At 61.8% G+C, this 55,762-nt stretch carries 59 protein-coding genes and 2 tRNA genes (2 of these 61 running past the window's edge); 25 read left to right on the top strand and 36 right to left on the bottom strand.

Annotation, left to right across the window (positions count from 1 at the left end):
- From nuoL to RR_RS10420, 12 genes are all read right to left on the bottom strand, one after another.
- Window positions 1-425, bottom strand: partial view of an NADH-quinone oxidoreductase subunit L gene (gene nuoL / locus RR_RS10475; protein WP_011223634.1) — the start only. The gene continues 1,669 nt to the left of window position 1, outside the view; the window shows 425 of its 2,094 coding nt (coding positions 1-425); it begins with the start codon at window positions 423-425; the stop codon falls past the left edge of the window.
- A 3-nt stretch (window positions 426-428) separates the two neighbouring features.
- Window positions 429-731 carry an NADH-quinone oxidoreductase subunit NuoK gene (nuoK, locus tag RR_RS10470; RefSeq protein ID WP_004591676.1) on the bottom strand — a complete coding sequence of 101 codons (303 nt, stop codon included), beginning with the start codon at window positions 729-731 and terminating at the stop codon, window positions 429-431.
- Window positions 728-1,126 carry a hypothetical protein gene (locus tag RR_RS10465; protein WP_004957109.1) on the bottom strand — a complete coding sequence of 133 codons (399 nt, stop codon included), beginning with the start codon at window positions 1,124-1,126 and terminating at the stop codon, window positions 728-730. Before RR_RS10465 ends, nuoK begins: the two co-directional genes overlap by 4 nt.
- The gene (locus RR_RS10460) at window positions 1,123-1,392 is read right to left on the bottom strand and encodes an NADH-quinone oxidoreductase subunit J (protein ID WP_004518193.1); all 270 of its coding nucleotides are present in this window, start codon (window positions 1,390-1,392) and stop codon (window positions 1,123-1,125) included. Before RR_RS10460 ends, RR_RS10465 begins: the two co-directional genes overlap by 4 nt.
- 292 nt (window positions 1,393-1,684) lie before the next feature.
- Complete coding sequence (locus RR_RS10455; RefSeq protein WP_004518194.1) at window positions 1,685-2,146, bottom strand: NuoI/complex I 23 kDa subunit family protein; 462 nt, start codon at window positions 2,144-2,146, stop codon at window positions 1,685-1,687.
- 43 nt (window positions 2,147-2,189) lie between these two features.
- Window positions 2,190-3,233, bottom strand: a complete 1,044-nt coding sequence (locus RR_RS10450; protein WP_004957106.1) for a complex I subunit 1/NuoH family protein — start codon at window positions 3,231-3,233, stop codon at window positions 2,190-2,192.
- Entirely contained in the window at window positions 3,233-4,915 is a 1,683-nt protein-coding gene (locus RR_RS10445) for an NADH-quinone oxidoreductase subunit D (protein ID WP_011223632.1), read from the bottom strand. Before RR_RS10445 ends, RR_RS10450 begins: the two co-directional genes overlap by 1 nt.
- A 6-nt stretch (window positions 4,916-4,921) precedes the next feature.
- On the bottom strand, window positions 4,922-5,614 hold the full coding sequence (locus RR_RS10440; protein WP_004957101.1) for an NADH-quinone oxidoreductase subunit B: 693 nt from the start codon (window positions 5,612-5,614) through the stop codon (window positions 4,922-4,924).
- Entirely contained in the window at window positions 5,607-6,020 is a 414-nt protein-coding gene (locus RR_RS10435; protein WP_004957100.1) for an NADH-quinone oxidoreductase subunit A, read from the bottom strand. The genes RR_RS10440 and RR_RS10435 overlap by 8 nt, the downstream gene beginning before the upstream one ends.
- A 156-nt stretch (window positions 6,021-6,176) precedes the next feature.
- The gene (locus tag RR_RS10430) at window positions 6,177-6,827 is read right to left on the bottom strand and encodes an AIR carboxylase family protein (protein ID WP_004957098.1); all 651 of its coding nucleotides are present in this window, start codon (window positions 6,825-6,827) and stop codon (window positions 6,177-6,179) included.
- 46 nt (window positions 6,828-6,873) lie between these two features.
- Window positions 6,874-7,296 carry a hypothetical protein gene (locus RR_RS10425; RefSeq protein WP_007190801.1) on the bottom strand — a complete coding sequence of 141 codons (423 nt, stop codon included), beginning with the start codon at window positions 7,294-7,296 and terminating at the stop codon, window positions 6,874-6,876.
- Between the two features lie 2 nt (window positions 7,297-7,298).
- Window positions 7,299-8,921, bottom strand: a complete 1,623-nt coding sequence (locus tag RR_RS10420) for a uracil-xanthine permease family protein (RefSeq protein WP_004957095.1) — start codon at window positions 8,919-8,921, stop codon at window positions 7,299-7,301.
- Between the two features lie 121 nt (window positions 8,922-9,042).
- Between RR_RS10420 and RR_RS10415 the strand changes: the two genes are divergently transcribed.
- Both RR_RS10415 and RR_RS10410 read left to right on the top strand, forming a co-directional pair.
- Window positions 9,043-10,317 (top strand): HEAT repeat domain-containing protein, encoded by a 1,275-nt coding sequence (locus RR_RS10415; protein WP_049938881.1) that lies wholly within the window; start codon window positions 9,043-9,045, stop codon window positions 10,315-10,317.
- Between the two features lie 42 nt (window positions 10,318-10,359).
- Window positions 10,360-11,985, top strand: a complete 1,626-nt coding sequence (locus RR_RS10410) for a phospholipase D-like domain-containing protein (protein ID WP_011223627.1) — start codon at window positions 10,360-10,362, stop codon at window positions 11,983-11,985.
- Window positions 11,986-12,026: 41 nt separating this feature from the next.
- On the opposite strand, the gene RR_RS10405 is transcribed toward RR_RS10410, so the two are convergent.
- Window positions 12,027-13,940, bottom strand: a complete 1,914-nt coding sequence (locus tag RR_RS10405; RefSeq protein WP_011223626.1) for a DHH family phosphoesterase — start codon at window positions 13,938-13,940, stop codon at window positions 12,027-12,029.
- Between the two features lie 94 nt (window positions 13,941-14,034).
- Here RR_RS10405 and RR_RS10400 point away from each other — a divergent pair, with 94 nt between their 5' ends.
- From RR_RS10400 to RR_RS10390, 3 genes are read left to right on the top strand one after another with little or no spacing between them, the layout of a single operon-like run.
- Window positions 14,035-14,532 carry a Mov34/MPN/PAD-1 family protein gene (locus RR_RS10400; protein WP_007190805.1) on the top strand — a complete coding sequence of 166 codons (498 nt, stop codon included), beginning with the start codon at window positions 14,035-14,037 and terminating at the stop codon, window positions 14,530-14,532.
- Entirely contained in the window at window positions 14,529-14,957 is a 429-nt protein-coding gene (locus RR_RS10395; RefSeq protein WP_004957086.1) for an adenylyltransferase/cytidyltransferase family protein, read from the top strand. Before RR_RS10400 ends, RR_RS10395 begins: the two co-directional genes overlap by 4 nt.
- Window positions 14,958-14,996: 39 nt before the next feature.
- Window positions 14,997-15,662: a cupin domain-containing protein gene (locus RR_RS10390; RefSeq protein WP_011223624.1), complete on the top strand. Its 666-nt coding sequence runs from the start codon at window positions 14,997-14,999 to the stop codon at window positions 15,660-15,662.
- A gap of 36 nt (window positions 15,663-15,698) precedes the next feature.
- Here RR_RS10390 and RR_RS10385 read toward each other — a convergent pair whose 3' ends face one another.
- Window positions 15,699-16,133, bottom strand: a complete 435-nt coding sequence (locus RR_RS10385) for a hypothetical protein (RefSeq protein WP_011223623.1) — start codon at window positions 16,131-16,133, stop codon at window positions 15,699-15,701.
- 221 nt (window positions 16,134-16,354) lie between these two features.
- On the opposite strand from RR_RS10385, the gene RR_RS10380 reads away from it, so the two are divergent.
- Window positions 16,355-16,621: an ATP synthase subunit C gene (locus RR_RS10380; RefSeq protein ID WP_117614932.1), complete on the top strand. Its 267-nt coding sequence runs from the start codon at window positions 16,355-16,357 to the stop codon at window positions 16,619-16,621.
- 95 nt (window positions 16,622-16,716) lie between these two features.
- Here RR_RS10380 and RR_RS10375 read toward each other — a convergent pair whose 3' ends face one another.
- Window positions 16,717-17,877, bottom strand: coding sequence for a pyridoxal phosphate-dependent aminotransferase (locus RR_RS10375; RefSeq protein WP_011223621.1), 1,161 nt, complete (start codon window positions 17,875-17,877; stop codon window positions 16,717-16,719).
- Window positions 17,874-18,287 carry a 6,7-dimethyl-8-ribityllumazine synthase gene (ribH, locus tag RR_RS10370; protein ID WP_007190811.1) on the bottom strand — a complete coding sequence of 138 codons (414 nt, stop codon included), beginning with the start codon at window positions 18,285-18,287 and terminating at the stop codon, window positions 17,874-17,876. The genes RR_RS10375 and ribH overlap by 4 nt, the downstream gene beginning before the upstream one ends.
- A 151-nt stretch (window positions 18,288-18,438) precedes the next feature.
- Here ribH and RR_RS10365 point away from each other — a divergent pair, with 151 nt between their 5' ends.
- The 3 genes from RR_RS10365 to RR_RS10355 all read left to right on the top strand — a co-directional run bounded on the left by RR_RS10365 (window position 18,439) and on the right by RR_RS10355 (window position 22,116).
- Entirely contained in the window at window positions 18,439-20,412 is a 1,974-nt protein-coding gene (locus RR_RS10365; protein WP_049938880.1) for a flippase activity-associated protein Agl23, read from the top strand.
- A 25-nt stretch (window positions 20,413-20,437) separates the two neighbouring features.
- On the top strand, window positions 20,438-21,583 hold the full coding sequence (locus RR_RS10360; RefSeq protein ID WP_011223619.1) for a 5-(carboxyamino)imidazole ribonucleotide synthase: 1,146 nt from the start codon (window positions 20,438-20,440) through the stop codon (window positions 21,581-21,583).
- Between the two features lie 89 nt (window positions 21,584-21,672).
- The gene (locus RR_RS10355) at window positions 21,673-22,116 is read left to right on the top strand and encodes a plastocyanin/azurin family copper-binding protein (RefSeq protein ID WP_011223618.1); all 444 of its coding nucleotides are present in this window, start codon (window positions 21,673-21,675) and stop codon (window positions 22,114-22,116) included.
- A gap of 193 nt (window positions 22,117-22,309) precedes the next feature.
- Here RR_RS10355 and RR_RS10350 read toward each other — a convergent pair whose 3' ends face one another.
- From RR_RS10350 to RR_RS10335, 4 genes are read right to left on the bottom strand one after another with little or no spacing between them, the layout of a single operon-like run.
- A complete protein-coding gene (locus RR_RS10350; protein ID WP_004957064.1) occupies window positions 22,310-22,951 on the bottom strand; it encodes a 30S ribosomal protein S3ae in 642 nt (213 codons plus the stop codon).
- Window positions 22,944-23,174, bottom strand: a complete 231-nt coding sequence (locus RR_RS10345; protein WP_011223617.1) for a KEOPS complex subunit Pcc1 — start codon at window positions 23,172-23,174, stop codon at window positions 22,944-22,946. Before RR_RS10345 ends, RR_RS10350 begins: the two co-directional genes overlap by 8 nt.
- A complete protein-coding gene (locus RR_RS10340) occupies window positions 23,171-24,280 on the bottom strand; it encodes a hypothetical protein (RefSeq protein ID WP_011223616.1) in 1,110 nt (369 codons plus the stop codon). Before RR_RS10340 ends, RR_RS10345 begins: the two co-directional genes overlap by 4 nt.
- The gene (locus RR_RS10335; RefSeq protein ID WP_011223615.1) at window positions 24,281-24,751 is read right to left on the bottom strand and encodes a 30S ribosomal protein S15; all 471 of its coding nucleotides are present in this window, start codon (window positions 24,749-24,751) and stop codon (window positions 24,281-24,283) included.
- A 371-nt stretch (window positions 24,752-25,122) separates the two neighbouring features.
- Here RR_RS10335 and RR_RS10330 point away from each other — a divergent pair, with 371 nt between their 5' ends.
- Both RR_RS10330 and RR_RS10325 read left to right on the top strand, forming a co-directional pair.
- Complete coding sequence (locus tag RR_RS10330; RefSeq protein WP_049938879.1) at window positions 25,123-26,814, top strand: DUF7289 family protein; 1,692 nt, start codon at window positions 25,123-25,125, stop codon at window positions 26,812-26,814.
- A gap of 147 nt (window positions 26,815-26,961) precedes the next feature.
- Entirely contained in the window at window positions 26,962-28,686 is a 1,725-nt protein-coding gene (locus tag RR_RS10325) for a polymer-forming cytoskeletal protein (protein ID WP_011223613.1), read from the top strand.
- Window positions 28,687-28,692: 6 nt separating this feature from the next.
- Here RR_RS10325 and RR_RS10320 read toward each other — a convergent pair whose 3' ends face one another.
- From RR_RS10320 to RR_RS10300, 5 genes are read right to left on the bottom strand one after another with little or no spacing between them, the layout of a single operon-like run.
- Complete coding sequence (locus tag RR_RS10320) at window positions 28,693-29,436, bottom strand: DUF7289 family protein (protein WP_007187786.1); 744 nt, start codon at window positions 29,434-29,436, stop codon at window positions 28,693-28,695.
- Window positions 29,429-29,872 carry a DUF7266 family protein gene (locus RR_RS10315; RefSeq protein ID WP_007187785.1) on the bottom strand — a complete coding sequence of 148 codons (444 nt, stop codon included), beginning with the start codon at window positions 29,870-29,872 and terminating at the stop codon, window positions 29,429-29,431. The genes RR_RS10320 and RR_RS10315 overlap by 8 nt, the downstream gene beginning before the upstream one ends.
- A complete protein-coding gene (locus RR_RS10310) occupies window positions 29,862-30,842 on the bottom strand; it encodes a DUF7261 family protein (protein ID WP_007187784.1) in 981 nt (326 codons plus the stop codon). Before RR_RS10310 ends, RR_RS10315 begins: the two co-directional genes overlap by 11 nt.
- A complete protein-coding gene (locus RR_RS10305) occupies window positions 30,830-31,417 on the bottom strand; it encodes a DUF7288 family protein (RefSeq protein WP_011223611.1) in 588 nt (195 codons plus the stop codon). Before RR_RS10305 ends, RR_RS10310 begins: the two co-directional genes overlap by 13 nt.
- 1 nt (window position 31,418) lies before the next feature.
- Entirely contained in the window at window positions 31,419-32,024 is a 606-nt protein-coding gene (locus RR_RS10300) for a DUF7287 family protein (RefSeq protein ID WP_004957046.1), read from the bottom strand.
- 210 nt (window positions 32,025-32,234) lie between these two features.
- Between RR_RS10300 and RR_RS10295 the strand changes: the two genes are divergently transcribed.
- Both RR_RS10295 and RR_RS10290 read left to right on the top strand, forming a co-directional pair.
- Window positions 32,235-32,306 (top strand) — tRNA-Ala (locus tag RR_RS10295).
- A 1,297-nt stretch (window positions 32,307-33,603) separates the two neighbouring features.
- Entirely contained in the window at window positions 33,604-36,393 is a 2,790-nt protein-coding gene (locus RR_RS10290; RefSeq protein ID WP_332379619.1) for a hypothetical protein, read from the top strand.
- Window positions 36,394-36,572: 179 nt separating this feature from the next.
- Here the strand turns inward: RR_RS10290 and rpl12p are convergent, their stop codons facing one another.
- The 5 genes from rpl12p to RR_RS10265 form a co-directional block, all read right to left on the bottom strand.
- Window positions 36,573-36,920, bottom strand: a complete 348-nt coding sequence (gene rpl12p / locus RR_RS10285; protein WP_004957043.1) for a 50S ribosomal protein P1 — start codon at window positions 36,918-36,920, stop codon at window positions 36,573-36,575.
- Between the two features lie 17 nt (window positions 36,921-36,937).
- Window positions 36,938-37,984 (bottom strand): 50S ribosomal protein L10, encoded by a 1,047-nt coding sequence (locus RR_RS10280; RefSeq protein ID WP_011223609.1) that lies wholly within the window; start codon window positions 37,982-37,984, stop codon window positions 36,938-36,940.
- 1 nt (window position 37,985) lies between these two features.
- The gene (locus RR_RS10275; RefSeq protein ID WP_004957040.1) at window positions 37,986-38,624 is read right to left on the bottom strand and encodes a 50S ribosomal protein L1; all 639 of its coding nucleotides are present in this window, start codon (window positions 38,622-38,624) and stop codon (window positions 37,986-37,988) included.
- A gap of 244 nt (window positions 38,625-38,868) precedes the next feature.
- Window positions 38,869-39,357, bottom strand: coding sequence for a 50S ribosomal protein L11 (locus tag RR_RS10270; RefSeq protein ID WP_011223608.1), 489 nt, complete (start codon window positions 39,355-39,357; stop codon window positions 38,869-38,871).
- A 135-nt stretch (window positions 39,358-39,492) separates the two neighbouring features.
- Window positions 39,493-39,693 (bottom strand): hypothetical protein, encoded by a 201-nt coding sequence (locus RR_RS10265; RefSeq protein ID WP_004957035.1) that lies wholly within the window; start codon window positions 39,691-39,693, stop codon window positions 39,493-39,495.
- Window positions 39,694-39,851: 158 nt separating this feature from the next.
- Here RR_RS10265 and RR_RS10260 point away from each other — a divergent pair, with 158 nt between their 5' ends.
- The 5 genes from RR_RS10260 (at window position 39,852) to artA (ending at window position 46,576) form a co-directional block, all read left to right on the top strand.
- Complete coding sequence (locus tag RR_RS10260) at window positions 39,852-40,961, top strand: OBG GTPase family GTP-binding protein (RefSeq protein ID WP_011223606.1); 1,110 nt, start codon at window positions 39,852-39,854, stop codon at window positions 40,959-40,961.
- Window positions 40,962-41,091: 130 nt separating this feature from the next.
- Window positions 41,092-41,532, top strand: a complete 441-nt coding sequence (locus RR_RS10255) for a TIGR04206 family protein (RefSeq protein WP_011223605.1) — start codon at window positions 41,092-41,094, stop codon at window positions 41,530-41,532.
- A gap of 72 nt (window positions 41,533-41,604) precedes the next feature.
- A complete protein-coding gene (locus RR_RS10250) occupies window positions 41,605-42,357 on the top strand; it encodes a VOC family protein (RefSeq protein WP_011223604.1) in 753 nt (250 codons plus the stop codon).
- 430 nt (window positions 42,358-42,787) lie between these two features.
- Window positions 42,788-45,427 carry a DUF7282 domain-containing protein gene (locus RR_RS10245; RefSeq protein ID WP_011223603.1) on the top strand — a complete coding sequence of 880 codons (2,640 nt, stop codon included), beginning with the start codon at window positions 42,788-42,790 and terminating at the stop codon, window positions 45,425-45,427.
- A 147-nt stretch (window positions 45,428-45,574) separates the two neighbouring features.
- On the top strand, window positions 45,575-46,576 hold the full coding sequence (gene artA / locus RR_RS10240; RefSeq protein ID WP_004957021.1) for an archaeosortase A: 1,002 nt from the start codon (window positions 45,575-45,577) through the stop codon (window positions 46,574-46,576).
- Between the two features lie 24 nt (window positions 46,577-46,600).
- On the opposite strand, the gene dph5 is transcribed toward artA, so the two are convergent.
- Window positions 46,601-47,380: a diphthine synthase gene (gene dph5 / locus RR_RS10235; protein WP_011223602.1), complete on the bottom strand. Its 780-nt coding sequence runs from the start codon at window positions 47,378-47,380 to the stop codon at window positions 46,601-46,603.
- 75 nt (window positions 47,381-47,455) lie between these two features.
- Here dph5 and RR_RS10230 point away from each other — a divergent pair, with 75 nt between their 5' ends.
- From RR_RS10230 to RR_RS10215, 4 genes are all read left to right on the top strand, one after another.
- Entirely contained in the window at window positions 47,456-48,436 is a 981-nt protein-coding gene (locus RR_RS10230; protein WP_011223601.1) for a class I SAM-dependent methyltransferase, read from the top strand.
- A gap of 86 nt (window positions 48,437-48,522) precedes the next feature.
- Window positions 48,523-48,936, top strand: a complete 414-nt coding sequence (locus RR_RS10225) for a universal stress protein (RefSeq protein ID WP_004957014.1) — start codon at window positions 48,523-48,525, stop codon at window positions 48,934-48,936.
- Between the two features lie 78 nt (window positions 48,937-49,014).
- Window positions 49,015-49,088 (top strand) — tRNA-Thr (locus RR_RS10220).
- Window positions 49,089-49,454: 366 nt separating this feature from the next.
- The gene (locus RR_RS10215) at window positions 49,455-49,760 is read left to right on the top strand and encodes a DUF7562 family protein (RefSeq protein WP_007187774.1); all 306 of its coding nucleotides are present in this window, start codon (window positions 49,455-49,457) and stop codon (window positions 49,758-49,760) included.
- Window positions 49,761-49,831: 71 nt separating this feature from the next.
- On the opposite strand, the gene RR_RS10210 is transcribed toward RR_RS10215, so the two are convergent.
- The 4 genes from RR_RS10210 to RR_RS10195 all read right to left on the bottom strand — a co-directional run bounded on the left by RR_RS10210 (window position 49,832) and on the right by RR_RS10195 (window position 52,870).
- Complete coding sequence (locus tag RR_RS10210; RefSeq protein ID WP_049938878.1) at window positions 49,832-50,872, bottom strand: NAD(P)-dependent alcohol dehydrogenase; 1,041 nt, start codon at window positions 50,870-50,872, stop codon at window positions 49,832-49,834.
- A gap of 159 nt (window positions 50,873-51,031) precedes the next feature.
- Window positions 51,032-51,667 carry a PGF-CTERM sorting domain-containing protein gene (locus RR_RS10205; RefSeq protein WP_011223599.1) on the bottom strand — a complete coding sequence of 212 codons (636 nt, stop codon included), beginning with the start codon at window positions 51,665-51,667 and terminating at the stop codon, window positions 51,032-51,034.
- 54 nt (window positions 51,668-51,721) lie between these two features.
- The gene (locus RR_RS10200) at window positions 51,722-51,964 is read right to left on the bottom strand and encodes a DUF7385 family protein (protein ID WP_004957007.1); all 243 of its coding nucleotides are present in this window, start codon (window positions 51,962-51,964) and stop codon (window positions 51,722-51,724) included.
- A gap of 42 nt (window positions 51,965-52,006) precedes the next feature.
- Window positions 52,007-52,870, bottom strand: coding sequence for a cytochrome c oxidase subunit 3 (locus tag RR_RS10195; protein WP_004957006.1), 864 nt, complete (start codon window positions 52,868-52,870; stop codon window positions 52,007-52,009).
- 165 nt (window positions 52,871-53,035) lie between these two features.
- Between RR_RS10195 and RR_RS10190 the strand changes: the two genes are divergently transcribed.
- The 3 genes from RR_RS10190 to RR_RS10180 all read left to right on the top strand — a co-directional run bounded on the left by RR_RS10190 (window position 53,036) and on the right by RR_RS10180 (window position 55,054).
- Entirely contained in the window at window positions 53,036-54,382 is a 1,347-nt protein-coding gene (locus tag RR_RS10190) for a hypothetical protein (RefSeq protein ID WP_079890982.1), read from the top strand.
- Window positions 54,379-54,690, top strand: a complete 312-nt coding sequence (locus RR_RS10185) for a C2H2-type zinc finger protein (RefSeq protein WP_007187770.1) — start codon at window positions 54,379-54,381, stop codon at window positions 54,688-54,690. The genes RR_RS10190 and RR_RS10185 overlap by 4 nt, the downstream gene beginning before the upstream one ends.
- 79 nt (window positions 54,691-54,769) lie before the next feature.
- Complete coding sequence (locus RR_RS10180; RefSeq protein ID WP_004957000.1) at window positions 54,770-55,054, top strand: DNA-directed RNA polymerase subunit L; 285 nt, start codon at window positions 54,770-54,772, stop codon at window positions 55,052-55,054.
- Window positions 55,055-55,056: 2 nt separating this feature from the next.
- Here the strand turns inward: RR_RS10180 and RR_RS10175 are convergent, their stop codons facing one another.
- On the bottom strand, window positions 55,057-55,762 hold the 3' portion of the coding sequence (locus tag RR_RS10175; protein WP_049919026.1) for a hypothetical protein. Its footprint extends 143 nt past the window's final position; only the last 706 of its 849 coding nucleotides appear in the window; the start codon falls outside the window, past its right edge — the gene reads right to left on this strand; it ends in the stop codon at window positions 55,057-55,059.

Raw genomic sequence — 55,762 nt, 5'->3', positions numbered from 1 at the left:
GCCATCAGGAGGTTGTTGGCGACGACGAACCCGAGCATGCTCGCCGTGAACAGGCCGAGCCCGGCGTAATAGCGCGGGAGGCCATTCTCGCCCTCGTCGTTCATGTATCCAAGCGAGAAGATGTGGACGAGGAACGAGATGAGACAGACGATAAGCAGCATGAGCGCCGACAGCGGGTCAAGTAGCAGGCCGAAGTTCAGCCGAAGTGACTCGACGCTTGCGGTCCACGTGTACAGTATCTCGTTGTGGACCTCACCGCCGGCCACCGTTAGCGCGACCCAGATCGACAGCAGGAGCGACCCACCCGTCGCGGTAATGCCTGCGAGCGCACCGCCTTTCGGCATGCGGTCGCCGGCAAACAGCGCGACGAGGAACGATACGAACGGCAGCAGGACAATCGCCGGAGCGTATGTGAATGCAGCCATCTGTTACCACCTCATCGTCGTCGCCTTCGTCACGTCCACGTCTGTGAAGTTGCGGTACAGGACCAGGACGATACCAATCCCGATGGCGACCTCTGCAGCGGCGAGTGCCATCGTGAACAGGCTGAACACCTGGCCGGTGAGGTTCCCGTGTTGCAGCGAGAACGCGACGAGGTTGATGTTCGCAGCGTTCAGCATCAGCTCGACGGACATCAGGAAGATGAGCGCGTTCCGTCGCGTGAGGATGCCGAACAGGCCGATACAGAATATGGCCGCCGACAGGAGGAGATACGTCTCAGCCGGAATCACGAGTCGTCACCTCCCGGGCCACCGTCAGCGGCAACGGCCATGTCGTCGTCGTCCGTGGTTTCGACGCCGAGCGTTACCGATTCGCCGGCAACTTCGCGTCGGGCAAGCATGACGGCCCCGACGAGCGCGGCCACCAGCACGATGTCGATGATCTCGAAGGCGACGAGGAACCCTTCACCGGGAACGGCCGTCTCACCCTCGCCCATAATCGCGCTCGGGGCGATATCGAACAGCGCCGCGCCGAGGCTCTTGGTTATCGCCGCTCCCTCGCCAAAGCCCGCTGGTGCGGGAAACGAGACGCCCATGAACACTGCACCGAGAACGACGAACAGGGCGATTGCGGCCAGTCCAGCGACGAAACTCCCCTCCGTCTGTAGTTCGGGTTTTGTGGTCATGGTGTCACCTCAATCACCGACTCGTCCTCGCGGGTCAGCATCACCGCGAAGGTGATGAGAATGAGGACGCCGCCGACATACACCAGGATCTGCATCGTTGCGACGAACGCCGCCTGGTTCATGACGTAAAACACTGCGACGCTGATAAGGGACACGCCCAGTAACAGCGCCGAGTGCCAGACGTCCCGGACTAACACGACGCCCGCAGCGCTGCCCACCGTTACGATAGCGAACAGCGCGAACGCAATTGACTCTGCCAGTGCCATCTTACTTGGAGACTCTTTGCGGCGTCCCTTTGAAGATTCCTCTTTCGTCTCGCCAGTAGAGCCACTGTTTGCCGGGATAACCCCCCAGATTTCGGGGCACTCCCGCCTTGCTGGCGAAAAAGTGTAAGAAAATCCTCATTCACGGTGGCGCATACCGTTACTCCATCCCGACTCGACACTGTAAATCTGGCCTCTCAACGGCTGTGGCCATTCCGAAGAGGCCGGTGCTAGGCAGAATGGCCCAGTCGCTTCGGGTGTATTGATAGAAACCCGCTGAAAGTCCGTCGAAGAATTACTGGTAGTCGACTTCGCCGTCGCCCTCGCCGATCCACGCGCCCCGGTCAGGTTCGCGGGACTCCAGTGGGTCGATATCCTTGTACCACGGCACGTTCTTGAGCTGTTCCTTGTCGTAGGCGAACTCGTCTTTCGTGTCCGCGGTGAACTCGAAGTTCTGGGTCAGCAGGATCGCGTCGGTTGGGCAGACTTCCTCGCACAGTCGGCAGTAGATACACTGGCCGATGTGGAGGTTGTACTGCTCGCCGTTGCGCTGCTCGTCCATCACGATCTGGATGGTGTTGTTCGGGCAGACGTTTTCACACTGCCGGCACCAGATACACCGCTCCTGGCTCCACTTGTGGACGCCGCGGAAGCGGGGACTCACCTCAGGGGCGACGTCCGGGTATTCCACTGTGAACGTCTCCCCGTCGAGGGCGTGTTTCATCGTCGTCGCCATTGATTTCAGGATTCCAATCATGACAGGTCTCCTCCGGTCGCTCGTGGGTCGGTTCGCGTGGCCGTCATTGGACGGTCACCCCGACGATAACCGCGGTCAGCAGCAGGTTCGCCAGCGAGAGCACCAGCATTCCCTTCCAGCCGATTTCGATGAGCTGGTCGATCCGGACACGCGGGACCGCCGAGCGGGCCCACTGCGTGAACAGGAAGACGCCCCAGATCTTGATGAGGAACCAGACGATGCCCGGTAGGACCGGACCGGCCGGTCCACCGAGGAAAATCGTGGCGATGATCGCCCCACCGAGGAAGATGTGGATGAACTCCCCGAGGTAAATCAGGACGAAGTACACCGAGGAGTACTCGGTCTGGTAGCCAGCGACAATCTCGGTTGGTGCCTCCGGGATGTCGAACGGATTCCGGCCGACCTCCGCGAGGTTTGCGATCATGAACAGCACGAACGCGAAGGGGTTCACGAACGCATACCACGACGGCAGCGGGCCGATCAGCGACTGCTGCTGTGCGGCGACGATCTCGCTCATCTGGAGCGAGCCGGCGAAGATAACCACCGACGCGCCGGTCAGGATGAGCGGGATCTCGTAGGCGAGGTTCTGCGCGACGGCGCGCAGTCCGCCAAGGAATGAGTACTTGTTGTTCGATGCATAGCCGGCCATCACGAGGCCAATCGACGTGGTTGAGGCCACGGCGAACACGTACGCCAGTCCGACTTCGGGGTCGGCGAGATGGATGCCGTTCCCCATCGGAATCACAGCGAAGCCAAGCAGCGCGGTACTGGCGATAATCAGCGGCGCGAGGTCCCACGCCGGTCGGTCGACGCCTTCGGGAACAATGAGTTCCTTCGATAGCAGGCGAACGGCGTCAGCCACGATAATGAACAGCCCGTACGGGCCGATACGGTCGACGGCGATACGGTCGGTGAACGCGGCCGTAATCTTTCGCTTTGCCCATGGACCGGCAAGCGCCGTGTTCGTCATCATGAGCGTCCCGATGAGACCAGCCCCAACGAGACTCAACAGGATCATCACGGCCGTGCTGTTGGGATCAAGCCCAAGCAGGTTCGCGAGCGTTTCCGGTAACGGCGCCGACTGCATTACCGGTCCACCTCCCCGAGGACAATGTCGAGGCTCCCGAGCGAGGCGATCATGTCAGGGATGTACTCGCCCTGAGACATCTCCGGCAGCGTCTGCAGGTTCGAGAAGCACGGGCTGCGGATCTTGAACCGGGCCGGCTTGTCCGTCCCATCCGAGCGGATGTAGATGCCGAGTTCGCCCTTCGCGCCCTCGACGGAGCGGTAGATCTCCTTGTCAGGGTCCGGGCGGAGCGTCCGCGGGACGTTGGCCTGAATCTCGCGGTCGTCTTCCGGCCACTGCTCCAGCAGGTCGACACACTGCTCGATGATGCGGGCGGACTCCTCGACCTCACGAAGGCGGACGAGAACGCGACTGAAGTTGTCGCCGCCCTGCTCGGTGACGACGTTCCAGTCGAGTTCGTCGTAGTAGCCGTATGGGTCGTCCCGCCGGATATCGTAGTCGACGCCCGAGCCGCGTGCCACGGGACCGGTCGCGCCGTACTGCTTGACCTGATCCGGGGAGAGGACGCCGGTGTCGACACACCGCATCTGGAAGATCTCGTTACCGGTGACGAGGTCGTGGATCTCTTCGAGCTTGTGCGGGAGGTCATCGAGGAAGTCACGGATCTTCTCGAAGTACTCCTCGCGGGGCTCGGGCAGGTCCCAGGCAACGCCACCCAGCCGGAGGTAATTGAACATCAGCCGCTGGCCGGTCAGGTCTTCCAGCAGGTTCTGGACGATTTCGCGGTCGCGGATGCCGTACTGGAAGACAGCGGTGAAGTCGCCGAACACGTCCAGCGCAAACGTCGCCAGCGCGAGTTCGTGCGAGGCGATCCGGCACATCTCCGCCGACATCGTCCGGATGACCTGCGCGTACTCGGGAACGTCGATGTCCGCGAGGTCCTCGGCTGCGCGCGCGTACGCCCATTCGTTGAGGATCCCAGCAGAAATGTAGTCCCACCGGTCCGGGTACGGCATGATCTGGTGGCGGTAGGTGCCCTGCTGGCACATCTGCTCCTCACAGCGGTGCAGGTAGCCGATATCGGGTTCGAGGTCGGCGATCTGCTCGCCGTCAAGCACCGTCTCGACGTGGAGCACGCCGTGGGTCGCCGGGTGGTGCGGACCGATATTGACGAACATCGTGTCCGGGTCGTCCTCGCTGCGTTTGTCGTCTTTGAGTGGGTTCGCGTGCTCGCGCAGTGAGACGATCTGTGGCTGGTCCTGATTGTAGTCCTGGCTCAGGGGGTGGCCCTGCCAGGTCTCGGGCAGCAGGATGCGCCGGAGGTCCGGGTGGTCGTCGTAGTCGATACCGACCAAGTCGTAGGCCTCCCGCTCGTGCCAGTCTGCGGTGTCGTAAACGCGAGCGGCCGACTCGTTGTGCGGGTCGTCTTTCGGCGAGGGGACGACAATCGACAGCTCCTGTGTCGGGTCGTTGTACTTCCGCAGGTGGTAGATGGATTCGTACCGGTCGTCGTACTCCTGTGCCGTGACACAGGCGCAGTGGTCGAACCCAGCTTCCTCTTTCAGCGTCGAGAGGACTTCCTGAACCTCATCGGGACGGATGACGAATCCTTCAGCGTTGACGTGTTCCTCACGGTCGAGGACGTGGCCACCGAGCAGGTCCGCGAGCGCGTCGTAATCAAGGCCGTCCTCCGTAACGCCGACATCGAGCGCCGTATCGCGTGATGGTTTTTCTAAACTCATGGCAAGTTAGGGAGAGTCGTTCCAGTTGTACCGCATAACGAGGTCTTCCTCGTCGATTTCGCTGGCGAGTTTGTCCACGAGCTCGTCCTGTTCGAGGTCGCCGAACTGCTCCAGTTCGTAGGGTTTGACCGTCACCGGCGAGGACTCGCCCTCGGCGATGCGCTCTTGGAGCTTGGCGACGCCGTAGATGAGTGCCTCGGGGCGGGGCGGACAGCCCGGGACGTGGATGTCGACTGGGATAACCTCCTCCGCGCCCTTGATGACGTTGTACCCTTCCTGGAACGGGCCGCCGGAGATGGTACAGGACCCCATCGAAACGACGAACTTCGGCTCGGGCATCTGGTCGTAGACGCGTTTCATCCGCGGCGCGAACTTCGAGACGATGGTCCCCGGGACGATGATAACGTCCGCCTGGCGCGGGGAGGCGCGTGGCACCCCTGAACCGAAGCGGTCGAGGTCGTGTTTGATCGCGTAGGTGTGGATCATCTCGATGCTACAGCAGGCAATCCCGAACTGCAGCATGAACATCGAGGAGCCCCGGACCCAGTTCATGAACTTGTCGAACTTGGTCAGGATGAACGGCGTCGACCCGAACGCCTCGCGTAGCGTCGAATTAAAGCGGTCGTCAGCCCCGTCACCCATGCGGGCCTCCTGTGTCGATACGTCTTCGACGGCCGGTGGTGTTTGGTCACTACTCATATGTGTCTGCCCCCTTCGTGGCGCGCGGACTGCGCACCCACTGAACTGCGCCGTTACGCCAGGCCCAACCGAGTCCGATGGCGAGAATCGTGATGAATACGACCATCGGTAGCAGTGCCGTGGTCATCCCGAGCTCAGCGGCGGCGTCGCTGTAGATGACCGTCCACGGGAAGATGAAGACGGTCTCGATGTCGAAGACGACGAACAGCAGCGCGACCATGTAGTACTGGATATTAAACTTGATCTGTCGACTGCTGCCAGTCGGCACTTCACCGGACTCGTAGGTGGTGCGTTTGCCTTGTTCCGGCACGCTGGGCCGCAAGAGGCTCGAAACTGCCATCATCGTCAGTGGGATGGCTAGCGCCACGACCGCGAGCGCGCCGATGGCGATCCATGGATTACTCATTCCGGTATCTCCTATCGTCTCTCGGTTAGAAGTACTCGCATATAAGGGTTCATTGTTCGGTTTTTCGGCCTTGCGGGTCTTTAAGAACCGACACGCTCTCGGATGGAAAGTGACCTGCATCGGCCACACCCCCTAGGGTATGACGCCCCTCGGGTATCACTCGTCCCAATACTCGCGTTTGAATCCGGGCGTCCCGAGTTCGTGGAGGTCACGCGACGCCTCGCCAACGTCGGCCTGGAGTCCCTCGTGGTACGAGACGAGCCGGTCACGGAGTTCGTCGTGCTGCCGTGCAAGGATTTGTGCCGCTGAGAGGGCGGCGTTGAACGACTTGCCGGCGTCGACCGCCGTCATCGGCGCGCCCTGTGGCATCCCGATAACCGAGTCGACGGATTTCTCCTGCACTGGGACACCGATGACTGGCAGCGGGTAGGCGATGCTGGCGGTCATGTTCGGCAGGTCAGCGGATTTACCGCCAGCGCCAGCGATTATCACGTCGATACCGCGGTCGGCGGCCGTCTCTGCGTACGCGTACATCAGGTCCGGCGTCCGATGGGCCGAGCAAACGAACGTTTCGAAGGTGAAGCGGCTCTCGGGCGCGTCAGTGTAGTCCGTCTGTTCCTCGAAGCCGAGTTCGTCGGCGAGCGCCGCGTAGGCTCCCGGTCGCTTGCCCTGTCCGCCGGCCATCGTCGGCAGGTCTGAGTCGGAGCCCATGATGATGCCGACATCGGGCGTCAGGTCGTTCGGTCGGTCCATCTCGGCCTCTTCGTGCAACTGGTCGATAAGCGACTGCACGTTGTCTGCGGGCATACGACCGACTGGAACGGGGACGGGCGTAAGTGTAGGCGATTTCCGGTCAGTCGGCTAGCGCCTGCTCCAGCTCGGCAAGCAGCGCCTGTGGGTCCGCGGGGAAGCACCTGAGCGGGTCGGTACGCCCGGTGACCTGTACCCTGAGTGTGTACCGCTTGCGGTAGGTGAGCGCGAGACTGACAGCACCAGCGACAGCGAAGGCCCCGCCGAGGAGGACGGACCGGTCAAGCGACAGTAACCCGAACCCGATCAGCGCGACGCTCATCACCGCGAGGAACCAGTCGATGTCCTGCAGACTCACCTCGACCACGTCGTCGAGATCGACGACCACCGGCTCGTCACCGCGGTCGACGACGAGGCGGTCAGCACCGAGAACCACAGTCCCGCCGGTTCGGAGCGTGCCGGTGTACCGTTCGGTGTCGATGGGCGGTACGGTGTCTGCGGCCGTGCCGTCGCTGTCGTCTCCCACGGTTAGTCGTCGCTCACCGCAGACGGGCGGTCGCCGCCGCGGCCACGAATCCGGTCTAGCGCTGAGACGTATTCACTGTCGTCTTCGGTGAGCGCGGCCCAGGCCGCGAGCCCGCGCTCCTCGCGGGTCCCCGGCACGGTGTTGTCGAGGACAAATGCGACGATGCCACCGACAACCATCCCGGTCCCGCCCATGACGAACAACGTGGTCGCGACCACATCGGTCCCGAGGACGCTCCCCAGCACCGGGACAGCCGCTAGACCCTGCTGGAGGGCTGTCGCGCCGCCGACATCCATTCCCTGTCCGACCTGGCTCATGTACTCGGGCACCGCGAGGCCGGCAAAAAGTGCGAAACCGACGATGAAGACGTTTCGGTTGGCATCGAGGTCGACGTACTTCAGCTGTGAGAGCCCGACGGCGGCGATCTGTCCGAACATGACGATGTAGAGCCCACCGATAATCGGCGACGGGATGGTCGCGAACAACTGGCCCGCCGGGCCGAAGTACCCGACCAGAATCATCACTGCAGCGCCGATCTGCACGACGTAGCGGGACGCGACGCCGGTGATAGCGATTGCTCCAACGTTCTCAGTGTACGACGTACAGCCATTGCCGGTGCCCATAATGCCGGCAAACACGTTGCCGACCCCCTCCATGCCGATACCATCGTTGATTCGGCTGCTGTTCGGCGCGCCGCGGCCAGCAATGCGGGCAACGGAGTGGTAGTCGCCGAAACTCTCGACAACAGAGGCGAGCATCCCGGCGAACATCCCGACGATGAAGCCCGGCGTGAACTGCGGGAGCCCCCATTGGAACGGGTAGATCGGCTGGACCAGCGGGGCGCTCGTGACAGAACCGAGCGAGACGTAGCTGACCGAGCCCGCGGCGAAGACGCCAGTGACTGAGAGGAGAGCCGCGACGGTCCACGCAAACAGAATACCCAAAAGTACGGGAAAGAGCTTGAACGCGCGGTGGCGTCGGTCGAGGTACTGCGAACACGCGATAATCGAGAGCATCGTCAGCCCGAGCAGCCACCAGTTCTGCCCGGTCCCGGGGCTACCGAAGTTCGGGTTCGCAATCTGTGGAACATTAAACAGCGCTAGTCCAATAAGCGCAATGACCGGCGCGATGACGATCGGGCCGACATATCGCTTCAGCTTTCCCATGAGGCCGCTGTAGCCGATCACCACTTCGACGATGCCGGCGACGATGACAGCCCCCTGTAGTTCGACGAGCATGGTCTGCCAGTCCGCGCCCTGCTGGGCCAGCACGCCGATGATGGCCAGCCCGGGCGCGAGCATGGAGAACGTCCCGCCCTGAACGATCGGATATCTGTTTCCGAGCGTTGTCTGGGCGAGCGTCGCGATACCTGAGACGACGAAGAACGTCCCGATGAGACGGCCGACCTGATCCGGCGCAGCCTCGAACATCCCCATCGCACCCGCGAGTCCGAGCGGAATCGCGACGGATGCGCCGATCATCGTCAGGTAGTGCTGGACGCCGAGCAGTATCGCTTGCTTTCGTGGTGGTTTGTCGTCGATGCCATACTCGACGAAGCCGGCGGTTTCCGGTTCCTCCGGTGTGGTCGGGTTCTGTCTGTCATCCGGCGGTGTCGCGTCAGTCATGCTCGCTACCCATGGCACTGCAACTCCCGATACATATTCTTTGCTCGTTGGCCCGGCGGCGGCGGGACCCGCCCGCCTCGAAAGGAAAACGCTCTTGGCCCGCTCCGACACAGTCTTGGACATGAGCAACGGGGACGACGAGGCCGACGCGTCGGACGACGCCGAGGCAACAGATGAGATCGACGTGACCGCCGAAGAACTGGAATCGCGTCTCACAGAGGCCGGCGACGCGTTAGAGGCCGCAGAGACGGAGGCCGACCTCGACGACGTCGAGTCGTCCCTCGACGACATCGAGAGTGACCTCGAGGCTGCCGACCTGCCCGAACCCGACGAGGACGATGACGACGCCGAGGACCCCTGCGAGGAACTGGAGTCCCAGCTTTCGGACCTCCGGGACGACCTTGACGAACAGCGCGGCCCCTACGCCGAAGACGTCGTCACCATCGTTTCCAACGCCGCCGACACCGTCACTGACAGCGAGTGGACCGACGACGGAGAGGGCGAGGCTCAGGAAGCCGTCGAGACGTTCCTCGACGAAAGCGCCGAGTTCATCGACCACGACGCTGACACGGGCGGCGATTTCGTCGCTGCCGGGGATGCGCTGACCACAGTCGTCGACGCCATTGAAGCGGCAAACCTCGACCCTGACGAGGACACGGAAACTATCGAAGGGCTCCTCGAAGCGGCGGAAACGTTGGAAACAGGGCTGGACGAAGCCGAAGTCTGGGACGACCTCACGGTACAGGAGCAACTCGACGCCCGCGGCTTCTATGATATCCTGACCAACGAGAACCGGAAGGACTTCCCGCCGGAGTGGAACGCCGCCAAGCTCCACGCCGAGGAAGGGGACTTCGATCAGGTCCTGTTCGCCTACGACAAACTCGGGTCGGAGTTCTTCGACGGGTACATCGTCGACTTACTGTACAACCTCGGGAGCGACGCCGAACCGGCCTTCGACGCGATGCACCAGCGTGCACAGAAACGCGAGAAAGGGCCAATCGAGGTACTGGGGAAAATCGGCGACGAGCGTGCGACTGAGACGCTGCACGACTACATCGACGGCGACGGCGACCCTGCGCTCCAGAAAGTCACGCTGCGCGCACTGGGCGCTATCGGCAGTGCCGAGTCGGTCCAGCCGGTCGCCAACCGACTTGATGCCGACAGCGAGGAAGTCCGCTCAGTCGCGGCGCGCGCACTGGGGCTGCTCGGCGACACTCGCGCCATCGAGCCGCTGAGCGATGTCCTCAAATCCGGCGAAAGCGACTCCGTGCGTGCCTCCGCCGCGTGGGCGCTCCGACAGATCGGGACCGAAACGGCACTCGACGAAGCCGCCCGCTACACGGACGACCGCGCGTATATCGTCCAAGCCGAGGCCGAAAAGGCAGCCAGCGCCTGAAGCAGGATACCTTTTTATACGAGCGGGCGGCCAGACGCCCCGATGCGGTCGTTCGCCCCACTCGTCTGTTGCGTGCTCGTCCTCGCAGCGATAGGTCCATACACCGCCACTGGACAGGCGACTCCAACTGCAACAGCAGCCAGCGGTCCCGAAGAACCGTCGATTCACGCAGTGTATCCGGACCCCGTCGCCGGCGGTGACGAGGGGGAATTCGTCGTCATCACAGTCCCTGCTGGGACAGACATCGGGCAGTACGCCGTCACTGACGGTGACGGTACTGCAGGTGTTCCGAACACTACCGCTCGCGGGCGCGTCGTCCTCTCAATGGCACCGAACCGGACACGGAAACTCACCGACTGGCCGGTCGTCGGCCTCGATGGTCATCTTGCGCTGGCAAACGGCGGCGAGCGAATCCAGCTGCAGCGAGGCAACCGGACTGTTGACGCTGTCCGATACACGGATTCAGTCGAGGGTGAACTCGGCGTCATTAACGGGTCTGTCGTCCGTTGGCAGTCACTGGGTGCGACAGACCGCCCGGTCATCAGGGCTGCCGGCGGCGAGGTCCGCGCGTTCGCGCTGCCGGATGCCTCCGCCGCTCCGATTCGACCGATACGGAACGCGGACAAGCGAGTGTTCTTGGCCGGGTACACGCTCTCTTCGGCAAGGGTCGCCGACGCTCTTATCGCCGCCCAGCGCCGCGGTGCGACGGTTCGTGTCCTGCTCGAAGGCGAACCGGTCGGCAGCCGTACCGCCGCAGAGGCCAGCACTCTTGACCGACTGGCCGAGGCAGGTGTCTCCGTCAGAGTGATGACCGGCCCACGTGCCAGATACCGCTACCACCACGCGAAGTACGCTGTCGCCGACGGGCAGGCCGTCGTGCTGACAGAGAACTGGAAGCCCGCCGGCACTGGCGGCAACAGCAGCCGCGGCTGGGGGGTGGTCACGGCACAGCCGCGGGTCGTCGATGGGTTGAACCAGACGTTCCAGTCCGATACCGGCTGGCAAGACAGCGAGCGGTGGGGAGAGTACCGTCAGGGTCGACAGTTCGAGCGAGCCGAGCCAGCGACCGGGACGTATCCGACCGAATTCCAGGCTGAATCGGTGGTCGTCCAGCGGACAGACCTCCTGGTCACCCCCGATAACGCCCAGGGTGAACTTGTCGCGACGATAGACGACGCGAACGACTCGATTGACGTCATCCAGCCGACGGTCGGGGACTGGAACAGCCCGCTTTTGCGGGCGCTCCGCCGGGCTGCGTCGCGCGGCGTTGAGGTCCGTCTCCTGTTGAGTGACGCCTGGTACGTCCGCGAGGAGAACACGCAGACAGCACAGCGCTTTCGAGAGTGGGCCGACCGCAACGACGCGCCGCTGACGGCGAAAGTGGCGGCCCCCGACGGTCGCTACGAAAAGATACACGCCAAGGGCGCAGTTATCGACGACAAACGGGCCGTCGTCGGCAGCCTCAACTGGAACGAACAGGCGGCGACTGCGAACCGAGAGGTCGTACTGGTGTTGCACGGCAGCGACGCGGCCGACTATTTCGGCGCGGTCTTTGACGCTGACTGGGGGGCCGGCGGGTTCGACACGCCGGTCGGTGTCATCGGGGCGCTGCTCGGACTCCTCGTGGTCACCGGGCTCGCCGCTCGTCGGGTCTCGTTTGAAACGTAGAAAACTGTGTCGCGGTCAGCCTGCGCAACGGGGGCGACGGCCTACACTTCTTCCGGCAGCGCCGTCGAACTTCCGAGCTCCTCGTCGATTTCGGCTTCGGCCATCTTCTCGACGAGGGCGTCGATGACTGACTCGCGGCGGCCCTTGACGAACTTGATCGAGCCGACGACGAGGTGGCCGCCACCGGAGACGCCGCCACCGTCGACCTCCTCGCTGAGCTCGGTTACCATCCGCGGGATGTCCAGACGGACACCGTCCGAGCGCAGGACGGCGAAGTCCGGGCCGTAGCCGATGGTGATGACGGGGTCACCGGTCTCGGCGACCTTCCGGTCGTGGATTTCGCCGGTCGTTTTGCCCGGCGCAGGGTAAGTAAAGCGATGGGCGTGGTTCTCCACGTCGATGGTGTAGAGGTGTGCGCCGTTGTCGAGCCGTTCGTGGTCGACGTGACTCATGGCGGCATCGAGCTGGTCCTCAACATCGCGTTCGGCGCGTTCGGAGAGGAACTCGACGACTTCGCCGTGGCGGTCTCGGTCGTCACAGTCGACGTTCAGCACGTCAGTGATCAGCTCTTCGCCGGAGTTGTAGCGCAGCCAGTGGGTCGCGTAGTCGAGGGCTTCGCCGATGTCGCGCAGATCGTTCTCGTCGTAGCCCTTCTCGCTTGCGAGGCCGATGTAGTCCCGCATCGCCTCAGCCTCGGAGCGGTCAGACAGGCCCGCGACCGCGGGAACGTGCTGGAGGTCCTCGGTGAGGTCGGGGTCGATCATCCGGGCGAGCTCGACACACAGCATCCCCGTGGTGATGCGGTAGTCCTCGTCGTGGAGGTACGGATTGACGTGCTGTTCGATGAGCGGCTCGACGGCTTCCGGGTCCGGGTGGTGGTGGTCGACGACGACCACCGGGATGTCGTAGTGTCGAAGGTTTCGGTAGGCCGGCGTGTCCTCTTCGGTGGAGCCGTTGTCGAGCATCAGCAGCATCGGGAGCTTCTGCCCGTGACGGGTGCGGTCCTCCAGCGCGAAGTTGAGGTCCCGCGTTACGTCCTCCATCTCGTAGTAGGGGGCCTTGCTCGGGAGGCGTTTGAGGAGGTGCTGGGGCGCGCTGGCGTCCTCATACTGGGAGGCAATGAACGATTCCAGTGCGACCTGCAGCGGGACGCTCGCACAGAGCCCGTCACCGTCGGCGTGGTGACGCATCCGGATCGGACGGCCCGAAAGCACTGTCTTGCGGAGTTCCGTCGCGACTTCCCGGAGGTCGTCCCACAGCTTCTCGAAAGCAGGCCATTCGACCAGTGGTTCGACATCGGCTGGTTCGGCGGCCTCGGCCAGTGCGGCGTCGAGGTCGCTCTCGACGGCGGCGGCTTCTTCGCCGTCGAGCACGGTCAGCGATTCGGCCTCGACCTGCAGGCCGTCGTCGCGCTCCTCTGCGCGCCCGGAAACGCGGACGATATCGTCGATTTCGACGTCGGGGTGCGCCCGGACACCGGCCTCCTCGAAGGCAGCACATGGGACGATACCGGTTTCGTCACGGACTTGGAACACGGTGGGACCGCCGGTCTGTTTGATCTGGACGACCTGTCCCTCGATGATGACCGTCTCACCGGTCGCGTCGTCGAGGTCAGCGACGGTGGTCGCGTTGCCGTGGGCAACACGCTGTTCCTCGTAGTCAGCAACCCGTACTTCCTCGAAGCTCAGGTCGCCGTCGGGACGGATCTCGCCGAGTTCGACAATAAGATCGTCACCCACGTCGTACTGGCCCAAGAGATTAGAGTCGTGGACGAGCCCGGAAACAGCGTCGGAAAGGTCGACGAATACGCCGTATTCAACGGTGCCGTTGACAGTTGCGTGGTACAGTGCGCCTTCTTCGAGATCATCGGACGTACATTGGTCCGCGAGATCGTAGACGATGGTCCCGCCGTCGGGGACCGTCGCACCGTCACCGGTGCCAGTTGGCGAAGACATTTGTCAATCCTTCGGTGCTCCCCCGTTTGTACTCTTCGGAATCCGCGGAGGGACGAACACAACGCGTAAAAAGCGTCCGACCTGACTGCGTGGTATGGGGCTGTTTCGAACGAGCGGGATACTCGGGGTCGCGGAGTCCGCACTCGAGTTCGCGCTCGCTGCCTCCGAAGAGGCCCATCCTAACGAGTATATGGGCTTCCTCCGGGGCGATGACGCCAGCAAGCTCGGGCTCGACGAAGATGGGACAGTTCTGACCGACGTTCTCGTTATCCCGGGGACAGAGTCGAACCCGGTCAGTGCGACCGTCAAGACGAGCATGGTGCCGAATGATATGCGAGCAGCGGGGTCAATTCACTCGCACCCGAACGGTGTCCTCAAACCCAGCGACGCCGACCTCGCGACGTTTGGTCGCGGCGATGTCCACATCATCGTCGGCTACCCGTATGGCCGCGATGACTGGAAGGCGTTCGACAGCGACGGAACAGAAGTCGAACTGCCGGTGCTCGACGTAGAGCCGCCCGAAGAGTCTTTTTTCGATTTCGACCAGGCCGACATCGACGCCGAGCTACGTGAGGAGGAGTTCGATCAGTGACCCGCGTCGTCGCACAGGGAACATTCGACATTCTGCACCCAGGCCACGTCCACTACCTGCAGGACGCCGCCGACATGGGTGATGAACTCCACGTCATCGTGGCCCGCTCGGTCAACGTCACGCACAAGGAGCCGCCTGTCGTCCCGGACGAGCAACGCCGGGAGATGGTCGGGGCGCTCAAACCGGTCGACGAAGCACATCTCGGCCACTCCGAAGATATCTTCATCCCGATCGAGCGCATCGAACCGGACATCATCGCACTGGGCTACGACCAGCACCACGACGACGAGCAACTCGAAGCGGCGCTGTCCGCCCGGGGTATCGACTGTGATATCTGTCGGGCCAGTCCGCTGGAAACTGAGGCGGCTGACCGGGTTCTGTCGACTGGCCGGATTATCGACCGGATTCTCGACGAACGGAGCTGAGAAGACAACACTTTCGAGGTCGCAGGCCAACTAGTGGCTATGTCAACCGTCACGACAGGCCGGACGCTTGACGCCAACGGCGACCCCGTTCCGGGAACCGGGTTCGAACTGGACCCCGATAGCCAGTTCGCCGACCGAGTTCGGGAGCGAACCGGCCCTGTCACGTCACATCCGACCCGACCTGTGTGGGGCATCCCGCTGGAGGGATCGGGCGACACCATCCGGACGCTCAGCGTCTTCGGACCCGGCTACGGCGGGCCACCCGAACACTATCACGAGCAGAGCCCGGAACGCTTCGAAGTCGAACGGGGCTCGCTGACGATGATGCTTGATGGCACGGACCACGAGGTGACGGCGGGCGAAACGGCCACCGTCGAGACAGGCGTCACGCACACCTTCCGGAACGACACCGACAAGCGAGCCGTCGTCATCACGAACATCTACTCGCCGGGTCGACTCCGGCAAGTACTCCCGACACTCGGCGGTCTGGCCCACGACGACGAGGGAAACCCCGAGAACCCGCTCCAGCAGGCCCTCGTCGCGGACCGTCTCGACGGCAACACAGTCTTCACGAGACAGGAACGGCTCGAACCGCTGTCACGGCTCCTCACGCCGGTCGCAGAACTCGCTGGCTATCAGGGCGCCTACGCGAAGTACACGCAGCCGGCCTTCTGGGAGCGCCACGTCGAACAGCCTGACCTATGACAGCCTCCCTGCGGTGAACGGCGGGGTTGTTCGCCATCACGCTGCCCCCTCGACGGTGACCGTTGCTTCCGAGACCACCCGTTCGTCAAAGGCATCCGTGCCGGCCTCAACCGCCAGCGCGTACTCGCCGGGTGACGCGTCGTTTGGGACGGCCACAGCCAGGGTACCGGTAACCGAATCAACAACAGGGTCCCAGACTAGCTCAGGTGGATACGACTCCCGAACGGCGGTCGGCTCCGGCTTGAATCCCTTGTGTGTCACCTGCCAGCGCTCGGGAATCTCGGCCAGTTGCCAGGTCAGGACGCCAACTGACGAGGCCTGCACTTCGATCCGTGCTGTCTCACCGGGCGCGACGGACGCATCTGCGGTCTCGACGGCGAGACCGCCGTTCGAGCCGTCGCCAGGGGACCCACAGCCGGCCAGACAAAGTGTTCCGGCCGAGAGGACGAGCACCGTTCTCCGGGTACGCATACCGACTGTTCCAGCGGTTGGAGCAAAATAGTTCGCCGGCAACTGCTCGAAACAGCGTCTGGTTCGAACGCCATCGCTGTTCAGAAATCAAGTGGATTCCCACCAGAAAACTGTACATTCGTATTCATCCGCCAGCGAGCATGGTAAAACACAAGCATGAATACCGGGGGGTGGAAGTCATCGGTCCGGTGATTGCCCTCGCCGCCGAATGGAAAACTGCCATGTCAGGAACCGCAAGCGCGGTCGTGTTACAGACCGGCGGTCCAGCGATCTCCGCCGAGGCGGCCAGCTATCTCGCGGGGGGACTCGCAGCCCTCGCCGTCGGGTTAGCGGCGCTGGGATCCGGGTTCGCCGAGCGCGGTATCGGCGCGGCGGCGGTCGGGGCCATCGCCGAGGACCCCAATATGTTCGGTCGGGGCCTCATTCTCACAGTCCTGCCCGAGACCCTCGTCATCCTCACGCTGGTGACAGTGTTCGTCGTAACGTAGCAGAAGTAGCCGTCTCCGCGGCCTGTCCGCTTTTTTGTTGCGGTCCAGACGGCTGCGCTACCGAGTGTCGAAGAGAGTGAGCCGCAGCGAGGCGCTTAGATCAGGTCCGCCTCGGCGAGGCGGTCGACGGCTTCTTGCAGTCGCTCCTTGCTGTTGGCGTAAGAGATACGAGCGTAGCCGGGCGTCCCGAACGCGGTTCCGGGGACGGTCGCGACCTGTGCCTCGGAGATAGCCTGATCACACCATTCGGTATCGTCACCATCCGGCGCGATTTCGGGCATCATGTAGAACGCGCCCTGTGGCTCGGGGACGTGGACGCCGTGGTCTTCGAACAGGCCCATGAGGAACTCGCGGCGCTCGGCAAAGGCCTGACGCATCTCCTCGACGGCGTCGTCGGTGTTCGTGATGGCCTCGACGCCGGCGTGCTGGACGAAGTTCACGGCACAGGAGACGGAGTGAGAGTGGACCTTGCCGGCCTGTGAGACCAGTTCTTCTGGGGCCGCGAAGTAGCCCAGCCGCCAGCCGGTCATCGAGTAGGCCTTCGAGAAGCCGTTGAGGGTGATTGTTCGGTCTTCCATGCCCTCAAGCGTGCCCAGCGAGACGGCTTCGACGCCGTCGTAGGTGATCTCCTTGTAGATCTCGTCCGAGATGACCGTGATATCGTGCTCGACAGCGAGGTCACGGACGCCCTCCAGCGCATCGCGGGAGTACACCGCGCCGTGGGGGTTGCCCGGCGAGTTGACGACAAGCAGTTCCGTCTCGTCGGATACGGCGTCAGCGAGGTCGTCGAGCGCGCCTTCAAGCTGGAAGTCGTGGGCGGCAGTGTTGACACGGGTCAGCGTCCCGCCGGCGAGTTTCGCCATCGCTTCGTAGGACACCCAGGCCGGGTCGAGCAGGGCGACCTCGTCGCCGTCATCGATGATGGTCTGGAAGATCTCGTACAGCGCCTGCTTACCGCCCGGCGTGACGATGAGGTTGTCCGGGCCGTACTGAGTGAGACCGTCATCGTGGAGACTGTTGGCGATTGCCTCCTTCAGTTCGGGGATGCCGTTGGAGGACGTGTAGCCGGTGTGGCCGGCGTCAAGTGCGTCCTTGGCGGCGTCTTTGATGTTCTCTGGCGTGTCGAAGTCGGGTTCGCCGACGCTCAGGTCGACGACGTCTTTCCCCTCGGCTTCCAGCTCTGCGGCCTTGTTGCTGATTGCGAGGGTCGCGCTCGGTTCTACACGTTCGACGCGGGATGCAAAGTCCATAGTCATTGTTCGAGTTCAGTGGCGAGTTCGATTGCGCTCCGGACGGCTGAGTCCCCCTTGTCGGTTCGGGCCTCGGCCTCGTCCTGGCTCATGCCCGGGCCGATGATGCCCAGCGTGACGGGGGTGTCTCGGTCGAGGGAGACGTCGGTCAGCCCCTGCGCGGCGGCGTTGCCGATGATCTGGTCGTGGTCGGTGTCGCCGCTGATGATTGCGCCGAGGACGGCCACGGCGTCGATATCCGACCGGCGCGCGAGCCGGTCGGCGGCCAGCGGCGTATCGTAGGACCCCGGGACATCAATCGACGCGACAATCTCGGCGTCATTGTCGGCAGCGGCCTCGTAAGCCCCGTGCTCCATCTCCTCGATAACGGCCCCGTGTTTATCATACTGGGCGACAACCAGCCCGAGCTGCACCATACCTGACACCCGGGCAGGGGCGACTAAAGAACTACCGTTCCGTGCTTGCACGGCCACAGGTCGCTACGTCGATATCGGCGACGGGCGGGTAGCTTAAAATCCTGTTATAGAAACCAGAAGGATTCTAATGCCCCATGTGCTTGAGCCAGATATGGCTGAGTCGTCCCTGCTGTCTGCCCTCCACGATTTCCGGGACCGGAGCCGGTCCTGGTTCGCGGACGACCCCCGCGCCGCCGTGAAGCTCGTCGTCGCCGTGACGCTTCTCGGACTCGTCCTCAGAATCGCGGCGCTCGGGAGCCGCGTCGCCCACTTCGACGAGGGCCGCGTGGCCTACTGGGCGCTGCATCTCCGCGATTCTGGGTCGTTCGCGTATCGCTACATCATCCACGGCCCGTTCATTCAACACGTCGATAGCTGGATGTTCACCGTCGCTGCGCCGACCGACTTCACGATGCGGCTCCCGGTCGCGATTGTCGGCGGCCTGCTCCCGCTGACAGCGCTGCTCTTTCGCAAGCACCTCCGGTCCGACGAGACTGTTCTCATGGCTGTGTTTCTCGCACTCAACCCGGTGCTGTTGTACTTCTCGCGGTTCATGCGCAGCGACGTGCTGGTCGCGGCGTTCATGTTCACCGCCTTCGGCCTGCTCGTCCGGTTCGTTGACACTCGGAAGGCGCGGTATCTCTACGGCGTCGCCGCGTTCATGGCGCTCGGGTTCGCCTCGAAGGAGAACGCCATCGTCTACGTGCTAACCTGGCTCGGCGCGACCGGCCTTCTGCTGGCGAAGATGCTCGTCCTCCCGAACGGCTACCGCGACGCCGTCGGCTTCCTCCGGACCGTCCCGAGCCTCCGTGCAATCTGGGGCCGGCTGTCGGGCCGGGTCCGGGCGGATGTAGGGCTCGTTGTCAACATCGTTCGCTCGTTCCGCAACCGCCATGACAGCGCCGCCTCCGTCCTCGCAGCGTACGCGAGCCACATCGTCCTTGCCGCGCTGGTGTTCGGCTTCGTCTCGTTGTTCTTCTACGCCCCGCGGGGGGCCGGTGTCGCGGGCATCGAACACCCGCCAGCACCGGTCGCGAGTGGCGACGTGAACTTTTGGTCCGGCGTGACGAACCCATCGCTGTTCCCGGAACTCGTCCAGACCACATGGGAGCGCGTCGTCGGCCAGTACAGCGAGTGGTTCTCGCCGGCCTCGGAGAAAGCCACGACCACTGAAACGGGCCTAGTCGACTCTATCGAAACGTTCTACGAGAGCGTCGACGGCCACTACGAGGTGCTGCTGAAAGCGCTGGGCTACACCGCCGCCCCGCTGGTCCTGTTCTCGGCGTTCGGGTACGCACTGGACCGGCTCGGAACCGTCGAGCCGCGCCACCTCGTCCCGTTCGCGGCCTACGGCGGCTACGTCTCGATTCTGGGCTACCCCATCGGGACCGACATCGGCGCGCCGTGGCTCGCCGTCCACGTCGTGGTCCCGCTGTCGATTCCGGCCGCCGTCGGACTCGCTGCTGTGATCCGGTGGGGGAACGAATCGCTGTCGACCGACGACGTGACCGGCGCTGCCATCGCCGCTGCCATCGTCCTGCTCGTTACTGCACTCGTCGTCAACACGACCGCAACGCGGGTGTACACCAACGAGCATCTGGAGGGGAACCCGCTGGTCCAGTACGCCCAGCCACAGGAGTCGCTCCGGACGGACCTGGCGGAGATGGACCGAATCGCGACGGCCAACGGAAACGGCACCGATGTCGTCATGTATCACGGAGAGCGCGGCGACGCCTACGACGCCGATGACGCGTACGTCAAAGAAGACCGCGGTCAGTGGAACGACTCGTGGTGGAACACCAGACCGACCTGCTTGCAATGGCACAATTCACTGCCGCTGCCGTGGTACTACGCGGCCGAGGACGTGAACGTCTCCTGTGAGAACCGGTCCGACAGGCTCGCCGAGCAGGCGCAGGCGGACCAGCCACCGATAGTCATCACCCAGCAGATTGACAGCACGGTCCCTGCCGAACAGCTCGAAGCCGCCGGATACGTGCCCAGAACCCACCGGATGCGAACGAAATACGGCTCGAACGACATGACGGTGTGGGTCCACGAGTCTTACGGCCGAGAACCGAACGGTTAACCCTGCTGCTGTGAAAGCGCGCGGTATGACGCTCACGTCACCAGGGCCGACCGTCGGCGTGGTCGGCGGTGGCCAACTCGGCCGGATGCTGGGCGAGGCGGCTGCACCGCTCGGTCTTGAACTGCTCGTGACCGACCCGACGCCGGACTGCCCGGCCGCGCCGGTCGTCCGCGACCAGATTGTCGGGGACTTCGACGAGGCGGCAACCCTGCGGGAACTCGCCGAGCGCGCCGACTACCTCACCTTTGAGATCGAACTGGCCGACCCGGACGTGCTTGAACGGGTCGCTGAAGAGACAGGGACGCCGGTACATCCCGCTCCCGAAACGCTCCGAACGATTCAGGACAAGCTCGTCCAGAAGCGCCGGCTGTCGGACGCTGGCGTTCCGGTCCCCGAGTTCCGCGCCGTTGACACCGCCGATGACCTCCGTGAGGCCTGCGAGGAACTGGGCTACCCCGCAATGCTCAAGGCCCGGACCGGCGGCTACGATGGCCGCGGGAACATCCGCGTTGAGGGCCCAGAGGACGTTGCGGACGCTGTCGACGAGATCGCCGGCCCCGCGATGGTCGAGGAGATGGTCGATTTCGAGCGTGAACTCGCGGTCATGGGCTGTCGCGGTGCGGACGAACGCGATACGTTCCCGGTGACCGAGACCATCCACCGCGAGGAGATCCTTCGGGAGTCCGTCGCGCCAGCGCGAGCATCGAAAGCCGTCCGCGAGCGCGCCCGAGACGTCGCGCACGACGTGCTCGACGTGATGGACGGCCGCGGCGTGTTCGGCATCGAACTGTTCGAGACGACCGACGGCGAGATCCTTCTCAACGAGATCGCGCCGCGCCCGCACAACTCCGGCCACTGGACTATCGAAGGGTGTCACACCTCGCAGTTTGAGCAACACCTCCGCGCTGTCACCGGCCAGCCGCTGGGGTCGACCGACCAGCGGTTCCCCACTGTGTCGACCAACATCCTCGGGGATGTCTCAGAGCGCCAGCCGGCGGAGCTACGGGGCGAGGACAGTGTGCTTGGGACGCCGCGGGCACACCTGCACTGGTACGGCAAGCGCGAAGTGTACGGCCTCCGGAAGATGGGGCACGTGACGCTGACCGACGACGACCGCGACGGCCTGCTCGCCGACGCCCGCGACCTCCGTGACGGGCTGACCTTCGAGTGACCGCCACCGACTGCGTCGTGAGTGGGATCTAGAGACTGACCACGGTCCGGAACCGAGCGGTCTTTGGCTCTGCAGTCCCGAGTCGGCGTATGGACCGACGGCAGTTTCTCCGTGCGGCCGGCCCGGCGGCAGTCGCAGGGCTCGCCGGTTGTCTCGGCGGTGGGAGCGCTGACACCGACTACGACGTGGGGATGTCTGCGAAGGCGTTTCGCCCGGTACAGATTACCGTCGAACCGGGGACAACCGTGCGGTGGCTCAACACGAGCAAGCAGGGCCATTCGGTCACGGCCTACGAGGACGATATCCCCGACGAGGCCGATTACTTCGCCTCCGGCGGCTTCGACACCGAGCAGGCGGCCCGTGACAACTGGGGGAACTCCTCTGGCGGGACGATGTACGAGGGTGACGATTTCACCCACACTTTCGAGACAGTCGGCGAGTATGCCTACTTCTGCATCCCACACGAACGAGCCGGGATGGTCGGGACTGTCGTCGTAACCGAAAACCCCGATACGGCGGCGAGCGGCGAGTAGCCACGTCATCACTTTTCTCGCAGCATCCTCGTCCGCGCTGAGCGAGCCGTTCACACGCTGTTTTGCGTTCTCGGTTGCTAGCTTATCGCCGTCGTGTGACAGTATACGTCACAGTAGAGACTCGCGTCTGCCGCGTCGCTGTTAGAGGGTCTCTCACTACGGCGGAAAAATCGAACGTCGGTGCTTGAACGTGTTAGGCTTCGACGTCGACGTCTTCTTCGTCCACGTCGACGGCCGTCTCTTCTTCGGCGGCGACTTCTTCGGGCCGCGCTTCGAGCGTGGTCTTCTTGATCTCGACGCGTCGGAGCGGGTAGATGTCCTTGGCCTCGCCGTAGATAGCCGAGGAGAGGCGCCCTTCGACGACACTGTCGATGAGCTGTTCGAAGGTGTGGTCTTCGGCCGTCTCGCGAACGAGGTCGATCATCGTTCGGCGGATGGCCTTCTCCTGAGAGGCGTCGGCCTTCTTGGTCGTCACGGCGACCGGCTGAATCTGGACGCGGTAGTCGTCCGTGGTCAGCACGGTGATGTAGGCCTCAACCTTCGAGGAGCCCCGGCGGACGAGCGAGCGGAGGTAGTCCCGCGTGAGTTCGTGGCGGATGAACTCCGTGTACGCTGAGTCCGAGGCGACCTCGTTGATCTTGAAGGTCAGCTTCGTGTTGTTCTCGCTGGCGTCGTTGGTCAGTTCGCCGAGCGTTGTTTCGATGGTGCGTCCGAGCACCTTGTCCGGTTCCTCTGCCGGTGTCTTACCGAGAACCTCCCGGTCGAACTGCTCGGGAGCCTGCACGGTGTACCACCGTTTCTGTTCTGTGCGCTTGGAAACGCTTCGTTCACTCATGGTTGGATTGTGTGTGTTGGTCTGCGAGCTGTGCTGCAACCCGGATGTTGACGACGTAGTCGTCGACGGTCGCCTGCAGGCCGCCGGTCGAATCGCGCTCGACAGTTGTGACCACGGCATCACCCTCGACACGCGTGGTCATTTCGTCGGTGTTGTCCGGCCGCACCGCGCGTGCGACGCGTTCGGGCGAGTCGTGTGTCGTCCGAATCTTGGCCCGTCTCATACTGCCTCCCGGAACGCTTCGATGAAGTCGGCCGTCGAAACGTCGAACCGGGCGCGTGCCCGGTCGCCCGTTCCAACGGCGTCGCCGCCGACTGTTTCGGCGGCTGCGTGCATCGTTTCGGCCACGTCCCGGCCGTCCGTGGCGCGGGCTGCGGCCCGGTCATCGGTGACAACGAGCGTCACCGGTTCCGGCGCGCGGTAGTCTGCGAATAGGCGGGCGACAGTGCCGGTCGGCATCGCGTCGCCGCGAGCGACGAACAGGCCGTCGTACCGACCCGTGGTCGCCTCGGACACTGCGTCGTGGGCGCGTGTAGCGTGACTGCGCCAGGCGGCCAGCGCGTCCTCACTGACGGCCTCGTGGCCGAGTGCGAGTGCGACGGCGGTGCCCGGCTGTTCGCGGGCGACGGCGTCGAGCACGTCGGCGTAGCCACCGACAGTCTCGAAGGGGCCGCCTGCTGTCGGACGGAGTGCGCGCTGGACCGCGTCGGCGGCCCGGGGCGGCGCGTCCGTGGTTACTGTCAGCGCGACCAGCGACGCGAGGCGTCGGTGGTCGTCGGCCGACGGAGGTCCGTCGGGCGAGATGTCGAGTTCCGCCAGTGTGGCCCGCGCTTCGTCGGCGTCGCCCGAGAAGGGCGCGACGAACAGCGTCGAGTGGGCCAGCCCGTCCGCGAGGTCTGTACCCGGCACTGCGACGCCGGGCCGCTGGTCGAGCCCCGCCTGCTCGGCGGCTTCGGCGACGGTCCCGTCAACGTCCCCGGCGGCAATCGTGCCGGCCAGGGCGAGCGCGGGGTCGGCCGTACCGAGTTCGCGGGCGGTCTCGAAGGCAGTCGCGGCGGCGCGGTCGGTCAACGTTACGTCGGCGGTCAGCTGCGTGCGACCGATTGCGATGGTGATGTCGGTCTCAGTGGTCCGGTCGGGGTCCTCGAACGGGCGGACGACGCTCGCCTGGAACGGCGTGTCGTCCAGTGCCCGCGCCAGCAGGCCGGTCGCGGCCAGCGCCTCGCCGGTCGCGTCGCTGACGAGGCGCACAAAGGCGGCCTCCCGCAGCGACCCGGCGAGGTCACCGGGCGACGTGGCTGGTGTCGGTTCCCGACCGGTCGCCGACATCTATTCGAGACCCAGCGCCTCGACGGCGTTGTCGTAGCTGTAGGTGAAGTTCTCGTCGACCTCGTCACCGCGGTAGTAGTCGATGAGGCGTCGGATCTTCGACTGCGTGTTCTGGAGCGCACGCTTGTTCTGGTAGTCACCGGGGTTCTCGTCCATGTGGTCGCGAAGGCGGACGGCCCGTTCGAGCAGGTTCCGAAGGTCTTCCGGCAGGTCCGGCTCGGCTTCGTTCTCCTCGAGGATCTCGGTGACTTTCTTGCCGGTCGCGAGCGAGACGTCAGGGATCGGCGTGCCCTGAACGCCCTCGTCGCGCAGCTTCAGGCCGATCTCGCTGGGCGAGTGGCCCTGTTCGGCCAGTTCGACGACGCGCGCTTCGATGGCGTCCTCGTCAACGTCGCTCCACTCCGGGGGTTCGTCTGCCGCCGGTTTGTCCGAGTCGGACGAACCGCGACGGCGTGTATGCATTCGTGCCATTGTAATCTGGTTGGAACCGCACGAACCGCTCTCGTTACGAGGCGTATTGGCACTGTACAGTGCCGAACACGGCCGCAATCCCGAGCTGTGAAAGTCCACAGCGAGTCAGATTTGCGGTCGTGCTGTTCCCATCTCCCTGTCTGAGAGGGCGCGACTAAACCGTTCCGCTTCCCGGTCGCGTCTGGAAGTGCCGACATCGTCGTCGACGCCGCTCCACAGCCGAAACTCTTCGCAGTATTACAATTGATAACTTGCCCATCTATTTTAAGTAATTTGTCGGGTTAGATGTGAGTAGTATGGGTAGCGCTGAGCGGGGACTCGGAAGTCGTGGGCAAAGTGCTCCGCTCGGGTTAGCGCTGGTTTTTGCGGTAATGATTGTATCGACGACGGCGGTGGTCGCACTGGGTGCCGACGCAATTACGAGCACGCAAACGCAACTTGACGTGGAACGAACTGAGAAGTCGCTGACGGAACTCAATTCCAAAACCGCGCTCGTAGCGCTGGGACAGACGGACGTGCAGCAGGTCTCTCTTCCCGCGAGCAGTTCGAGCACCTATCGTATCGACGAGGACGCCGGGTGGATGAACGTCTCCTATCAGAATACAACGTCCGGGAACCGGATGACTGTGTTCAATGAATCGATGGGCGAGGTGGCCTATCACGGCAGTGACGAGACGCGACTCGCGTATCAGGGGGGCGGCGTCTGGCGGGCCAACGGCGACGGAACGTCGGTGATGGTTTCTCCACCCGAGTTCCACTACCGGGACGCGACGCTAACGCTTCCCCTCGTGACAGTGAGCGGGTCCGGGGCAATCAGAGACGGCGCGTCGATCTCTCACAACCGGACGAGGTCGTACTTTCCGAACAGCACGCGCAACGAGAACTTCACGAACCCGCTGGAAAACGGGAAAGTCAACGTTACCGTCCAGAGCGAGTACTACCGCGCGTGGGGAGGATACTTCGAGGAGCGAACGGACGGTGACGTGACGTACCATCCCGATAGCAATCGTGTTTCGATCATTCTCAAGGTCCCTGCGGGGCCGCGAAAGGTCCAGAACGCCGTCGCCGCGACGAGCGACTCCGGTTCGATCAAACTGAGCGGGAACGATGCCTTTACCGACAGCTATACTTCGGCAGACGGGGACGGATATGACGCCTCCGAGGCCGGTGATGGCGGCAATCTCACGACGGCAGGTGATGTCATCGTCACCGGGAGTGCGGAACTGAATGGAAACATCACCTCGGGTGGTCGCGTCGAATTCAGTAGTAACTCGATGACGTTCAACGGTGACCGGGTAGAATGGGCGGACGCGTTCGACGATAAACACGGAGCGTGTTCCGGGTCCTGTTCCGACGAGCAGATCAGCTCGTTCGGAGATACCACCAATATCAACTCCCATGTCAACACACAGGTCGACGACCTATCGTCGTCGAACGACAACGGGGGAACGATAGCCGACGACGGCGTTATCGACGGTACAGAGGGAACGACGACACTGTCTGCGGGCAGCTATCACGTCGACAGGATCGACTTGAGCAGCGACGTCGAGTTCGACACGACTGGTGGAAACGTAATCATTGGCGTCGAGAATTACGTGAGCCTCAACACCAGGAACGACATCACGGTGTCCGGCCCGAACCAGGTGAAAATATACATAAACGGCACATCGCCTGCGTCGGGCGGGAGTGCTGACGGCTATCACTTCTTCACACGGGCGAGCGAGATCAGGACAACCGGTGCCGTCAGTGAGCGGTCAACACAGGTGTGGATCTACGGCAAAGACACCCTCCAAGCCCGGATGGAAAAGAAGGGATCAGATAAGTCTAGAGTCACCGGCGTCATCTATGCGCCGGGGGGAAAGACCGGTACGAGTACGTTCGAGATCTGGAAGAGCGAACTCTACGGCGGTGCGGTCACCAGCCAAGTCGAACTCGAAAAAGGTGGCAGAGTCCACTTTGACCGGGCGCTCAAACAGGAGCGCACAATTCCCAAAGACACAAGCGTGGTTGCGATCACCTACCTCCACATCTCGACGAACGACGTCAATATCACGTCCAACTGACAGCTGACACGCCCACGCCATTGCTATCAGAAGTAGTAGCGCTTGGCGTCGGTCGGTTTTCGCTGCGTCTGTCATAGACCGCCGCTAGTAGCGACTGTTCCGCGACCGGCCAGCAATCTTATCAACCATGATAACCACTGTCGGATAATGAACGTTCCCAGGGGTCAGCAACGCGCACAATCGGCCCCGCTTGGCCTCCTACTGGTCCTCAGTCTCGTCATCGTCGGGTCCGGTGTCGTTGTCAGCCTGGGAGCGACGGCGCTGGTCGATACTGAGGCCGGGCTCGATGTCTCCCGGGCGGAGACTGGGATGACCCAGCTGGACTCTCAGGCGGCGCTGGTGGCGCTTGGGAACGCCGACAGCCAGCAGGTATCACTCGTCGGGACGGACAAATCGACGTACCGAATCGACGACACCGCGGGTCGGATGACCGTCAACATCACCAACCACTCGGCCTCGCCCTCGACGACAACCACATTGATGGATGAGCGACTCGGCGCGGTCGTCTACGAAAACGGGAACCAGAAAGTCGCCTATCAGGGCGGCGGGGTGTGGCGGCGTTCCGACAGTGGCAGTGTCATGGTTTCACCGCCGGAGTTCTACTACCGCGACGCGACGCTGACGCTCCCGCTCATCACCGTCCGTGGCGACCGGTCGCTTGGCTCACGGGCGAGCATCTCGAAGGACGGCACGACGCAGGTGTATCCCGACCAGGCGGCTGGGAACATCAATCCGCTGGATACGGGGACGGTCAACATCACCGTCCAGAGCGAGTACTACCGGTCCTGGGGGCGCTACTTCGAAGAGCGGACCGATGGCGATGCGTACTACGACCACGAAAACGACAGCGTGACCACGACGCTTGTCGTGCCGACGGGGCCGCGAGAAGTGACGAGCGCCGTCGCGGCTACGTCCGCTGGCGGACAGATTACGCTCTCCGGCAGTGGTACCGACCCCGCTCGAACGGATAGCTACAATTCGTCTGTCGGCGATTATTCGACCTCACGGGGGTCGTTCGGAACAATCACCACAGCCGGTGACGTGTACGTGAAAGGGAACAGCGAGGTGGATGGCGCTGTTCGGTCCGGAGACCGGGTCGAGGTCAAAGGAAGCGGTGTCGTCACCCGTGACGTGGAATACTCGACCACGAAGCACATCAAGGGCACTGTTAACGGCAATGTCAGACAGATTTCGGGTGTCGAGGGAGCCGGCGCTATCGATGGCTTGGTGAACCGGCGAGTCGCCAACGCAAGCGATACCAATGACAACGGCGCGACCGGCAGCATTTCGGGGAACCAGCTTGCCGCTGGTGACCAGACGCTGGACGCGGGCACATACTACCTCGAAGACCTGACGCTGAGCGGCGAGACGCTGACGATTAACACAGGTGGTGACGACGTGACTATCGCCGTCCGGGACTACGTCTACATCGAGAACAACGGGCGGATCAAGGTCAACGGTGGCGGAAAGGTCCGCCTCTACGTCAAAGGCGAAGCAATGTCCCCCAGCGGCCACCACTTCCACATCTATCGCACCGGGGACGTCGACATCGATAACGCCAACAACTCCAAGCAGTTCTGGATGTACGGCCGGTCGGACTTTGACGCCTTCATCGAGGGAGACACTGATACGCCGCAGTTTGAGGGCGTGATTTACGCACCCGCTGGCGGCGTCGGTGCAAGCAGTGTCTCGATCAAAAAGGCGGAGCTGTACGGCGGCCTCGTCGCCGGGTCAGTTACGGTAGACAACGGCGGGCTGGTCCATTATGACCGAGCGCTCAGAAACGAGCGAGCCGTCCCGAAAAACACGAACATCATCCGGCTGACGTACCTCCACGTCTCGAAGAACCGGATCAACGTGACCAGCGGGTAGGGCTGGTCACTGGTCAATCTCGACTGCGATGTCGTGATAGACCACGTACGTCCGCTGGATATCGCCGGAGGACGACGTGAAGTTACACCAGCCGTTGGCCGCGCAAGTGAACCCTTCGCTCTCGAAGTAGGACTGCCAGAGTGCCTCACGCTGTGGGGCCGAGTCGACACTGATGTTGACGTGTTCGATGTTGCCGTCGGTATCGGCGAACGAGACGTTGCTGCTCCGGTGGTTTGTCCGGACAAGCACCGTCGACCCGCCCAGGCTCTGCTGGTCACTGGCGGTCGTGCCGACCACCGTGATGAGAACACGGTCATCTGAGACGAGTATCGGCGGCGTCCGTTTTTGCACGCCACCGTCCCGGTTCGTCCGATACACTGCCCCAGCCTCGTATACGAGCTCGCGCTCCTGATTGCCGGCGTAGATAATCGGTCGTATCTCCCAGGTCCCGACGTCTTTGGGCGCAGTTCCGTCGTGGACGTGTACCGATATCGTCGTGTTTTCGCCCGTCCTGAGCGATGCCTCCCCGAGGCTGACTTCGGTCGCACGACTCGGTGCCCCCTGTTTGTGGAGGTCCGCGATGTTGTCCGAGAGCACATCGAATGCCCGCTCAGCGTTCTCCATCTGCTCCGCGTCCCGAGCGTTCTGTAACGCCCCCAGGCCGCTTACTGAGACGAGTATTATCGACGCCACAATGAGACTGAACACTAGAGCAAAGCTCAGCACCTCACTTACCGCGCGGTCAGCCATCTCGGACCTCCAGTTGATCGCTTGATTCGTCGTAGAACACAGTTATCACACCGCCGCCGGCGGTGGAGTCCCCTAGGGCTGTCCGGGTTGTGAGCGACACAGTCACCGACACCTCCGGAGCGGTCGATTCGAGCGTGAGTTCATCGGCAGCGGGGTCAATCGAGACTCGGTAGCCGGTCCCACTCACCCGCGCTGGGAACGTGTGATCTAGATTCACAGTCGGGTCGTCGTCGGCAGCGACCACCAGCCGATCAACACGAGCGATGTCAGAGGCCACTTGCTGTCCGATGACTTCGAGTTCGTCCCTGATGACCTGCTCCTGCCGGCTTTCGACGAAATTGCCGCCAGCAATGAGGAGGCCAGATACCAAAATAGAGGCGATGGCCAGACTCAGCGTGTAGCTTAGCGTCGTCGAGACGGCGCGGTTACGACGCATCTGGCTCACCCGGGGCCACCCGTATCTTTGCCTCGTACCGTAAGTTCGACGTGTCGTAGCGATAGCGGACGGTCGCGTTGTAGACCGCGGTCGTGCTGAACGGCGACGCGGGCGCTGTATCGAGCGTGTTTGCTGGCGTACTATCGCGGACGACCATCGAGTAGTTCCCCTTGATCTGGTCGCCCGACTCGTAGGTGATGTTGTACTCGTCGCCGACGCCATGGGCGAATCGCCCGTCGAAGCTCCCGCCCTGAAGCGCGAGACACGGCTCGCCCTGCACCGTGCCGCCGGTCACGTCGATATGGGCGTACGGTTCCTCGATAGGGACAGCACACGTCTGTGTGCCGCTCGGTGTGTCGACTTCCACGTTGACCGTCCCGCTGGGGCCGACGTCGCCCCAGATGCGCATCATCCATTTCGGGTTACCACCGGTGCCGTTCGTTGTGACGACGAACTCGCTTCCTGAACTGGGGAGCTGCGTCGCGTTGATGACGAACCGTCTGGTCGCGTTCGTTCCGTCGCCCGGGCGCGTGACCCGTTCTCTGACCATCCAATTGGCGCTCGGCGTCGCCTCGCCGGATTCGAACAGTGACGTGTTGGTCTGAGCAATTCGCGTGCCGTAGGTCGGCGAGCCGGCGAGTGTGACGTTTACCAGTGTCCCGCTCGTGACCCGCTGCCGCTCCGTCTGCGTACTTGTGGTCCGTACGCTCTCGCGTACACTAGTTTCGAGCGCCGACTGGGTCGAGTAGTTGTACCTGTTGGCCGCGACAATACCCTGCCCGATGTTTGCCTCCACCATCGCTCGCATCTCCAGCGCGTCGTTGCTCCCAGCAACCTCACCCCGGCTCGCGAGGTTCTGCGTGTAAATCGCGGAGTTGACGACCAGCGCAAGACCGATGAACGTCACCGCCAGCGCTAACGCGGCGATAAGGATTATTTGTCCGCGTTCGTCGTCGTTCAGATGCGCCACGCGACCACCTCCACGCTGACCGTGTTGTAGACGTTCTTTCCGGTGTCCGAAACCGTATAATCGGTCGCTGGGTCACCGAGCCGCGTGCTGTTGCGAGTCCCGTCCGCGTCTCGCAAGTGGTCGTCGTCCATGAGCGTAATTGTGTGGCTGGCACGCACTGCGTTGTCGCTTGGTTCACCGCTGTAGACGTAGCGGGTCGTCACAGTTCTTCCCTGCGTGTTCTGGAACCTGAGATAGACGTTGTAGGCGATTCCCCGCTGGTCGAACGCACGCTCTAGCAACTCCCCGAACCGGTTGTCCGGGGGCCCGTTCGTGTAGTACTCCCGACCACCGGCTGTGTTGTGGAACTGCGCCGTGCTGTTGTCCCAGTAGAGCACAGCCGGTTTCAGTGCGCCCTCTGCCACCGCGGAGGCGAGGACCCCGTGGCCGATTGCCTGCTGCTGGTTCTCGATGTGTTGACTTGACGTGCTCGCGGACAGCGGCGTCACTGCTGTCATCTGTAGCGCGAACACCAGACTTGCCAGTAACAGCATTCCGCTGACAATCGCTTCAAGCGTGTGCGCCTGCGCACGCATACTACCACATCACCACGCGAACTGTGACATCCTGCCCGTTCAGCGAGACCACCCGCAACGCAGTGACCGACGCGTCGTTGTTTGTCGGTGGATTCCCACCGGTCGTGAGTATCGTCCCACAGCCGGTCCCGGCTTCAACGAGTTCCTCGCTTCCTCCATCCCAGCAGAGCGTTTCATCGGCGGCTGCTGTTGCCGTCGCGTTCCCCCGGATTGTGACGTTCACGTTCTCCCGAGCCGGGTTGAGCCCGACCCGTTCCTCCGCACTCCCACCGGAGTTGTAGCCACATCCTGACGGTGGTGCGTTCCCAGCGAAGAACTCCTGTGTACAGTGTTCTTCCAGAACGTACGGCTGTTGTGGCGACCCAAGCATCCCCATTGTGAGTCCATCGGCCACTCTGTCGGTCGTGACCGTCTCTTCCTGCACCCCCGCAGAAAACGGCGATAATAGCCCCGGAATGAACAAGAAGATGAATATCAGGACGCTTAGAAATAGGCTCATGCCGATGGCGAAGTCCAGTGTCGTCTGCCCACGCCGGTGCTCTTCGATCCAGAGTGACTGGCTGGCACGCCGGTTGGTAGACTGCGTCTCATTTCTCCTACGGTTCATAAGCCTGATTCACTAAACTGAGATTACTGGAGGGATGGTATCAGGCGTTATAACCATTGTGGCCGTACTGTAACTCCAATTACCGGATTTCTACACACCCTGCAAGGTCGATGCAATGCTGGTCTAAACAAGATCGTGGGTCCGGTTTTCTATGTCCCTGTGCTTCGATGGGTTTAAGCAATCCCATCGGAAAGCATGCAATGCACGCAAGGGCTCGTAGATCAGGGGTAGATCACTCCCTTGGCATGGGAGAGGCCCCGGGTTCAAATCCCGGCGAGTCCATCCTAATTTTACCGTCGTAGATGGATACGTGGATCCAACTAATAGCTCTGGTTTTCCCGTCTGGAGTGGACATTCCGTACTGTGTCAGTTCTGGCTTGGTTATATAATTCCGGATTCAGTTTTTATTATGAGGTCACCAGCGCCTCACATACGAAATAGAATGCGGGATATCAGCTACGGCCACTGAGTGTAATAGTGTTTCATAACTGAGTACCTATAGCTCAACGTCGCCAACTTATGTCGCTGTTTTGTCGAGATAGTGTGAAACAGTACACTTATGTGCAATAGTTGGTATGTAATTGAATATGTTCGAGTGGGGCAGCTGGGGGGCTGGAGACCGGGGTGTATCACACGTTCTGGGTGTGGTGTTGTTGGCAAGTGCTGTCATCATCGGCGCGATACTGATCGTTCAAGTGGGCAACAGACGATCGGAGATATCAACGACGACGCGAATGTTGAGCTCGCTGAGGAGGTGCTGCTGTCGGTTGATCAGAGCTTCCAGCGGTCAGATACCAATGAGTCAGTCGAGATACCAGACCGGGTTCGATCTGATATCACTGTTACAGACGATGCGACATACAATCTGACGTTGAACGGCCGCTCGGCCTGTTCGACCGGGAACCGTTCGTTACAGACGATTCGGTATCAAGAGAACGGCCAACAGGTCGGCTATCAGGGAGGGGGTGTGTGGCGGATGACCGAGTCGGGCGCGACGATGTCGTCGCCCCCAGCAGTGAACTACGACCAAGGGGCGCTGTCGGTCTCATTCGCAAATATCTCCGGACAGCAGATCGGAGGAAATTCGGTTGCAATTCGGTCGAACGCGACGGCCGAGCGGCCACACGAGGCGGCACTACAGATGGCCCTGTTCACTGATGTGTCCTACGAGGACGCTCGAACCGGCTCATTTTCGTCACCCAGTTATGAGTGTCCCCCGTCGCAGGTCGCCAACGCGACACTGACGATCAAAAACAGTAGCTATGCCCGCGCGTGGGCGGATTGGGCACGGAGCACCTACGATGACCAGTACGTCACTGTGACACCGGCCTCGGCTGAGCCGGGTGAAACGATTCATGTACGCTTTGCGCTCGGTGACGTGTCCGATTCGAAGTTCGCAGTCGATAACATTACCGTGCAGTCAGACCCTTCGAATCCCGGCCAGGCAACCGTCTCAGCGATGGTCACCAACACTGGCGGGCTGAAAGACACTCAGACCATCACATTGAAACACAATCGTTCGGGGGCGCCGAGCGAGGCGACAGAGACGGTCACGCTCGGCGGCGGGGAATCTATCACTGTGAGTGGCACGGTCGACATCGCAGTCGCGAAACCACACAACTTCACCGTCGAATCAGACCACGATACTGCCTTTGAGAGAATCGTGTATACGACTGTTCCCGGTACGCCGTCGTTGGATATCACAGGCAGTTCGATGCCAGCGACGGCGCGGCTGAATCAGGTCCCGTCGGCGACAGTCACGGTCACGAACAACGGGGAAATGACCGCGGATCAAGAGGTCCTGTTTCTGGTGAACGGTTCTGTGAACGCGACACGGAACCTAATAGTCGATCCGGGACAGAGCCGGACCGTCGACTTCGGCCCGTCGATGCCGACCAACGAGAATGGCACATACGATCTGGAGGTCGAGACAGAGGATGATACATACTCACAGCCCAAGGATGACGGGAGCTATTTCATTGTTGGCGATTCCGGTGTCTTCGAAGTTACGTCAGTTTCACCCCCCGGCGGGGTAGAGAGTGGTGAGACGGCAACTATTGGGGCGACAATCAAAAACACCGGGGACATTCGCAGCACCGGCTCCGTCACGATACATATCAAGGACGAGTCGGGGGCTGAAATAGACTCAAAAAGCAGGGACTTCACGCTCAATGGAACCAGGAACGGGGCAGAGGAAGAGACAATAACCCTCACCAGTGGCTCACTCACTGCGCCTTCGTACAGCAATTATACCTATCTCGTAGAGACACCGAATGACGCCGTCAACGGGACGTTCACTGTTGGCTCATCGGCCCCACCAGTGTTTGATGTCACCAGTGTCAGCGTCAATAATCCAGTCAGACCGGAGAACAAGACGACGGTTAGCTTCACTGTTAGCAACACCGGTGGAACGACGGATACCCAGATGCTTCACATTAGCAGAGACTGGGGTGCTGACAAATCATCTGAGGTGCAGCTTGACCCGGGTAAAGATGAGACGGTCACGCAGACGTTTACCGTTCCATCTGAAGAGGGGCTCTATCGCCTGAACTTTATGACCGAGAACCAGACCGCTTGGCGGATGTTGAATGTTCAATTGAATCCAGTAATTAAACGCGATGGGTCAGAAGTAACAACTAACAGGAGAATAAACGGCTCAATAGTGCTCAAAGGGGCTGAACTGGAAAGCAATACTGTTGATACTATTTCTCATACTCGTGTAGAGATGTCTCTGGAGGTCCGGAATCAGTCCGAGTACGAAATCCCGTTATGGCGCGATGTAGGCAACGACTTCGAGGACGGTGATGTGAACGGCCCGTATGCAGAAGAGCGGCTTGTTACCGGTGATGATCATCCATATGAGTACACAAGAACCTTCGAAAAGAATACGACCTTCTCGTTATTCGCCACGTCCTATTGGTGTGATGAGTACACATCGACTGATGTGACGTTTGAGATAGACGGAAATGAGTACGATACAGAACGATGCGTGGACCATGACGAGGTTCGTATTTCAGTTGATAACCCTGAGAATAACCAGAACGTAGACATTTTGCGTAGTGGTGATAAAACACCTGGATACGGGCAGGCAAGCAGTGCACAGCGCAGGCTTGAGGATATGCTCGGCGAAGAGCGACTCAACAATACAGGCAGCGACAACGCAACTCTCTCTCTTGCTGACGGTGAACTGGTTTTTCTTTATGAACTCTCAGAGAGGGATGCAAGCCCTGAAAACGCATACAGCAGTGATGACCCGGACTACAACGACGCAATGGCACTGTTCAGAGTGAACTCTATCGAGGAGTCTCTCTCAAAGCCAGCGTTCAGGGTTATCGACGTTGACGCTCCTGCTCGTGTTGACGAGACGAATGCACACGTGACGGCGACCGTCAAGAACGTGGGTGGCAGGTCCGGTAACGCGACGCTCACAAGTACCTTTGACGGGAGCGCAGCCGGTACGGAGACAAAAGAAATTGAGCCAAACGAGACAAAACAGTTCACCTTCGTCTTCGGGACCGGTAGCAAGCCGACGGAACAGTCGTATCTGTACAATATCTCCCTGTCTGACGAACGCAAGCGGTGGGGCGGAAATATCTACGTCGGCGAACTGGACGAGCAGTTCATGCAGGTCGATTCGGTCAGAGCCTCGGGTGCGATCGACAGTGATGGGTCTGCCAACGCTACGATTAACATCACAAATGTCGGCGATGAGGACGGAATTGCCGAAGTTGCGCTCTACACAAAGAACACCGACGACGCGAGTTCGACGTTCACAGAGGCTGACTCTACGACAACCTCGGGGCTCACAAACGGGGAGACAGAGCAAGTAAACCTCAGCATGCCGACCGACCGCGGCAACTACACGTACTACGTGCAGACGCGGAACGGGACGTCAGCAAAGCAGTCGTTCTTCGTCGGCCGGTCAAATGTCGTGGTGAACGACACGCAGGGAATCAATATCGGCGCAGAAAAATACGACACTTCAACACTCATCGAACGCCGTGGCGGTGCACAGCGGATGACCGTCGAAGTGTTTAATAATGGTACGGTCGGCAGCGAGCGTGAAGTGAACCTCACTATTACGAACAAGAGCGACGGGTCGGCCGTGTTCACAGGCTCTACAAATGTCACAGTCGGTAGCGGCGACCTGCGAGATGTCGACAAGTACCCGGCGTGGGCTGGCTACGACACCGACCTCGACCCCGGATACTACACGTACGAGGTCACAGTGTACAACGACACGGCCAGCGGGTCAATTGACGATACTGCGACGGGAGAAATCTACCTGAAGGAAGTCGACGAGAGTGGCGCAACCACGAACGACTCACCCATCTCGATTGACTCCGATACGATTACAATCGGTAGTTAAGGCCACAGCAGACCCGCTTTTTTGAGAACGGCTTCTGTGTCAGCGGTACAGTCTAGATTACATGTCTGGACGTGGCTCAGCATAATCGTATATAGAAACACGGCTATCGGCGGGGTCAGTATTGACTCCTCTCACCGGTCGAGCGCACGCAAAGAAAAACTGAGCTGTGTTGAACCGAGTTAGCCGAAGAGTTCGCCGAGGCCCTCACCGCTTGCCTCGTCGTCTTCGTCGTCATCGTCGTCGCCGCCGTCGTCGGCAGCCTCTTCTTCGGCTTCCTCGTCGGCCTCGTCGGCCTCGTCGGCGTCACCCTCTGCGGGTGCGGCCGCGCCACCGCTTGCCGGCACCGGTGCCGCAGCGGCCTGGTCGACGGCCTCCTCGATGTCGACGTCTTCGAGGGCGGCGACAAGGGCCTTGACACGGGACTCCTCGACGTCGACGCCCGCGGCGTCGAGCACGTCGGTGAGGTTGTCTTCGTTGATCTCTTCGTCAGCTTCGTTCAGGATGAGTGCAGCGTATACGTATTCCATTGTTGTAGTCTGTGTTGTTAGAACATCGCTCCGAGCGCGTCGCCAGCGTCCTCGTCATCGTCGTCATCGTCGTCGGCCTCCTCGGCCGCGTCGTCGGCGTCCGCGTCGTCCTCGGATGCGGTGTCGTCGTCTTGGTCGTCAGTCGGTTCCTCTGTCGCCACGTCGGCCTCGACGCCCTGAAGCTCCTCCGGGAGTGCCTCTTCATCGTCAATTTGCGAGGCGAGCGCACGGACCTGTGCGTCAGCCTTGCTCACGAGGTCAGGCACGACCTCGGGGTCCTCGATGGCCGCCTGGAGCGCGAGGCTCTTGGCGTTGCCACGAGCGGACTGGAGCATCGTCGGGGCCGTCGTCGCGGTCGGGTAGTCGGCGTTGACCGAGAGATTGAACGCTCGGCCGGCAGCCGCCTGGATGTCGCTCCGGTACTCGTCGATGTCGAGTTCCAGTTCCTCGGGTTCGAACAGCACACCGTCGGCGAAGACGGCGCGAAGGTCGAGACCGACCTCCTTCGGTTCGATACCGAGTTCGTTCAGCACGTTCGAAAGTTCCTGAGAGACTTCCTCGCCGGTGTCAAGCACCGTCGAGTCAGAAAGGACCTGAATGGAGCCTTCCTGAATGCGTGCGTCGGCACCCACGCTCTGGAGTTCGCCAACGAACGGACCGGGGTCGACGCCCGTGTCGCCTTCCGGAATCACGATATCGTTCGGGGCCACCTCACCGGCACCGATGGGTGCGGGCGTCTTGGAGGCCTCGAGTTCCTGAAACAGCGAGAACGGGTTATCGTCGGTCCCGATGAGTCCAACCTGCCCGGTGATGTAGCCGTTGAGGTCTTCGAGTCCGTCATCGACATCGTCGAGTGCACGCTCAAGCAGCGTGTTCCGGGAAACGCGAAGTTCGGCGGTCCCGTGCAGGTCACGTCGCATGTCCTGCAGTTGCCGGGAGGGAATCCCGGCGATGTTGACGACGCCGACGCTCTCGTAGGACTCGATCATCTCTACGATGGCGTCGACCTCTTCCTGCTTCCACTCGGGAATGGTTTCGGTCTTGCGTTCGGATTCGGCGCTCATATCAGGCAACCTCCATCGCAGGCCCCATCGTCGTCTTCACGTAGACAGTGTCGATGTTGAGCGGGCCCTTCTCGAGGTCCGCGTGCAGACGGCGGAGGATAACGTCGATGTTGTCCGCGATATTCTCGGCGGACATGTCCTCCGCGCCGACCCGCGTGTGGAACGTTCGCCGTTCCCCGCTGCGGAGCTGCACGGTGTTTTTCATGCGTTCGATGACCTCGACGACGTCGTCGTCGGGGTCGAGCGGTTCCGGCATCTTCCCACGCGGACCGAGGACGGTCCCGAGGTAGCGACCGATGTCCTGCATCAGTCCCTTCTCCGCAATGAAGAAGTCAGTGTCATCGGCAAGGTCCTTGGCGGCGTCGTCGTCGCCACCGAGTTCCTCGAGTTCATCCTCGTCGAGTACGTCGTCTGCGACTTCCTCGGCACGAAGGGCGGTTTCGCCCTCGGCGAAGACCACAATAGTGGTCTCCTGACCGGTGCCAGCAGGAAGCACGACGGACTCGTCGACGCGGTTCGACGGGTCGTTAAGATCTAAGTCGCGCAGGTTCACAGCGAGGTCGACCGTTTCGCGGAAATTCCGCTCAGGTGCGTCCTCGAGTGCGCGCGAGACTGCGTTCTCTATTTCCTGATCTGCCATTGTTCACCTCCGTAGTACGCCAATCGGCTTCTACGGGTCAGTGAAACAGGCGGATGCCTGTCTCGTGCGAGTAGACGCCAATGCGACACTTAAACCCGTCGAACCAGCACAAGGACCGCTGACGGGCGTGTTTCCGGTTCGCAGGGGCCAGTCGTTAACGGGGGTACCATCGACTGTGCAGTGGCTCAGCAGCGTCGAAAGCAAGGAAAAACACACGCCAGTCGCACAGCAACGCCAGTCCGACTTACGCTTGGGCTTCGGCCGCAAACACGTCGTCGTACTCGCCTGCGTCGATGCGCTCCTTGAACTCGCGTGGGTTCTCGCCTTCAATAGTGACACCGAGAGAGGTGCACGTCCCAACGACTTCTTTTGCGGCGTTCGTGAGGTCGTAGGAGAGCAGGTCGGGGTGCTTCTGCTCGGCGATCTGTTTGACCTGGTCGACAGAGAGGTCAGCGACGAAGTCCTCCTGGGGCTCGCCGCTGCCGGTTTCGAAGCCAGCCTCGTCCTTGATGAGTTCGGCCGTCGGCGGGACACCGACTTCGATCTCGAAAGAACCGTCGTCGTCATACTTGACGGTGACGGGGACTTCGGTGCCGTCGAACGCTGCCGTCTGGTCGTTGATCTCCTGTACGACTGCCTGCACGTCCACCGGTGTCGGGCCGAGTTCCGGACCGAGTGGCGGGCCAGGGTTGGCCTCCCCACCGGGAACGAGGACTTCGATAGTTCCAGCCATACATAGTGGAATCCTCGCGGCAGTTTAAAGGATTGCGTTTCACGGATAACTGCGTGAGGCTCCCACACGCACGAACACTCACCGTTGACTCATCATCAGAACGCCAGCGCGACAACAAATGGAGTACTTGTCAGCTCAGGCGAACGTCACGCCGTTCCGAGCGAGGAAATCGCTCGCGTCTTTGATTTCGACCGGGGAGCCAATTATCCGGATCTGTTCGCCTTCCTGATGAACGCTCACAGTGAACCGCTGTTCCAGTTCCTCGCGAATGCCGTCGAGCGCACCGACTGGCAGCAGTATCTGCGTGCTGTCGCGAAACCGACTCGCCGCTCCCATTATCGACATATGACGGAGGGCAGCCTATAGGTGTGTCGAATTACATGAGGGTCGTTTGACCATTCTGAACGGCAGGACGGCCCCATGACGTATGCCGCTGGGGTCGCGTCGGCGAGGGAGGAAAGCCTTATTCGGTGTGAGGGGCCGACATACATCTAATGGGGCTCGAAGAGGAGATTCAGGAACTCGAAGACGAAATCGCCAGCACTCCCTACAACAAGTCTACAGAGGCCCATATCGGTCGGCTGAAGTCCAAGCTCGCGGAGAAAAAGGAGAAGCTCGAACAGCAGGCTTCCTCGGGCGGCGGCGGTGGCTACGGCGTTGAGAAACACGGCGATGCGACCGTCGCGCTCGTCGGGTTCCCCAGCGTTGGGAAGTCGACGCTGCTGAACGCACTCACAAACGCCGAGTCCGAAACGGGAGCCTACGAGTTTACCACACTTGATGTCTACCCGGGAATGCTCAAGCACAAGGGTGCGAACATCCAGATTCTCGATGTTCCCGGACTTATCGAAGGGGCTGCTGGCGGCCGCGGTGGTGGGAAAGAAGTGCTGTCCGTCGTCCGGACCGCTGACCTCATCGTCTTCCTCATCTCCGTCTTCGAGATTGACCAATACGACCGCCTCCGAGAGGAATTGTACAAGAACAAAATCCGCCTCGATCAGGATCCACCATGGGTCAACGTCCGCAAGAAGGGTAAAGACGGGATTTCGGTTAACACGGCTACCGGCGTCGAACTCGACGACGAGACGGTCAAAGCTGTCCTGCGCGAACACGGGTACGTCAACGCCGACGTAACCATCGGCGAGCAGCTCGATATCGACCAGCTCATCGACGGCGTGATGGACAACCGTGTCTACCTGCCGTCCCTCGTCGCCGTCAACAAAGCCGACCTTATCGAGCCCGACTATCTTCCGAAAGTCGAAGACGAACTCCAAGAGCGAGACATTGACCCAGAGGAAGCGATCTTCATCAGCGCCGAGGAAGAGAAAGGACTGGATAGCCTCACCGAACGCATCTGGGAGGAACTCGGCCTGATCCGGATTTACATGGACAAGCCGGGCCGCGGTGTTGACCGCGAGGAACCGCTAATACTCCGTGAAGGCGACACCGTTGACGACGCCTGCGAGAAACTCGGCGGCAGCTTCGACGAGCGCTTCCGCTTTGCTCGTGTAACCGGCCCGAGCGCCAAGCACGACGAACAGCAGGTCGGGCGCGACCACGAACTCGCGGACGAGGATATCCTGCGAATCGTCGCTAACCGCTAGGTTGTCGCGCGTCGGTTCTCGCGTGCACGCAAACAACTGAAAAGAGGTCCCACGGAAGAACAATCCTGTGGAGGACCGTACCACATAGCGGAGTAGATGCGTTCATTGGTGTGGAACCCTGCTACCAACTATGGACCGCGGTCCCAGACGCCGTCTTATCGCCGTCGTTGTTGCCGGCTTCGTCCCCTGGACAGTGGTGCTAATTGGAAAGGAACTGACGCTCGTCTTCTCGTTTGGCCTGTTCAACACGAACCCGCCGGAGTTGCTCTCGGTTTACAGCTACTTCATCCGCTTTACCAGCGCACTCCCGCAGTTTATCGAATCGTGGGGTTCGGGCGTCCTGCTGTATGCCTTTGCTCTAGCCAGCGCCGTTGCGGGTGTCGTCTGGCGTGAGGATGTTCGGGTGACCGCCCTCGCACTCGCAGGTGCGGGTCTGACGCAGTTTCCGGTGTTTCTGGGGTTCAACAGGCGGCTCAACTACGTGGCTGTCCCGGTCGGCTCCCTTGTCCTGCTTATCGTGGTCTGGTGGTACTACCTCCCGGCTATCCGAGCGGACACGGCGACGCGGTGACCTGTGGTATCGAATCCGGACGGAACCGCCTCTGGCGGTAGCCTTTTCGCTCGCTCGAACCACATACCGTGTATGTGGTCACTCGATCATACGATGATGCGCGTCGAGGATCTGGACGCCTCACTGGACTGGTACCAGACGTATTTCGATTACGAGGAGAAGGGTCGCTGGGAGGCCGATAGCTTTACTAATGTCTTCCTTGGTCCGGAGGATGTCCACGACGAGGGTGCACTGCTCGAACTCACGTACAACCACGACGGGCGCTCGTATACGATGGGCGACGCGTGGGGACATATCGCCGTCCGCTGTGATGACGTGTACGACGCCTACGACGACCTGATGGACGCCGGCGTCGAGGATTACCGCGACCCAGACTCCTGTGGCGGTTCCTATGCCTTCGTCACAGACCCTGATGGCCACGAAATCGAGATCGTCGAGCGAGACCACGGCACGAAGTGGTCCCTCGACCACACAATGATCCGTGTCGAAGACGCCGAACAGGCTATCGGCTGGTACGTCCGGAAGCTCAACTACGAACTGTTCCGCCGTGAGGAGTTCGACGACTTCGCACTGTACTTCCTCAAACCCGAGGACGCCCCCGACGAGGCGATGTCGGTCGAACTCACCTACAACTACGACGGCCGGTCCTACGAACTCGGCGACGCGTGGGGGCATCTCGCGGTCCAGACTGATGACCTCCACGGCGCGTGGGAGACGCTGATGGGGCGCCACGCCGAGGACTACCGTGACCCTGAGAGCTGTGACGACCGCTATGCGTTCACCAAAGACCCCGACGGCCGCGAAATCGAAATCGTGACGAACTGACGGCACTGGTCGGTACTACCCGTCTGTTCTAATCTATTCTCGCGCGGTAGCTGTCAGAAGGAGATTCGTCTGCGGAGGCGTTCCTGAGCGAGCAGTGAGGATTCGTGAAGCCCTATCGTCTCAGGCCAGCGATACCATCTCCGATACGTAGATCTGGGTCGTCAAACGCCCGAATGCTGATCTTGTTATACACCTACAAGATTCTTAAACCACATCTAATCGCCACTGACAGCGCCTTCGTTCCCTGGCCATTCATGACAGTTGGATTTTCTTACCACAAAACATTTACAACAGACACCTGTCGTTTAGACTGTACCCCTACCCATGACGCCAGAAGTGAGTACGCCGGTTCGGTCTATGCGTGGTCGCGGTGACCGCGTTCCGACCAGGTGGAAAACTGCTGGGGTCGCCCGATAGCAATCAACAAACTATGACAGATACAAACGAAAAAATACGTAGTCTCTTCCTGACTGCGCTGATGGTCTTCTCGGTATTCGCCGGGACCGTCGCGCTCTCCGGAGGGGCTGCTGCGGCTAATCTGGACGCTGGGACGTTCTACAGCGGCCAAGAGGTAACGCTTGACGTGGCAGGTAACAACGCAGACTATGAAGTCCGGACCGTTGACGACAGCGGCGATAACGACCGAGTCGGCTCGCTTCGCCGCACGGTCAACTCCGGCGACAACGGTGAAATCGAGTTCGACCTCGATGACCGCCTGAGCGAAGGTGACTTCGTCATCCAGCGCTCTTCAAGCGGACAAGTCGTCGATCTTAGCGACCGCAGTGAAAATGATGTAAGCTCCGGAAACGGTCTTAAAGAATCTGAGACATTCGAGGTCGTCCTGCAGGACCTCACCGCCGACTTCGACGATAGTGAGGTCGGCACCACCGGTGACTCGGCCGACGTCGAGTTCGAGATTGAGTCCGACGTCCGGAACGGGTACTCGGTCAACGTCTCGTCCGATAACCTCGACCGTGACGAACTCGCCGATATCTTCGTCAACAACCTTGGCGACGGTGAAAGCCTGCCTGACGGTGTGACGGTTATCACCGACAGTACCCAGGGCGACAAACTTGAGAATGTCAACAACGCAGACGAGTTCTTCGACGACACCGAGAAGATTCAGATTATCGGCAACGCAGAGGCCGAATACACGCTGAACTTCACGGACATCAACGAAGGTAACTACACGATCGAAACCAACGTGACCGACTCCGACGCCTCGGACTCGGACAGTATCGAGGTCGCCGACACCGGTGACGACGAAGCAGCCTTCGAAGATGGCGTCGTCAGCGAAGAACGCGGTGACGTGGCGAACATTACCATCCAGCTCGACAACACCGACGAAGCGACCGTGCAGGTCGGTGACAAGGATGATGATAACTACTACGCCATCGCCGAAGTGACTGACGACGACGAGGACGGCCAAGTCTACGTCAAGTTCAACAGCTACCAGGCTGGCTCCGGCGATGCCGATGAGGTCCTTGTCGCTGGTGACGACGATACCACCATCGATAACGTCAACGAGCGGACCCTCGGCAACTTTAACGAAGAAGGCACTGCCGGCGCCGATATCCTTGAGGCGACGGACTACGATATGCTGACCGTCGAAGGCCACGTTGGAATCCCTGACAATTCAACCGTGGAAATCGAAGACGAGGACGACGTCGGAACGCTCTCCCTCGGAGAGCGGACCACCGAGACCGTCCAATTGTGGCGCGCTCCGAGCGACACGTACAACGACGAGATCAGCGACCTCGAGGATGATGAAACCGCACCGGTCTACGACCTGATCGAGGCCGGGAACATCACGCAGACCGATGAAGCGGCAATCAACGATGTCAACGACGACATCATCATCCAAGTCGAGGCCTCCGGTCTCGAAGGTGTGTTCACCGACGGTAGCGGTGACATCGACACGAGCGACTACGGTGCCAAATCCGGCGATGAGGCTGCCGATGGCGACAACAATCCTGGTGCTGCGTTCCAGCACGAGCTCGAGGATAGTGACCCTGGCGCTAACTCCGATGGCTCCGGCTTTGACATCGACCAGATTAGCGACTACAAGGTCATCTACGACGAGGCCAACGACACGCACTTCGTCGCCATCGACGGAGCTGACCTCGCAGATAACGACGAACTCAATCTCGAGGACGAAGACGAGTACGCGGCAAACTTCACTGTCTACGACTCGACCAGTGACCTCGTCGACGACGACGATGACAGCGAAGTCGTCAACGACAGTGTTCAGTTCGTCGACGCGGATGCGACGCTGAACAACGACGACGACATCTCTGTTCAGGCTGGTCCTGGTCAGCAGTTCTTCGGGACGACGAACGTCGCACCGAGCAGCGAAGTGACCGTCCGACTCCGCAGCCAGTCGAGCAGCAGTCCGTTCCTGCTCCAGCCGGAGACGGCCGTCACGGAGAACGGGACGTTCACCGCAACGGCTGACCTCAGCGAGCGGAGCCCTGGAACGAACTTCACGGCACAGACGCGTGTCGACGGCAGTGACGTCGGTGACGACATCGACGGCACGATCGTCGAAGGCGCGACGGCAACCGTGAGCATCAGTGACCAGGAATCCGACGGGAGCGAAGTCGTCGTCGACAACGCACAGTTGTCCGCCGGTGGCTTCATCGCAATCCACGCCGGTAACGCATCCGGTGATGTCGTCGGGAACTCTGAATACCTCGAGGAAGGCAGCCACGAGGACATCACGATCACGCTCGACGAGCCGATGGACGAGGACTTCACCGCGGTCGCGATGCCGCACCTCGACACCAACGGCAACGAAGCGTACGACTTCCCGGGTGCTGACGACCCGTACACCTCGGGCGACGGCCCTGTCACGGACAGTGCGAACGTGACCGTCACCTCCGAGGAAGAGCCGACGGAAACCGAAACCGAACCGCCGGAAACCGAGGAGCAGACTGAGGAGACCACCACCATGGACTCCGGAACCGACGAAGCTGAGACCACGGAAGCGTCCGGTCCCGGCTTCACGGCAGCCATCGCGCTCATCGCGCTCGTCGCTGCTGCGCTCCTCGCCGTCCGACGCGACAACTAACTGGAATCGCTCCAGTCTCTGAACACCGTTCTTTCTTTTGCGTGCTACGCCGGTAGCGGCGGCGCTGTCGTTGACGCGTTCTGACGACGACACCGCACAGTAGCGCAACGACAAAACATATACGCCGGTTTGGCTAACGTACAGGCAATGAGTGAGACAGTCCTGCAGACGGGTGTCGACATCGCTGGACTGTCGTTCGACCCGGTCACGGTCTCGGAACCGCTGATGTGGCTCGTTCTTGCGGCGTTTCTCGGAAGCGTAGCCGTCGCCCAGTACGACGAGGAACTTGCCCGCCCAGTCGGGACGGTCGGCTGGGTTTTGTTCGCAGCGTACTGGCTCGTTCTGGCACCACACTTCATTTTGATACAGAAAAGCGTCGTCGAGGGACTGGGAAGCGTCATCGCCGTGCCCCTGTCGCTGTACACCGGCTACTTACTCTGGAACGGCCGGGAGTCGCTGCTGGTGTTGACCCGTGCCATCGGTATCATGGGCGTCATCTACGTGCCCTTCCTCACCATTGGACCGCTCCGCCAGACAATCATCGAAGTCGTCACCGATCAGGTCGTCTTCCTGATGACGCTCATCGGGTACGACCCGATGGTGGTGGACGGGCTCTCGCACAACGGCATCGACATCGCGTCGAAGCAGTACCCCTACGAGAACACGTTCTGGTTCGACGGGAACGAGCGGCCGATAACGTACACTATCATTCTGGCCTGTACAGGTATCGGCAGCATCTCCATCTTCGCCGGCGGAATACTGGCAGTCAAGGCACCGTGGCGGCGGAAACTCCGCGTGCTGGTCGTGGCCGTCGGCATCATCTACGTGTTGAACCTCATTCGGAACCTCGGGATCGCGCTGGCATTTGGCCTCCAGAAAGCGCAGTTCTTCCCGGGAACGGTCATGGCGCTGTTCGGCCTTAGCGACGCACAGCTGGTATCCTACTACATCGTCGACCGGATGCTGGCGCAGTTCGGCTCAGTCATCGTCCTCGTCGGGCTGACGTGGGTACTGATGCGGGAGCTACCGGAGCTCACCGTTATCGTCGAAGACCTCCTGTTTCTGGTGACCGGAACCGAGTACGACCTTGGAACGACATTCGAAAAGGACCAGTCGGAGTCGGGTCCTGCGACGCCCGGTGACGACTGAACTGCGTCGCGGAACCGACGCTCGCTATTCTAACGCTGCTCCAGCAACTGACTCCAGTGTATCCGCCTCAAGTGGGTGGAGCGAACCGGGAATGACGAGCAGATGTAGCGGGTCGCCGAACGTCTGCGTAGCGAGTTCGTCGAGCGTGTCAGCGGCCACTAATGGGTCTGGACTGCCGGCCCTGGCCACGACAACCCCAAGTGTGTCCGGGAATGGCTCCGACAGCATGGTGGCGGCCTGACTGGCGGTCATGTACGTGTCGTCGCTTTCCTCCCAGTGGGGGTCGTCGACTTTGATGTCGAGGTAGACCAGCGTGTGCAGGTCCCGGTCTCGATTGTCCTCGATGGTAGCGACGACGCTGTCCGGAACGCCGTCACCGCCGTGTGCGTCCTCGAACGGAAGGGTCGTAGCCTTCCCGAAGCGGTAGTTCTGCAGGCCGGTCAGCGAGCCGGCAGCAGTCTGGGCGGTCGTCCCGTGAACGATTCGGGTTTCGATACCACGGTCCGCGGCCCGAAGCCGGAGGTCAGCGTGTGTCGTCGAGACCATCGTATCCCCGGCGGTACAGAAGACGACGTGTTCGCTCTCGGCGGCTTCGAGAATCGGCTCAGGGTCCTGCTCGATGCCGGCTCGGTCTCTGCGTTCGATACTCGTCTCCAGTGTGTCCTCCAGCGTTTCGATATCAGTACCGATCAGCCGGCTCGTGTAAAATTCGGCGAACACCCGGTCAGCGTCCCGGATGGCGTCGCGGCCCGCGACCGTGACCGAGCGCTCATCATAGAGGCCCAGCCCGACGAATGTGAGCATATCTGAAGTGGGTCGCGGCCGGGGATAAAGGGCGCGAAGCGTCAGGCTTACCGCCCGTGGTCGGGGAGGGGGAGTATGGGCGTTCCCTGCGTTCGCGTTCCCCGTGAGGCCGGCGAAGAGACGCGCCAGCGCCTCGCCGAGGCAAACCTCGTCGACGACGGCTATGACATCACGGTTGTCGACGGGCAGCTGTACGTTCCTGTTACCGACCCCACAGCGGTGCCGTCGGACTTCACCGTTGTCGAGGCAGACCCGCCGGTCCGCGAGGGCCAGACGATGCCGGCGGACGCCCTCGACTTCGACCCGAGCTACGAGCGCATCGGTGATGTCGCGATTGTCGATGAAGATGATGACGAGCGAGCCCGAATGATCGCCGATGCAATCATGGGTTCGGACCTGCCCGTGCGAGCGGTATTGAACCGCGCATCGAAGATCAAAGGCGAACAGCGGGTCCGGGACTGGGACATACTTGCTGGTGAAGGAACAGAAGTCACCCACCGGGAGTACGGCTGTACGTTCGACCTCGACCTCGCCGAAGTGTACTTTTCGCCGCGGCTGGCGACGGAACGCCATCGCGTCACCAAGCAGGTCGGCGAAGGCGAGCAGACCTTCGATATGTTTGCCGGTGTCGGCCCGTTCGCGATTCCGTTTGCCAAACGCGGGGCGAGCTGCGTTGGGACCGACATCAACGAGACGGCGATCGAGTATCTGCAGGCGAATGCGGAGCGTAACGGTGTCGCTGACCGCATGACGGGTATCTGCGGCGACGTGCGTGAGGTGGCCGGCGAGTACGAGGACTGGGCCGACCGCGTCGTGATGAACCTGCCACACAGCGCCGACGAGTTTCTGGAGACCGCTGTCCGGCTGGCGGCCGACGAATGTGTGGTTCACTATTACGATATCCAGCACGAGGACGACCTGTTCGGACCCGGCGAGAAAGCGATCCGGGCGGCTGCGGAGCCAGCCTACGACGTGACGGTCGAAACGCGCCACACTGTCCGGTCGTATGCCCCGAAGGAACACAACATCGTCCTCGACGTTCGACTGACACGCTGAAACGAACAGTTATTATCATCACCGGTACGGGGACCGAATTGCTTAACGACGAGGAAGTCGGACGCTTGTATCTAGGAGGGTAAAATATGTACACAATACTTGTTCCCGTCGACGCCGATGAGGACCGCGCTCGCGGCCAGGCCGCCTTCGTCGCGGAGCTACCGTCTGCTGAGACCGAAATCGAGGCCGTGATCACACACGCATTGACCAAGGAGGAGGCAGAAGCGCCCGAGGAGATACGCAACGTCGAGCGGATCTCGACAGTCAGACTCGTGCGTGACTACCTCAAGGACCACAACGTCGATGTCCAACTGGCCGAGGGTCAGCAGCCGCCGGCCGACGGCATCGTCGAGCTGGCCGACGAGTTCGACGCCGACCAGATCGTCATGGGGTCGCGAAAGCGGTCGCCGACCGGCAAGGCCGTGTTCGGGAGCGTGTCCCAGCAGGTCCTGCTTGAGGCGGACGACCCGGTCACCGTCGTCGGGTCCCGAGAGGAGTGAGAACGTTCCTCTCGGTAGCCCCAATTCGCAATCCTTATTGCGGTTATGCGTCCAACAACTGATGTACGCGAGCGACGCGCCGGTGTAGCTCAGACTGGCAGAGCGAATCCTTCGTAAGGATTAGGCCGAGGGTTCAAATCCCTCCACCGGCTTTTTGCGAGGAACTAACGTGACGAGCGAAAGCTACTGTGGGATTTGAACCAGAGAGGAGCTTTGCTCCGACCGTGGTTCACAATCTTCCACCGGCTTCCCGTTTCCAGTGCCGCCTTGACAAGTAGTTTTCATACCCATGACAGCCTGTCAGCAGCCGTCGGTCCTGCGTCGCTGGCATAGCGATGTCGCACGAGCCATATAAAAACGACCCTCGTCAGTGATGCAATACGGCAACAGGGCGCTGGACAGAACATCCGGTTGTAAACGATGGTCACACAGTACGGACTACCGGCGGGTACTGCGGTGTGCTCACGAGAGCGCCACGACGGACATACGTGTGGGCAGTCAGAGGGAGTGTGGTTCTAATGGATTTCAGAAACGCCTGGCACCGCGACACCGATGAAGAGGTCTGCTGCATCGCCTGCGGTGACACGGTTGCTCGGTCGAATGCCCGCGAATACGACAAGTACGGCGACCGCTGGAACCGCGACGACAAATCCTTCGAGTACCTGTGTAAGCCCTGCTACCGGGAGTACTGCCACTTCGGCCGAACCGGGCTGGAAGACCGGCTTGAAGCGGCCGGTGCTGGGACTGTGCGCCGAGACGTGTTTCTCAGACGCTATCATGATCTGGCAGACGAAACGGAGCAGACCCGCGCGGACGGTCGGTAAGCCGAAAGGTGGGTGCCCTGTTCGGCGATACGGCACCCCAACGCAGGCAGTTCAAGAAGCGAACAGACGCTTCAGGGTGTGATGACTGCTCGGCCGTCAATCTCCCGGTCTTCCAGCATCTGTGCGACGGTGTTCACGTCGCCGAGGTCGTACTGGGTCGTGTGCAGGTCGACCGCGCCGCGGTCGACGAGCGCAACCAGTTCCTGCAGTTCGGTGTACTGACCGACGATGTTACCCTGATAGGCGAACTCGCCGTTGACGAGCGCCTGAGCAGGTTCGTGGATGTGCCCGCCGTAGCCGATGATGTGGTGGTCGCCGCCGGCGGCACAGATGTCTGGCGCGAGCGCCGTCGTCTCGTCGGCCCCGACGAAGTCAAGCACCTGTGCGGCACCGACGCCGTCGCTGATGGCTTCGACCTCGCTGGCGACGTCTTCGCTTTCGGGGTCGATGGTGTAGTGTGCGCCGAGGTCGTCGGCGAGGTCGCGGGCGGACTGCTTGATGTCGACAGCGACGAGGTCAGCGGCACACATCGCGTCGAGACACTGGAGGCCGATGTGGCCGAGGCCGCCGATGCCGATAACGACAGCGGTGTCGCCCGGGTTGAGCCCGTTGACAGCCTTCTTCGCCGCGTGGTAGGCCGTGATGCCGGCGTCGGCGTGCGGGGCGATGTCGGCCGGGTCGACGCCCTCGGGCAGGGGAATGACCGACCGGTCGCCGGTCAGTAACTGGTCGGCGAAGCCGCCGTCCGTCGTCAGGCCGTTGAACGCGTCGTTCTCGCAGTACATCGTCTCCCCTTGCCGGCACGGTCGGCAGGTGCCACAGGTCTGGACCGGGTGACAGATGACCTGGTCGCCCGCAGAGACGATGTCAACGTCGTCGCCCGTTTCGATGACTGTCCCGGCGTTCTCGTGGCCCAGTGTCATCGGGAGGTCCTGCGGGACGTACTGCTCCCACATTCCCTCGATGATGTGGTTGTCAGTCTGGCACCAGCCGGCCCCCTCGACTTCGACGATGACATCATCTCCGGATGCGACCTGTGGCGCATCTACGTCGTCTATCGAGAGCCCGTCCGACATGTCGTGCGTGTACTCGTGGAGTCTGGCTGCGCGCATCATCCTGTATCCGGACGAAACGACAATAAACCCGCATTATAAAATATCGGATATATTAGCGGTATCGCTCGTTGCAACATTTAGAACTGTATTAGCCACCCGGCCAGAGTCTGTCGACGCTGGGGGGAAAAACAATGCGTGCGGGACGCTCTCAGCTACTCAGTCTCGACTGGCCAGCAGTGCGGCCCCGAGCAGCGCCACAACGGCGACAGGAATCCCCATTCCGGGGCCGAAGGCCGACGACGGCGCGGGGCTGGTCGCGCGGATCGGTTCGTCGACCGGTTCGTCAGCCGCGTATTCCCAGACAGCGGTCTCGTTCTGAACGATATCAGCGTTCGAGGACGAGATGTCAGCGGGCATTGTCAGCTGATACTCGACCGCGACACCGTTGCCGAAGGCCACATCAGTATCTTCGTTCGCAGTGACGAACGTCCGGTCTTCGTACGTGACGTTGCCCCCGCTAGCGTTGACCGACACGTCGCTTTCCGGGCCGGGGTTCCAGTCCGTGAATGTCATCGAGAGTGTGACGTTCTCACCCTCCAGTTCTTGGTCGTACGTGTAGTTCGACATCCGACTGGTGTTCACGTCGGCCAGAAGGTAGCCTTCGACCGAGTCATAGCCCTCCTGCTGGGCCTGGCTCTGCAGGCCGTCGTACACAGATGGGGACATTTCGAGGGTCAGGTCGTACTCCGAAACAGTGCCGTCCGCGGCCACTGTTGAGTCAACCGTCGCTGTCACACACCCGGAGAGAACGACGAGAGCAGCAAGACCAATCGCAGGGACAATCCGATGCATACCTCACCGAATCGGATGGGCTGGCATAAGCCTTGTTACCGGGGTCGACACGGCTCAATGTGTCAGGACCAGTAGCTGGTCGTCAGTCCGAACCAGACAGAAGGGCGACCCGGGGTCTCCAAAGGTGTTCGTCCGCTTTTCGCTGATAAAGAGCGTCTCGAACTCGTTGCCACAGGCCGGACAGGCGAACCCCTTCCGGTTCGACAGCGTCATCGTCCCGCGGTCGTCTTTCAGCAGCTTGAGCCCGTGTCGGTACTCGTGTACGTCGAAGCTCCCGCTGACATCTAGCCGGTCCATGCGTGTGAAACGAGTGGCGGCCGTCTAAAGCTCGTCGGCGACCTACACCAGGTTCGCGCCCATATAGAGCACGACGACGAGGAAGATCCAGACGATGTCGACGAAGTGCCAGTACATCGATGCCGTCGAGACGGAGGTGTGCCGTTCAGCCGAGTACTGACCGTAGTACCCGCGAATAAAGACGATACCCAGAAGGACAGCACCCATCGTGACGTGGAGGCCGTGGAGGCCCGTCAGCCCGTAGAATGCGGACCCGTAGATGCCACCGCCGATGCTGAAGCCCTTGTGAACGATGAATTCGTAGTACTCGTACACCTGGCCGCCGATGAAGACGATTCCCAGTAGCAGCGTCGCGCCCAGCAGCTTCAGGAACCGGCTCCGGTTCCCGCTCCGGAGCGCGATGTGACTGTAGTGCAGCGTCACCGAGCTGGCGATCAGAAGCAGCGTATTGACGATCACGAGTGAGCCGAACACCTCAGGAACGGCCGCCTGTGTCCAGACCTCGCCGCCACGAACGATGAAGTAGTAGACGAAGCCAGCGCCGAAGGTGGCGATTTCGCTCCCAAGGAACAACAGCATCGCGAACTTCAGCGTCTTGTCCGAGTGGTAGTCCGTCCCGCGCTCCCAGAAGTCCGAGACGAAGGCGTGGTACAGCCAGCCGTAGATGCCGACGAGGAAGAGGCCGACACTCCCGGCCATCGCTCCCGCCCCGACCGTCTGGCTGACAAGTGCGTTTTCGCCCATCGAGAGCACAAGCAGAGCTGCGCTAACGTAGATGCCCGAACCACCGATTGCCGTCACAAAGGGCCACCAGCTGGCCTCACCGAACCCGTGGGGCCAGTCCTCCGTCGCCGGGAGGTGATGCTCCCCGTGCCCGTCGTCCGCGTGTTCATCGGAGACACTCATACTAGGGCCCTTGCGAACGGAATACTAAAAGCCCATCCAATTCCCTGCGGTGCGTTCCGCCTCCAGCCCAGGCGAGGAGTGGCTCGCCCACATCCCGGAAGCTACACGAGGGCGAAGGCCCAACTGCCGACGATGACATCTGGGAGGCGTCGTACGGTCGCGCTGGTGGTGTGTGGACTGGGCTGGCTGGCCGCGACGGGGACGGCAAGCGCACACGGCGGCAGTCTCGCCGGCGGCGGCCGCGAGTCGCTGACGATACCGACGTGGCTCTTCCTGAGTACCGGTGGTGCGGCTGTCGGCGCGTCGTTCTTGCTGGCGTCGTTCGTCACCGACCGGACGTTCGTGGAGCGCATCCACAACTGGGGCCGTCCGCTGTCGGGTGGTTTCGAAGGCATCCTACGGCTCGCTGGGCAACTCGTTGGGCTCGGCGGACTCGCCGCGGTGTTCGTCGTGGGCTTCTTCGGACCGACGAACGCCCGGACGAATCTCGCAATACTGCTCGTCTGGGTCGGCTGGTGGGCCGGGCTCGCGATGACGACGTACCTCGTGGGCAACAGCTGGGCGACGCTCAATCCATTCAAGACGCTCGCCAAACTCCTCCCGTCGCTCAACCGCAGTTACCCGGCCCGCGTCGGGTCGTGGCCTGCCGTCGGTGGGTTGCTCGTGCTGGTATGGGTCGAGGTCGTCAGCCCGCTCGCCGACCAGCCGCGACTGCTTGCGTCGGTTGTCGCCGGATACACCGTGCTGACAATTGCGGGCGCACTCGTGTTCGGATCCGACGACTGGTTCGCCCACGCTGACCCGGTGGAGCGGGTGTTCCGCTACTACGGTCGCTTTGCGCCTATCGGCCGCGACGAGGACGGCCTTCGACTTCGGCTTCCCGGCATGGACCTCTCGACGCCGCGGCTGGTCGACGGCCCGGACGAAGTCGCCTTCGTGGTCGCCCTGTTGTGGGTCACGACCTACGACGGGTTGGTCACGACGCCGGCCTGGCGCGACCTGACGACGCCGATCGTCGACGCCGGCGTCCCGCCGCACCTCCTGTATCCAGTCGCGCTCGGGCTCGGCTTCGCCGGCTTCCTCGGCGTGTATCGGCTCGCGGTCCGGCTTTCCCGCGATATGTCGGATACGTATCTGGCCCCAGCGGTTCTCGCACAGCGGTTCGCGCCGCCGCTCGTCGCTATCGCCGTTGGCTACCACTTCGCGCACTACCTCGGGTACTTCCTCGTGCTCGCCCCATCGCTGGCCGTCGCGCTCACGTCGCCGTTTGCGGACCCGGCAGTAGTGCCGACCATCGACCTGCCGGCGTGGTTCGGCGCGGTTGCGCTCGCATCGGTCATCGTCGGTCACTTGGTCGCTATCTGGGTGGCCCACGCCGCCGCGTACGACCTCTTTCCCGCGCGACTGCAGGCGATTCGGTCGCAGTATCCCTTCATCGCGGTCATGGTGTTCTACACGATGACAAGCCTCTGGGTCGTCTCCCAGCCGGAGGTGGCACTCCCACATCTATGACTGACACAGCAACCCAGCCAGCGGCCGATACGGCAGCGACAAGTACTGACGACGAAGCAGCCTACGATGTCCCGGCCGACGCCACGGCCTACAGCTGTTCGTACTGCGGCCGGCCGTTCGCCCGCGAGTCCTGGCTCGCGCTCCACCGCGGCCTAGCCCATCCCAATGAACTCGACGACGAGGAGGTCGAGGCCTTCCGGGTAGCCCACGACGAGGAGGAAGAGTCGCTTTCGACGTTCCGACTCCAGGCACTGGGCGCACTCGTGCTCATCTACTTTGGTTTCCTGATGGTGTACGCGCTCGTGTAGTTCACGGGTGTCACGGCGTCACCGACACAGCGGACAGGAAGCGAAGCGTTGATGGGTCGCAGGTGACCAAACAGTGGGTATGGACCTTCGCGTTATCGACAAATCCGACACGGAACTCTCTATCGAAATCGCCGGTGAGGACCACACGTTCATGAACGTGATCAAGGGAGCGCTACTGGAGACAGAGGGCGTCACGGCGGCGACCTACGACGTGAACCCGGAACAGTCCGGTGGCCAGACGGACCCGGTCCTGACCATCAAGACCGAGGAGGGCGTCGACGCGCTGGAGGCCCTCGAAGACGGAACCGACGCCGTCATCGAAAAAGCAGACAACTTCACGGACGCGTTCGAAGCCGCCGCGTAATTCTAACAGAGTACGTACGTGACGAACACGCGTTCGTCCGGACCAACGTGGATGTCGAGGCCAACCAGTCCGGTGTCCGCTCGCTGGATTCTGTTGCCCCGCTCGAGGTAGCTGTCGACGAGTGCGGTCGCCAGCGCCGTCTCATTCTGGAACTGGTCGAGCGACTGGGGTGTTCGGTCGTAGGCCACCTCATAGCTGACCACGACTGGGCGCTCACAGGGGAGGTCGAATCGGGACACACCCTCCCGCGTGGGCCGCTCTGCGTTGTCGTATCTCGCATCGACACGGCCCTTGTTGTAGTAGGCTGCAGCGTCGTCGATGGTCGCGTTCCGCGAAACGGTCCCGCCGCCGACGCCCGACCGCCGGACGTTGTACACGTCAAGGTATGTGTCCTCGACATCGGCAATCGAGAACGAGTTGACCGTGTCGCCGCTTCCAGCAGGGGACGCAATCGGCGGCGGACCAGCGGGAGTTTCAGCGGCAAAGCCCGGCAGCGTGATGCCGCCCACAGCGGCGAGTACGATGAGTCCGAGCAACACTGCTACGGCGGCGTAGCCGATCACATACTTCGTCTCGAGTACGTCCAGCCAGCCGGTCTGTATGTCATCGAGCGGGTCGTCTTCCGGTGGCCCCACTCGTCGCTCGAAGTTACTCCCGCCACAGCGTTTGCACGGCGGAGAGTTCTTCTGATGCTGGCGACCGCAGTCC

The organism is Haloarcula marismortui ATCC 43049 (assembly GCF_000011085.1).
In the GTDB taxonomy this organism is placed as follows: domain Archaea; phylum Halobacteriota; class Halobacteria; order Halobacteriales; family Haloarculaceae; genus Haloarcula; species Haloarcula marismortui.
Note: the sequence above shows the minus strand (reverse complement) of the source record. Positions and strands in the feature narration are given on the sequence as shown.

Bases quoted from the DNA above. Each gene is read 5' to 3' on its own strand.
- RR_RS10430 (WP_004957098.1), bottom strand. From the start codon at position 6,827: ATGCCCGCAGACAACGTGCAGTCGCTTATCGACCAGTTGCACGAAGAG.
- RR_RS10415 (WP_049938881.1), top strand. From the start codon at position 9,043: ATGAGCAACGGGGACGACGAGGCCGACGCGTCGGACGACGCCGAGGCA.
- RR_RS10450 (WP_004957106.1), bottom strand. From the start codon at position 3,233: ATGCAGTCGGCGCCGTTACCGGAAACGCTCGCGAACCTGCTTGGGCTT.
- RR_RS10365 (WP_049938880.1), top strand. From the start codon at position 18,439: ATGGCTGAGTCGTCCCTGCTGTCTGCCCTCCACGATTTCCGGGACCGG.
- RR_RS10180 (WP_004957000.1), top strand. From the start codon at position 54,770: ATGGACCTTCGCGTTATCGACAAATCCGACACGGAACTCTCTATCGAA.
- RR_RS10320 (WP_007187786.1), bottom strand. From the start codon at position 29,436: ATGGCTGACCGCGCGGTAAGTGAGGTGCTGAGCTTTGCTCTAGTGTTC.
- RR_RS10255 (WP_011223605.1), top strand. From the start codon at position 41,092: ATGGACCGCGGTCCCAGACGCCGTCTTATCGCCGTCGTTGTTGCCGGC.
- rpl12p (WP_004957043.1), bottom strand. From the start codon at position 36,920: ATGGAATACGTATACGCTGCACTCATCCTGAACGAAGCTGACGAAGAG.
- RR_RS10205 (WP_011223599.1), bottom strand. From the start codon at position 51,667: ATGCATCGGATTGTCCCTGCGATTGGTCTTGCTGCTCTCGTCGTTCTC.
- RR_RS10260 (WP_011223606.1), top strand. From the start codon at position 39,852: ATGGGGCTCGAAGAGGAGATTCAGGAACTCGAAGACGAAATCGCCAGC.
- RR_RS10345 (WP_011223617.1), bottom strand. From the start codon at position 23,174: ATGAGACGGGCCAAGATTCGGACGACACACGACTCGCCCGAACGCGTC.
- RR_RS10455 (WP_004518194.1), bottom strand. From the start codon at position 2,146: ATGATTGGAATCCTGAAATCAATGGCGACGACGATGAAACACGCCCTC.
- RR_RS10385 (WP_011223623.1), bottom strand. From the start codon at position 16,133: ATGCGTACCCGGAGAACGGTGCTCGTCCTCTCGGCCGGAACACTTTGT.
- RR_RS10315 (WP_007187785.1), bottom strand. From the start codon at position 29,872: ATGCGTCGTAACCGCGCCGTCTCGACGACGCTAAGCTACACGCTGAGT.
- RR_RS10390 (WP_011223624.1), top strand. From the start codon at position 14,997: ATGTCAACCGTCACGACAGGCCGGACGCTTGACGCCAACGGCGACCCC.
- RR_RS10185 (WP_007187770.1), top strand. From the start codon at position 54,379: ATGACTGACACAGCAACCCAGCCAGCGGCCGATACGGCAGCGACAAGT.
- RR_RS10380 (WP_117614932.1), top strand. From the start codon at position 16,355: ATGTCAGGAACCGCAAGCGCGGTCGTGTTACAGACCGGCGGTCCAGCG.
- RR_RS10350 (WP_004957064.1), bottom strand. From the start codon at position 22,951: ATGAGTGAACGAAGCGTTTCCAAGCGCACAGAACAGAAACGGTGGTAC.
- RR_RS10300 (WP_004957046.1), bottom strand. From the start codon at position 32,024: ATGAACCGTAGGAGAAATGAGACGCAGTCTACCAACCGGCGTGCCAGC.
- RR_RS10195 (WP_004957006.1), bottom strand. From the start codon at position 52,870: ATGAGTGTCTCCGATGAACACGCGGACGACGGGCACGGGGAGCATCAC.
- RR_RS10435 (WP_004957100.1), bottom strand. From the start codon at position 6,020: ATGAGTAATCCATGGATCGCCATCGGCGCGCTCGCGGTCGTGGCGCTA.
- dph5 (WP_011223602.1), bottom strand. From the start codon at position 47,380: ATGCTCACATTCGTCGGGCTGGGCCTCTATGATGAGCGCTCGGTCACG.
- ribH (WP_007190811.1), bottom strand. From the start codon at position 18,287: ATGGTGCAGCTCGGGCTGGTTGTCGCCCAGTATGATAAACACGGGGCC.
- RR_RS10360 (WP_011223619.1), top strand. From the start codon at position 20,438: ATGACGCTCACGTCACCAGGGCCGACCGTCGGCGTGGTCGGCGGTGGC.
- RR_RS10330 (WP_049938879.1), top strand. From the start codon at position 25,123: ATGATTGTATCGACGACGGCGGTGGTCGCACTGGGTGCCGACGCAATT.
- RR_RS10355 (WP_011223618.1), top strand. From the start codon at position 21,673: ATGGACCGACGGCAGTTTCTCCGTGCGGCCGGCCCGGCGGCAGTCGCA.
- RR_RS10460 (WP_004518193.1), bottom strand. From the start codon at position 1,392: ATGGCACTGGCAGAGTCAATTGCGTTCGCGCTGTTCGCTATCGTAACG.
- RR_RS10410 (WP_011223627.1), top strand. From the start codon at position 10,360: ATGCGGTCGTTCGCCCCACTCGTCTGTTGCGTGCTCGTCCTCGCAGCG.
- RR_RS10270 (WP_011223608.1), bottom strand. From the start codon at position 39,357: ATGGCTGGAACTATCGAAGTCCTCGTTCCCGGTGGGGAGGCCAACCCT.
- RR_RS10265 (WP_004957035.1), bottom strand. From the start codon at position 39,693: ATGGGAGCGGCGAGTCGGTTTCGCGACAGCACGCAGATACTGCTGCCA.
- RR_RS10200 (WP_004957007.1), bottom strand. From the start codon at position 51,964: ATGGACCGGCTAGATGTCAGCGGGAGCTTCGACGTACACGAGTACCGA.
- RR_RS10440 (WP_004957101.1), bottom strand. From the start codon at position 5,614: ATGAGTAGTGACCAAACACCACCGGCCGTCGAAGACGTATCGACACAG.
- RR_RS10245 (WP_011223603.1), top strand. From the start codon at position 42,788: ATGACAGATACAAACGAAAAAATACGTAGTCTCTTCCTGACTGCGCTG.
- RR_RS10445 (WP_011223632.1), bottom strand. From the start codon at position 4,915: ATGAGTTTAGAAAAACCATCACGCGATACGGCGCTCGATGTCGGCGTT.
- RR_RS10210 (WP_049938878.1), bottom strand. From the start codon at position 50,872: ATGCGCGCAGCCAGACTCCACGAGTACACGCACGACATGTCGGACGGG.
- RR_RS10215 (WP_007187774.1), top strand. From the start codon at position 49,455: ATGGATTTCAGAAACGCCTGGCACCGCGACACCGATGAAGAGGTCTGC.
- RR_RS10420 (WP_004957095.1), bottom strand. From the start codon at position 8,921: ATGACTGACGCGACACCGCCGGATGACAGACAGAACCCGACCACACCG.
- RR_RS10335 (WP_011223615.1), bottom strand. From the start codon at position 24,751: ATGGCACGAATGCATACACGCCGTCGCGGTTCGTCCGACTCGGACAAA.
- RR_RS10225 (WP_004957014.1), top strand. From the start codon at position 48,523: ATGTACACAATACTTGTTCCCGTCGACGCCGATGAGGACCGCGCTCGC.
- artA (WP_004957021.1), top strand. From the start codon at position 45,575: ATGAGTGAGACAGTCCTGCAGACGGGTGTCGACATCGCTGGACTGTCG.
- RR_RS10375 (WP_011223621.1), bottom strand. From the start codon at position 17,877: ATGACTATGGACTTTGCATCCCGCGTCGAACGTGTAGAACCGAGCGCG.
- RR_RS10250 (WP_011223604.1), top strand. From the start codon at position 41,605: ATGTGGTCACTCGATCATACGATGATGCGCGTCGAGGATCTGGACGCC.
- RR_RS10280 (WP_011223609.1), bottom strand. From the start codon at position 37,984: ATGAGCGCCGAATCCGAACGCAAGACCGAAACCATTCCCGAGTGGAAG.
- RR_RS10230 (WP_011223601.1), top strand. From the start codon at position 47,456: ATGGGCGTTCCCTGCGTTCGCGTTCCCCGTGAGGCCGGCGAAGAGACG.
- RR_RS10340 (WP_011223616.1), bottom strand. From the start codon at position 24,280: ATGTCGGCGACCGGTCGGGAACCGACACCAGCCACGTCGCCCGGTGAC.
- RR_RS10465 (WP_004957109.1), bottom strand. From the start codon at position 1,126: ATGACCACAAAACCCGAACTACAGACGGAGGGGAGTTTCGTCGCTGGA.
- RR_RS10325 (WP_011223613.1), top strand. From the start codon at position 26,962: ATGAACGTTCCCAGGGGTCAGCAACGCGCACAATCGGCCCCGCTTGGC.
- RR_RS10305 (WP_011223611.1), bottom strand. From the start codon at position 31,417: ATGCGTGCGCAGGCGCACACGCTTGAAGCGATTGTCAGCGGAATGCTG.
- RR_RS10275 (WP_004957040.1), bottom strand. From the start codon at position 38,624: ATGGCAGATCAGGAAATAGAGAACGCAGTCTCGCGCGCACTCGAGGAC.
- RR_RS10400 (WP_007190805.1), top strand. From the start codon at position 14,035: ATGGGGCTGTTTCGAACGAGCGGGATACTCGGGGTCGCGGAGTCCGCA.
- RR_RS10405 (WP_011223626.1), bottom strand. From the start codon at position 13,940: ATGTCTTCGCCAACTGGCACCGGTGACGGTGCGACGGTCCCCGACGGC.